The following is a 57,161-nucleotide window of genomic DNA, read 5'->3' on the forward strand; positions in this document are numbered from 1 at the left end:
ACGCGTTCATCCCGGTGATCTCGCCGATCGGCTTCGGCGAAGACGGCCTGTCGTACAACATCAACGCAGACCTCGTCGCGGGCAAGCTCGCCACGGTGCTGAACGCCGAGAAGCTGCTGATGATGACCAACATCCCGGGCGTGATGGACAAGGACGGCAACCTGCTGACCGATTTGTCCGCGCGCGAGATCGACGCGCTGTTCGAGGACGGCACGATCTCCGGCGGCATGCTGCCGAAGATCTCGTCGGCGCTCGACGCCGCGAAGAGCGGCGTGAAGTCGGTGCACATCGTCGACGGCCGGATCGAGCACTCGGTGCTGCTGGAAATCCTGACCGAGCAGCCGTTCGGCACGATGATCCGCTCGCATTGAGCACGCGCCGCAAGACCGCCAGCCCCGACCTGCCGGCCCCGCTGCGGCGCCGGCGCATCTCGCGCAGCCGGCCGCGCGCCGGCGCGCCCGTCTGGCTGTTCGATCTCGACAACACGCTGCACCACGCATCGCACGCGATCTTTCCCGAGATCAACCGTGCGATGACGCAATACATCATCGATGCGCTCAAGGTCGAGCGCGCCGAAGCCGACCGCTTGCGCACCGGCTATACGCAGCGCTACGGCGCCGCGCTCCTCGGCCTCACGCGCCATCACCCGATCGATCCGCACGACTTCCTGCGCGCGGTTCACACGTTTTCCGATCTCCCCGCGATGGTGCGCGCCGAGCGCGGCCTCGCACACATCATCGCCGCGCTGCCGGGCCGCAAGTTCGTGCTGACCAACGCGCCGGAGAACTACGCGCGCGCGGTGCTGCGCGAACTGCGCATCGAACGGCTGTTCGAGCGCGTGATCGCGATCGAGCACATGCGCGACCGCCGCACGTGGCGCGCGAAGCCCGACCACACGATGCTGCGCCGGACGCTGCGCGCCTCGCGTGCGCGCTTTTCGGATGCGATCCTCGTCGAGGATACGCGCGACCACCTGAAGCGCTACAAGCGCCTCGGCATCGGCACGGTCTGGATTACCGGCCATCTTCCCGGCCACCTGCCGGGTACCGGCCGCCCGCATTACGTCGACCAGCGGATTCGTTCGTTAAAATCGCTGCGACTGGGCACACGATCGGGGCGACAGAAATGCAGCCGACTTACCCGCAGGACCAAGCCGTAACGGAAGGCCAGGCCACACCCTCCCGCCCGCGCCCGAAGCCGGGCGAGCGCCGCGTGATGATCCTGCAGACGCTCGCGGCGATGCTCGAGGCGCCGAAGCGCGAGAAGATCACGACGGCCGCGCTCGCGGCCCGGCTCGACGTGTCGGAAGCCGCGCTGTACCGCCATTTCCCGAGCAAGGCGAAGATGTACGAAGGGCTGATCGAGTTCATCGAGCAGTCGCTGTTCGGCCTCGTCAACCAGATCGTCGCGAAGGAGCCGAACGGCGTGCTGCAGGCGCGCACGATCGCGCTGACGATGCTCAATTTCGCCGCGAAGAACCCGGGGATGACGCGCGTGCTGACGGGCGAGGCGCTGGTCGGCGAGGACGAGCGGCTCACCGAGCGCGTGAACCAGTTGCTCGACCGCATCGAAGCGACCGTCAAGCAATGCCTGCGGGTTGCGCGCACGGAGGCGAATGCGCCGCAGGACGGTGCAACGCCGTTCGTGCTGCCGGCCGATTACGATCCGGCTGCACGGGCGAGCCTGCTCGTCAGCTACGTGATCGGCAGGTGGCATCGCTTTGCGAAAGGCGGGTTCCAGAAATCGCCCGGCGAGCAGGCCGACGCGCATTTGCGGCTGATCCTGCAGTAGCGCCGCGCCGGCCCCTGTCCGGCAACGCACACCGGTTTCGCGCATTCGACGACGGACGGTGCGGCCGCTCCGCCGCGTCGGCTCGCACCTTCCCGCCTGCTTCTGCCGGCGGCGAATGCCCCCGCGAATTCGAACTCGTCCAATTTCACCCCATCACCTTTCGGGTTACGTTTATCTAATTGCAGATAAATTCAGGTGAAATGGTGAATCGCAGATTCCGACATTCCCGGCTGAGGGCAGCCCGACGCCTCGCCCATTCGGCATTGCTTGCGGGGGCGGCAGTGCCATGGCCGTCGGCCGCGCAGGTGACCAACGGCGGGACGCAACAGGCGGACGGTGTCGTGCTTGAAATCGCGCCGGGAGATTATTCGACGACGCAACCGGGCAAGGCCGTGCTTTCCGCCGTCAATGGCGGCGCGCTGGTGACGACCGGCAAGACGCGCGTGTTCTCCACCGCCTATTTCGCGGCGGGCGCGGCCGCGCAAGGCGCCGGCTCGAGCGCCAGGCTGAGCGATACGGAAATCCGCACCCGCGGCGGCTCCAGTGCCGGCATCGACATCCGATACGGCGGCAGCGCGAGCGCGGAACGCATCTCGATCGATACCGACGGCGATTATTCGCACGGCGCGTCCGTCTACAGCGCCGGCAGCCGGCTCCGCATCGCCGACAGCGTCATCGTCACGCGGGGCAAGGAGGCGTATGGCATCCTGGCGAACTACGTGCCGGGCGGCGTCATCGACGTCGCCAACACGCTGATTCGCACCAGCGGCCTGTTTGCCCATGGCGTGGCCATCAGCTACGACGGCGTCCGTGCGACGCTGAATCGCACGGGTATCCGGACCGATGGCGACTACGCGTCGGCGCTGTACCTGCCCGGCGCGTCGGCTGTCGCCTTCAGCGACAGCCATCTGGAAACCGGTGGCGATTACGCGCTCGGCGTGGACACCCGCGAAGGGCACGTCGAGCTCGCGCGTACGCAAATCGTCACGCACGGCCGCAGCGCACACGGGCTGTACGCATCGATGGAATATACCCACACGCCGACCATCGACGCGATCGATACGCAGGTGACAACCACCGGCGCCCGTTCGGTCGGCGCACTGGCCCGGCTCGGCGGCCGGGTCACGATGACACACGGCGGCATCGTGACGACCGGCGAGCGCGCGCGCGGTGCGATGTCCGCCGGCACGGGGTCGGTTGCGTCGCTCGTCGACGCAACCGTCGAGACGCGCGGCAACGAGGCCGCAGCCCTCCATGCAAGCGCCGGCGGCAGCATCGACCTGCTGCGCACCGATGCCCGCGCAACCGGCAACGCCGCGCCTGCCGCGAGCGTCCACGGCGGCAGGCTGACGGCCGACGGTGGCTCGCTCTTCAGCGAGCGGCATGCGGCCTTCGACGCGTCTGACGCCGACGTCACGCTGCAGAACAGCGCCCGCGCCGCCAGCGGCACCGGCACGCTGCTGTCGGTCCGGGCCCAGTCGGGCGCGCCCGTGCGCCTGACGCTCGACACCGGCGCGCAAGCGGCGGGCGACATCGTGAATCAGCCGGCCGACGACGGCAGCCCGACTTCCGCCGTGACCGACGTCGCACTGTCCGGCGCGTCGACATGGCGCGGCGCAACGGACGCTGTCCGCACGCTGTCGCTCGATACCGACAGCCGCTGGATCGTCACCTCCGATTCGTCGGTCGGATCCGTCGCGCTGAACGACTCGACGATCGCATTCGCAGCGCCGGACGCCGGCACGCCGCCCGCGCCGCGCACGCTCGTCGTCAACGGCGACTATGCGGCCCGCAACGGCAAGCTGGTCATCCATACCGCGCTGCGCGACGACGCGTCGCCCACCGACCGGCTCGTGATCGACGGCGGCCACGCGTCGGGCGACACCGGCATCGTCGTTAAGCGCACGAGCGGCGAAGGCGCGCAGACGACGGTCGGCATCCCGATCGTCGAAACCCGCAACGGCGGCACCACCGATGCCGCGGCCTTCTCGCTCGACGCGGCATCGGACGGCTACCGGCAGGGCTTCGGCACACTGTCCGCGGGCGGCTACGACTACATGCTCAAGCGCGGCGGGAACGGCGGTCGGCCGGACGACTGGCATCTGGTCTCCGCCGCGAAAACCGAACCGCCTGCGCCCCCCGGCCTCGTCGACCCCGATCCGCCGGTCCAGCCGGAAATCGAGCCGCCGCCGCAGCGCGCCGCCGCACCGGAGCCCGACGCGTATCTGGCGAACGCCGACGCGGCAGCCACGATGGCGATCCATACATTGCACCAGCGCGAAGACCGCTCGCTGCGAGCGACGGAGACGGAGGCGGCACCGCACGCGCTCGACGGCGCCGCCTGGCTGCGCGCCGAGGGGCAGTTCATGTCGATGTCGGGCGGTGCGCGCAGCGTATCGGGCAACGGTCGCCTGATTCATGCGGGCGCCGACCTGTTCCGCTTCGACGACGGCCGCGGCGGCAGCGTTCGCATCGGCGCGATGGGCCTGTACGGCAGCCAGACGAACTGGTCGACGCGGCCGCTGTGGAACCCGATCGAACAGCGCATGACGAACGCCACCGCGCGCGGCAGCGTATCAGGCTACAACGCGGGGCTGTACGGCACCTGGTACGGCAACCGCGACATTCTGTCGGGCCCGTACGTCGATGCGTGGGTCATGTATGGCGCGTATGCGAACCATGTCGGCGGCAGCCTCGCCGGCGATTCCTATCGCTCGCGCACCGTCACGGGTTCGCTCGAGGCCGGCCATTCGTTCCTGTTCCACCGCAGCGGCGACACGCGTTTCTTCGTCGAACCCGAAGCGCAGCTCGTCGTGACGGACTACCGCGCGGCCGCGCACGCCGCGCCGGGCGGCCATCTCGACACGCAGCGCTCGACCGACGTGCTGACCCGCGTCGGCGTGCGCGTGCACGGCGTGACGGCAATGTCGTCCGGCCGCGAGCTTCGACCGTTCATCGAAGCGAACTGGTGGCACGGCCCGGGGTCGCGCTCGCTGACGCTCGACGGCAACGCGTTCTCGTTCAGCGTCCCGCGCGATCGCGTGGCACTCCGGATCGGCGCCACCGGCCAGATCGCCAGGCGATTCGCCATCTCGGCCAGCATCGGCGTGGAAGGCAACCTGTCCGACTACTCGGTGGTCAAGGGGCAACTCGCGGCGAAATACCGCTGGTGACGCAACCGCCGGCAGCGGGCCGCGGAAATTCGCGTGATCCGGATTTCCGCTATACTTTGCCGACTTGCCGCCTCCTCGGCGGCAGGTCGGAAGCGCGCCGATTTGCTGACTCGATTGCGGGCGCGCGAACCGGCCGGGGCCTTGATTTTGTCTTTGCCCCGGCGGTTCACTACAAATGCGGCTAAAGAGGTCGTCAGCCGCGCATCTCCGACTCCGCGCCTCGCCGACACCATTTAGCTGCCCAGTCATAAGGCGGAACGAATGGAATCGATCGGCATCGTCGCTCCACAGACCATGCACTTCGCCGAACCGCTGCGCTTGCAAAGCGGCAGCGCGCTCGGCAACTATCAGCTCGTCGTCGAGACGTACGGCGAGCTCAACGCCGCGCGCTCGAACGCGGTGCTCGTCTGCCACGCGCTCAACGCGTCGCATCACGTCGCCGGCGTCTATGCGGACGATCCGCGCAGCACCGGCTGGTGGGACAACATGGTCGGCCCGGGCAAGCCGCTCGACACCAACCGCTTCTTCGTGATCGGCGTGAACAACCTCGGCTCGTGTTTCGGCTCGACCGGCCCGATGAGCATCGATCCGTCGACCGGCAAGCCGTACGGCGCGCGCTATCCGGTGGTCACCGTCGAGGACTGGGTGCATGCGCAGGCGCGCGTCGCCGATGCGTTCGGCATCGAGCGCTTCGCCGCCGTGATGGGCGGCAGCCTCGGCGGGATGCAGGCACTCGCGTGGAGCCTGATGTATCCGGAGCGCGTCGCGCACTGCATCGACATCGCGTCGACGCCGAAGCTGTCCGCGCAGAACATCGCGTTCAACGAGGTCGCGCGCTCGGCGATCCTGTCCGATCCCGACTTCCACGGCGGCGACTACTACGCGCACGGCGTGAAGCCGAAGCGCGGCCTGCGCGTCGCGCGGATGATCGGCCACATCACGTATCTTTCGGACGACGACATGGCCGAGAAATTCGGCCGCGCGCTGCGCCGCGCCGACGGCGCGCTCGACGCGTACAACTTCAGCTTCGACGTCGAGTTCGAGGTCGAGTCGTACCTGCGCTACCAGGGCGACAAGTTCGCCGACTACTTCGACGCGAACACCTACCTGCTGATCACGCGCGCGCTCGACTACTTCGATCCGGCGAAGGCGTTCGACGGCAACCTTACCGCCGCGCTTGCGCAAACGCAGGCGAAATACCTGATCGCGAGCTTCTCGACCGACTGGCGCTTCGCGCCCGCGCGTTCGCGCGAGATCGTGAAGGCGCTGCTCGACAACAAGCGCACGGTCAGCTACGCGGAGATCGACGCGCCGCACGGCCACGACGCGTTCCTGCTCGACGACGCGCGCTATCACAACCTGATCCGCGCGTATTACGAACGAATCGCCAACGAGGTGGGCGTATGAACCAGCAAGCGCTGAATTCCCTGTCCGCGCGCGCGGACTTCCGCACGATCGCACGCTGGGTCGAGCCGCGCTCGACCGTGCTCGACCTCGGCTGCGGCGACGGCTCGCTGCTCGCGCTGCTGATGGAGGAGCTGGACGTCACCGGCTACGGCATCGAACTGAACGACGCGGGCGTGCTCGCGAGCGCGAAGAACGGCATCAACGTGATCCAGCAGAACCTCGAGGACGGCCTGCGCCTGTTCGAGGACCACAGCTTCGACATCGCGATCCTGTCGCAGACGCTGCAGACGATCCACCAGACGGCCGCGATCCTGCGCGAAACGGCGCGCGTCGGCCGCGAGTGCATCGTGTCGTTCCCGAACTTCGGCTACTGGCCGCACCGGCTGTCGGTGCTGCACGGCCGGATGCCCGTGTCGAAATCGCTGCCGTACCAGTGGCACAACACGCCGAACGTGCGCGTGCTGACGATCAAGGATTTCGAGGCGCTCGCACCCGAAGTCGGCGTCACGATCCTCGACCGCGTCGTGCTGCACGAAGGCCAGCCGATTCGATGGGGAGCGAACTGGCGTGGTAGTCTTGCTGTCTACCGCGTCAAGCGCAGCTGAGCCGGGGGGTCGTCGACGGACGCCGGGCCTGGCCCGCGCTGCTCCCCCCGCCGCGCGCTGCCGCCGCAATCAGTCAACGCTACCCAGTTCCAGTCCATGTCGAAAACGCCACACGAGGCGCCCGCACTCACCGCTCACGAGGATCACCCCGGCTGGCGAGCCTATCTGAACACGCACATGCTGATCTGCGTGTTCCTGGGCTTCACGTCGGGCCTGCCGCTGTTCACGCTCGTCTACCTCGTGCAGGCATGGCTGCGCTCCGAGGGCGTGAACCTGAAGGAAATCGGCCTGTTCGCGCTGATCCAGTTCCCGTATACGTGGAAGTTCCTGTGGGCGCCGCTGATGGACCGCTACCTGCCGCGCCTGCCCGGCTGGCAGCCGGGCCGCCGGCGCGGCTGGATGCTGCTCACGCAGGTGCTGGTCGCGGGCGCGATCGCCGCGCTCGGCTTCGTGTCGCCGCGCGATTCGATCTGGACGGTTGCCGCGCTCACGACGCTCGTCGCGTTCTTCGGCGCGAGCTCCGACATCGTGATCGACGCGTACCGCCGCGAGCTGCTGCGCGACACCGAGCAGGGCCTCGGCAACGCGGTGCACGTGAACGCGTACAAGCTCGCCGCGCTGATCCCCGGCTCGCTGGCGCTGATCCTGTCCGATCACATGCCGTGGGACGTCGTGTTCGCGATTACCGGCGCGTTCATGCTGCCGGGCATCCTGATGACGCTCGTCGTGCGCGAGCCCGAAGTGGTCGGCGCACCGCCGCGCAACCTGCGCGACGCGATCGTGCTGCCGTTCCGCGAATTCATCCAGCGCGACGGCTGGACCGGCGCGCTGCTCGTCATCGCGTTCATCTTCCTGTTCAAGATCGGCGACACGATGGCCACCACGCTGTCGACGTCGTTCTTCCTCGACATCGGCTTCACGCGCACCGAGATCGGCATCGTCGCGAAAACCACCGCGCTCGTCGCGAGCGTCGCCGGCGGCATCATCGGCGGCATCTGGCTCGTGAAGATCGGCATCGGCCGCGGGCTGTGGATCTTCGGCGCGCTGCAGATGGTGTCGACGCTCGGCTTCGCGTGGCTTGCGCAGCTCGGCCCCGGTTCGCCCGTGCTCGCGGTGCTCTACGACTTCACCGTTTCGGCAAGCCATGCGATCGCCTCGGCGCTGTCGGTGTTCGGCATTGCCGTCGCGCCGCAATTCAGCCCGATGACGGTCGCGCTCGCGATCGTCTACGGCGTCGAAACGTTCACGACGGGCCTGACGATGGCCGCGTTCGTCGCGTATATCGCCAGCACGACCGACCCGCGCTACACGGCCACGCAGTTCGCGTTGTTCACGAGCCTCGCATCGGTGCCGCGCACGCTCGCATCGGCCGCGAGCGGCTTCATCGTCGCAAAGATCGGCTGGTTCGACTACTTCATCGTGTGCACCGCGCTCGCGATTCCCGGCATGCTGCTGCTGTTCAGGATCGCGCCGTGGAACGGTGCCGCACGCAACGGCGAGGCCAGCCGTGCTCAGTAACCGCCTGCACCGCGTCGCGCGCGTTACGGCTTCGCTGAGCGTCGGTGCCGCGGCACTCGCCGCGGGGTTCGCGCACGCGGCCGACGCCGGCTCGACCGCGGCGGGCTCCGCGCCGGCCGCTGCGCAGGCAACGTCATCCACGCCGGCGACTTCCGCCGCGCCCGTCCCGCCGTCCGCCGCCGAAGCCGCGCAGCCGACCGGCGCCGCCGTGTCGGCGAAGGCGTATACGCCGACGCCGCAGCAGGTCCGCTACGGCAACGAGATCGCGTTCCGCACGCTGCTTCCGTCGCCGCTGCTCGAGCAGCTCACCGGGAACGAATACGCGCAGATCGTGCAGGCGGCCGCCGACAGCAACCGTCTGCTCGGCGCGAACCAGCCGCGCGTGAAGCGTCTGCGCGCGATCGTCGCGAAGCTCGCGCCGTATTCGGTGAAGTGGAACGATCGCGTGAAGAACTGGGCGTGGGACGTCAACGCGATCCGCTCGCGCGACATCCGCCTGACTTGCCTGCCTGGCGGCAAGGTGCTCGTGTACGGCGGCCTGCTCGAGCGCATCCGCCTGAACGACGACGAGCTCGGCGTGCTGCTCGCGCACGGCATCGCGCACGCGCTGCGCGAACACGCGCGCAGCAACTTCAGCGCAACCTCGCAGACGTCGCTGCGCGCGGCTACGCTGCCGCCGCTGTTCGGCGTCGGCGATCCGCTGCCTCAGGCACTGAACCTCGGCGAGCGCCTGCAGGCGCTCCGTTACGACCCGACCGACGAGACTGAAGCCGACGTGATCGGCGGCGACATCGCCGCACGTGCGGGCTTCGATCCGCGCGCGGCGATCACGCTGTGGGACAAGCTCGCGGTCGCGACACGCGCGAACAAGGCGTCGGGCTTCATCTACACGCACCCGTACAGCACGGCCCGGCGCCAGGATCTGCTGAACCGCCTGCCGGACCTGATGCCGCTGTACGCGAAGGCTACGGCCAAGCGCATCGACACGCTGCCCGACTACGCGGGCATCAGCGCGCAGCGACGCAAGATCGTGCGGCGCTGAGCGGCGCGCGACGCCGATCGTCACGCGCCGACATCTGCCGCGGCCGGCCTGGCCGACGCCGCGCCCGCCGGACGGCTGCCGCTCTCGCGCATCCAGCGCACCTCGTCACCCGGGCTGCGGCCGAACAGCCGCTTGAACTCGCGGCTGAACTGCGACGCGCTCGCATAACCGACGCGGGCAGCGGCCGTGCCGGCGCCGACTCCGTCCTGCACCATCATCAGCCGTGCCTGGTGCAGCCGCGCGGCTTTCACGTACTGCATCGGCGACGTCGCCGTCACGTGCTTGAACTGCGCGTGGAACACCGCGAGGCTCATCCCGGCCTCGCGCGCGAGCGTCTCGACGTCGAGGTCGGCCTTCAGGTCGACGTGAATGCGCCGCAGCGCCTTCGCGATGCGGCCGAAGTGATGCTGCTGCACGAGCGCCGCGCGGATCGCGTCGCCCTGCGCGCCCGTCAGCACGCGATACGCGATCTCGCGCATGATTGCCGGCCCCAGCACACGCGTGTCGTGCGGCGACGCGAGCGCTTCGAGCAGCCGCACCACCGCGTCGGCCAGCGGCGCGTCGAGCGGCGTCGAATAGACGCCGAGCGGCTCGCTGGCGGCCGCGCCGAGCGTCTCGTCGAGCAGGATCGCGAGCTCGGCGATCACCGCGAGATCGACGCGGATCGAGATCGCGAGAAACGGCTCGTCCATGCTCGCGAAGGTCTCGCATTCGAACGGTAGCGGCACCGACAGCACCAGATACTGCTGCGCGTCGTAGACGAACGAGCGGTCGCCGAGATAGCCGAGCTTGCGCCCCTGGCACACGACGATGATGCTCGGTTCGTACAGCACGGGCATGCGCGGCACGGGACGGCTCACGCGGATGAAGCGCACGCCGTCGAGCGCCGCGAGCGTGTCGCCCTCGTTCGGCGCGAGGCGCGTGTGCAGCTCGATCATGCGGCGCTGCACGCGCTCGCCCGTGTCGGCGAAAAGGGGCTGGAAGCTCATCGGCGTGGTCCTGTCCGGCAAGAGAATCTGGCTCGAAATGTAGCACCTTGAATACGTTTTGACGGCCGTTCGCGTGCAATTCGAGAGGAATAGGCAAATCTTCCAGACCTTCGTGTATTTCGCCGCGGCGCCGCGCTCCTTACGATGACGTCCTGCCTCGCCGCATCGCCACATGATGCGACGGCAGTCTGTTTCGCCGGATATCCATCCCGGACAAGGAGCCCCCTGCATGAGCACAACCTATGCCTACGCGGCGACCGATTCGCAATCGCCGCTCGCCCCGTTCGAATTCCAGCGTCGCGCGCTGCGCGATCTCGACGTCCAGATCGACGTCCTCTATTGCGGCGTCTGCCACTCGGACCTGCACCAGGCCCGCAACGAATGGCGCAACACGATCTATCCGGTCGTGCCGGGCCATGAAATCGTCGGCCGCGTGACCGCGACCGGCCCGCAGGTATCGCGCTTCAAGGTCGGCGAGCTGGTCGGCGTCGGCTGTCTCGTCGATTCGTGCCGCACCTGCGCGAGCTGCGCCGACGGCCTCGAGCAGTATTGCGAGAACGGCTTCGTCGGCACCTACAACGGCCAGGATCGCGTGACGGGCGACGTCACGTACGGCGGCTATTCGACGCAGCTCGTCGTCGACGAGGCGTTCGTGCTGCGCGTGCCGGAGACGCTCGACCCGGCCGGCGCCGCGCCGCTGCTGTGCGCGGGGATCACGACCTACTCGCCGCTGCGGCAGTGGAACGTCGGCCCCGGCAAGAAGGTCGGCATCGTCGGCCTCGGCGGGCTCGGCCACATGGGCGTGAAGCTGGCGCGTGCGATGGGCGCGCATGTCGTGCTGTTCACGACGTCGCCGTCGAAGATCGACGACGGTAAGCGCGTCGGCGCGCACGAAGTCGTGATCTCGAAGGACGCAGCGCAGATGAACGCGCACCTGAACAGCTTCGACTTCATCCTGGACACGGTCGCCGCGCAGCACGACCTGAACCCGTTCCTGAACCTGCTGAAGCGCGACGGCACGATGACGCTCGTCGGCGCGCCGGAGCACGACCATCCGTCGCCGCAGGTGTTCAACCTGATCTTCAAGCGCCGCCGCCTCGCGGGCTCGCTGATCGGCGGGATCGCGGAGACGCAGGAAATGCTCGACTTCTGCGCGCAGCACGGCATCACGTCGGATATCGAAACGATTCCGATGCAGCAGATCAACGCGGCCTACGAGCGGATGCTGAAGAGCGACGTGAAGTACCGGTTCGTGATCGACATGGCATCGATCAAGCACTGAGCGTTGCCGGGCGGCATGCACGATCGCCGCGCCGAAGCAAAAACGAAACGGGCCGCATGTTCGACATGCGGCCCGTTCTGCATCCGGCGACCGAACGGTTCGATAGCTACGCGCATTGCGTAGCGCCGGCGGTCACTTCTTGTAGTCGTAGTCCACCGTCAGCGGCGCATGATCGCTGAACTTGATGTCCTTGAAGATCGACGTGCTCTTCGCGGTGCCGGCCACGCCCGGCGTCGCGATCTGGTAGTCGATCCGCCACCCGACGTTCTTCGCGTACGCCTGGCCGCGGTTGCTCCACCACGTGTACTGCTCGGGGCGCTGGTCGAGCGTGCGGAACACGTCGACATAACCGACGTCGTCGAACAGCTTCGTGAGCCACTCGCGTTCCTCCGGCAGGCAGCCCGAGTTCTTCTGGTTGCTCTTCCAGTTCTTGATGTCGATTTCCTTGTGAACGATGTTCACGTCGCCGCACAGGATCACTTCGCGCTTCTTCTTGAGCTGGGCGAGGTGCGGCATGAACTCGTCCATGAAGCGGTACTTCGCCTGCTGGCGCTCTTCGCCGCTCGAGCCGGACGGCACGTACACCGACACGACCGACAGCTTGCCGTAGCGCGCCTCGACGTAGCGCCCCTCGGAATCGAATTCGCTGCTGCCGAAGCCGATGATCACGTCGTCGGGCTCGTGGCGGCTGTACACGCCCGCACCGCTGTAGCCCTTCTTCTCGGCGTGGTGGAAATAGCTCCTGAAGCCGTGCGGCTCGACGAATTCGGTCGGCAGGTCGTCGGCCGATACCTTGATTTCCTGCACGCACACGCAATCGGCGTTCTGCTCGCCGAGCCAGTCGAAGAAGCCCTTCTTCGCGGCGGAGCGGATGCCGTTCAGGTTGGCGGTAATCACTCGCATCATGTCGGGTTCCGTTCAGTTCGATGTTTTACAGGGTGGCAGCTTAACGGATCTTCACGCCTTCGAGTTCGGGCTTCGGCGGCGGGAATTCCAGCTTCATGTCGGTCATCGTGCGCAGCAGCAGCTCGGCGATCATCACGTTGCGATGCGTCTTCGAGTCCGCCGGGATCACGTACCACGGCGCATGCTCGGCCGACGTCGCGGCGAGCGCGTCGCGGTACGCGGACTGGTACGCGTCCCAGTGCTTGCGCGCGTCGAGATCGGCGATGTCGAACTTCCAGTGCTTGGTCGGATCGTCGATGCGCGCCTGCAGCCGCGCGCGCTGCTCGTCCTTCGAGATATGCAGGAAGCATTTGACGATCGTCGTGCCGTTCTCGGAGAGCATTGTCTCGAAATCGCGGATCTGCCGGTAGCGGCGCTCGCATTCCTTGCTGTCGATCGTATCGAGCACGCGCGGCACGAGCACGTCTTCATAGTGGCTGCGATTGAAGATCGCGAGCTCGCCCGCGGCCGGCACCTGCGCGTGCACGCGCCACAGGAAATCGTGCACGGCTTCGATCGGCGTCGGCGCCTTGAACGACACGACGCGCAGGCCGAGCGGATCGACCTCGCGGAACACCGCGCGCACGGTGCCGTCCTTGCCGCTGGTATCCATCCCCTGCAGCACGAGCAGCACGCGCTTCTGCTGCTGCGTGTGCAGGCGTTCCTGCTGCACGTCGAGCTCGGTCGACACGGCCGACAGCCGTTCGCGGTCGGCTTCCTTCGAACCGGACGAGAACGGCTTCGCGGCCGGGTCGAACGCATCGAGCTTGAATGCGGCGGCTTCCTTCTCGCGCGTGCTGTACGGCACGCGGAAATCGTCGAGCGACGGTTGTTTCGCCATTCGTTCCTCCGTTGGGCGGTGTGATGCATACGATAACGCATCCACCAAACGCGACGGGCCGCCCCGTACAGGTTCGGGGCGGCCCGTCGTCAAGCGCGGCTCACGCGCGCGATCATGTTCAGCCGAGCTTCTTCTTCAGCAGTTCGTTGACCTGCTGCGGATTGGCCTTGCCCTTCGTCGCCTTCATCGCCTGGCCGATCAGCGCGTTGAACGCCTTTTCCTTGCCCGCGCGGAATTCCTCGACCGACTTCGCGTTCGCCGCGAGCACCTCGTCGATGATCGCTTCCAGCGCGCCGGTGTCGGAGATCTGCTTCAGCCCCTTCGCGTCGATGATGCGGTCGGCCGCGCCTTCGTCGTCCGCCTTCTCGTCCCAGATCGTCGAGAAGATTTCCTTCGCGATCTTGTTCGAGATCGTGCCGTCGGCGATGCGCTGCAGCACGAGTGCAAGCTGGGCCGCCGACACCGGAATCGCGTCGATCTCGATGCCGTCGCGGTTCAGTTGCGACGACACGTCGCCCATCAGCCAGTTCGCGGCGATCTTCGCGTTCGCCGCGCCGGCCTTCGCGACCACGGCCTCGAAATACGCGGCCATCGCCTTGCTCGACGTCAGCACGCCCGCGTCGTACGCGGACACGCCGTACTGCTCGACGAAGCGCTGCTGCATCGCGGCCGGCAGCTCGGGCATCCCGGACTGCACGCGCTCGATCCAGTCCTGGCCGATCACGAGCGGCATCAGGTCGGGGTCGGGGAAGTAGCGGTAGTCGTGCGCGTCTTCCTTGCTGCGCATCGAACGCGTCTCGCGCTTGTCCGGGTCGTAGAGGCGGGTTTCCTGCACGACTTCGCCGCCGTCCTCGATCAGCTCGATCTGGCGGCGCACTTCGTAGTTGATCGCTTCCTCGAGGAACCGGAACGAGTTCAGGTTCTTGATTTCCGCGCGCGTGCCGAACTTCTCCTGGCCGACCGGCCGCACCGACACGTTCGCATCGCACCGGAACGAGCCTTCCTGCATGTTGCCGTCGCAGATGCCGAGCCATACGACAAGCGCGTGCAGCGCCTTCGCATAGGCCACGGCTTCGGCCGCGCTGCGCATTTCCGGTTCGGTGACGATCTCGAGCAGCGGCGTGCCGGCGCGGTTCAGGTCGATCCCCGTCATCCCGGCGAAGTCTTCATGCAGCGACTTGCCCGCATCTTCCTCGAGATGCGCGCGGGTCAGGTTGACCGTCTTCTCGTACGCTTCCTTGCCGGCCTTTTCGTTGGCGGGCACCTGGATCGTGATCTGGCCGCCCTGCACGACCGGAATCTCGTACTGGCTGATCTGATAGCCCTTCGGCAGATCGGGGTAGAAATAATTCTTGCGCGCGAAGATGCTGCGCGGCGCGATGGTCGAGCCGATCGCGAGACCGAAGCGGATCGCGCGTTCGACCGCGCCGCGGTTCAGCACCGGCAGCACGCCCGGCAGCGCCAGGTCCACCGGGCACGCCTGCGTGTTCGGCTCGGCGCCGAACTGCGTCGACGCGCCCGAGAAAATCTTCGAGACGGTCGACAGTTGCGCGTGCGTCTCGAGACCGATAACGACTTCCCATTGAGTCATGGTGCTTACACTCCTGCCGGAACTTGCTTGTGCCAGTCGGTCGCGCGCTGGAACGCGTCGGCGACCTGCAGCATCCGGGCTTCGTTGAAATAGTTGCCGATGATCTGCAGGCCGACCGGGCGCTTCGCGTTCGCGCCCGCGCCGAAGCCGCACGGCACGCTCATGCCGGGCAGGCCGGCGAGGCTCACCGACAGCGTGTAGATATCCGCGAGATACATCTGCACCGGATCGTCGCCCTTCGCGCCGAGATCCCATGCGACCGTCGGCGATGCCGGGCCCATGATCACGTCGCAGGACTCGAACGCTTCCTGGAAATCCTGCGCGATGATGCGGCGGATCTTCTGCGCCTGCAGGTAGTACGCGTCGTAGTAGCCGTGCGACAGCACGTACGCGCCGACGAGAATCCGGCGCTTCACCTCGGGGCCGAAGCCTTCGGCGCGCGACTTCTTGTACATGTCGAGCAGGTCGCCGTACTGCGCGGCGCGATGGCCGAAGCGCACGCCGTCGAAACGCGACAGGTTCGACGACGCCTCGGCCGGCGCGATCACGTAGTACACGGGGATCGACAGTTCCGTCTTCGGCAGCGACACGGGCACGAGCGTCGCGCCGAGCGCTTCATATTGCTTCAGTGCCGCGTCGATCGCCGCGCGCACGTCGTCGGCGAGACCGTCGCCGAAATACTCGTTCGGCAAGCCGATGCGCAGGCCCGCGAGCGGCTTGCCCGCATCGTTGCCGGCCGCCCACGGCTGGCCGAGGTGGCGCGTGAAATCCTCGTCGTCGCGCTCGAGGCTCGTCGAGTCGCGCTCGTCGAAACCGGCCATCGCGTTGAGCAGCAGCGCGCAGTCGGACGCGCTCTGCGCCATCGGGCCGCCCTGGTCGAGCGACGACGCGAACGCGATCATCCCGTAGCGCGACACACGGCCGTAAGTCGGCTTGATGCCCGTCACGCCCGCGAACGACGCGGGCTGGCGGATCGAGCCGCCGGTGTCGGTGCCGGTCGCGGCCGGCGCGAGGCGCGCGGCGACGGCAGCCGAGCTGCCGCCCGAGCTGCCGCCCGGCACCGCGTTCGTGTCCCACGGGTTCTTCACCGCGCCGAACGCCGAATTCTCGTTCGACGAGCCCATCGCGAACTCGTCCATGTTGGTCTTGCCGAGCGTGACCATGCCGGCCGCCTGCAGGCGGGCGACGACGGTCGCGTCGAACGGGCTTTCATAGTTTGCGAGCATCTTCGAGCCGGCGGTCGAGCGCCAGCCGCGCGTGACGAACACATCCTTGTGCGCGATCGGCAGGCCGGTCAGCGCGCCGCCCGCGCCGCGCGCGAGTTCGGCATCGGCGGCTTTCGCTTGCGCGAGGGTCAGATCGGCGTCGACGTGGACGAACGCGTTCAGGCCGCGCGCGGCGTCGATCCGTTTCAGGTAGAGCTGCGCGAGCTCGACGGCCGAGCATTCCTTGGCGGCGAGCGCGGCGCGCAGTTCGGTCAGGCTTTTTGCGTGCATTGAGTGGTTTTCCTGGGAATTCTGGGTGGCGCGCGGCGCTGGCCGGCGCGCTTGTCGTCGAATGCTTACTCGATCACCTTCGGCACGAGATAGAGGCCGTCCTGGACGGCCGGCGCCGGGCGCTGGTTGTCGTCGCGATGGACGATTTCCGTCACGGCGTCGTCGCGCAGGCGCTGCGCGACTTCCTGGATCTGTTCGATCGGGTGGGCGAGCGGCGCGATGCCGGCGGTGTCGACCGCCTGCATCTGCTCGACGAGGCCGAAGAATTCATTGAGCTGGCCGAGCATGTGCTCGGCGTCGGCGTCGGCCATTTCGAGTCGCGCCAGGTGCGCGATGCGTTTCACATCGGTCAGGGTCAGGGCCATGCGATCACCGGAAAAAACAAGGCTGCGCAGCGCATTGAAAGCAGCGCTGCTGCGGGGGGTTGGAGGGTGCGATCCCACCCTCAAAAATCGGGACTGAAGCGGCAAAAATACCGCCCGTTTCGATTCAAATACCGTGAAATTATAAGGTATCATTACGCGTTCGACCCAAACCCGGCAGCCTTTTCCCGCACCGTTTCGCCCCACTTCGGCAAGCCGTGCGTGCTTCGTGCGATCCCCGGTAGACATCACTCGCAGCTTCGTGCGCCGCGGCGGCCGCTTCCGCCACGCTTCCCGAGGCTGTTATTTTTTCCGCTGCCCGCCCTCAGCGTTCGCTATGCAGGGCCGGCCCAGAGCGAAACAGGATTCTGAATGTTCGGTTTTTTGCGCAGCTACTTCTCCAACGATCTCGCGATCGATCTCGGCACCGCAAACACCCTGATCTACATGCGCGGCAAGGGCATCGTGCTCGATGAACCGTCCGTCGTGTCGATTCGTCAGGAAGGCGGCCCCAACGGCAAGAAGACGATCCAGGCGGTCGGCAAGGAAGCCAAGCAGATGCTCGGCAAGGTGCCGGGCAACATCGAGGCGATCCGCCCGATGAAGGACGGCGTGATCGCCGACTTCACCGTCACCGAGCAGATGATCAAGCAGTTCATCAAGACGGCGCACGAGTCGCGCATGTTCTCGCCGTCGCCGCGCATCATCATCTGCGTGCCGTGCGGCTCGACCCAGGTCGAGCGCCGCGCGATCAAGGAAGCCGCGCACGGCGCCGGCGCATCGCAGGTCTACCTGATCGAGGAGCCGATGGCGGCCGCGATCGGCGCGGGCCTGCCGGTGTCGGAAGCCACCGGCTCGATGGTCGTCGACATCGGCGGCGGCACGACGGAAGTCGGCGTGATCTCGCTCGGCGGCATCGTGTACAAGGGCTCGGTGCGCGTCGGCGGCGACAAGTTCGACGAGGCGATCGTCAACTACATCCGCCGCAACTACGGGATGCTGATCGGCGAACAGACTGCCGAGGCGATCAAGAAGGAAATCGGCTCCGCGTTCCCGGGCTCCGAAGTCAAGGAAATGGAAGTGAAGGGCCGCAACCTGTCGGAAGGCATTCCGCGCAGCTTCACGATCTCCAGCAACGAAATCCTCGAAGCGCTGACCGATCCGCTGAACCAGATCGTGTCGTCGGTGAAGATCGCGCTCGAACAAACGCCGCCGGAACTCGGCGCCGACATCGCCGAACGCGGGATGATGCTGACGGGCGGCGGCGCGCTGCTGCGCGATCTCGACCGCCTGCTCGCCGAAGAAACCGGCCTGCCGGTGCTCGTCGCGGAAGATCCGCTCACCTGCGTCGTGCGCGGTTCGGGCATGGCGCTCGAGCGCATGGACAAGCTGGGCAGCATCTTCTCGTACGAGTGATCGTCTAGGCAGTTTCTTGACATGACGCACCTGCGGCGTGGCCGGATCGCTCGTTCAGAACGAACCGCCGCGCCGTTTGCGCGTCTGAGCATCATTTAACCGATCACACGCGCCCGGCGCCGACCATGGAATACAGTCCGCCGCCCCTCTTCAAGCAAGGTCCGCCCGCGCTCGCGCGGCTCATCTTCTTCGTTGCCCTCGCCATCGCGCTCCTCGTGTCGGACGCGCGCTTCAGCACGCTCGAAATCGTTCGCGGCGTGCTCGGCACCGTGCTCTATCCGCTGCAGCGCGCGGCGCTCGTGCCGCGCGACCTGTTCATGGGCGCGGCCGACATCGCCGTCACCGGCTCGTCGCTGCGCCACGAGAACGACGACCTCCGCAAGCGCAACCTGCAACTGTCGACGCAGGCCAACCAGGCCGCCGTGCTCGCGCAGGAAAACATGCACCTGCGCGCGGTGCTCGAACTGCGCCAGCACATCGCGACGCAATCGACGCCGGTCGAGATCCAGTACGACACGAGCGATCCGTTCACGCAGAAGATCGTGGTCGGGCAAGGTTCGCAGCAGGGCATCCAGAACGGCGCGCCCGTGGTCAGCGAGGACGGCGTGGTCGGCCAGGTCACGCGCGTGTTCCCGCTGCAGTCCGAAGTCACGCTGGTCACCGACCGCGATCTCGCGATTCCGGTGCAGGTGCTGCGCACCGGACTGCGCAGCGTGATCTACGGCACGCCGAAGGGCGATTCGCTCGACCTGCGCTTCGTGCCGACGAGCGCGGATCTCGTCGTCGGCGACGAGCTCGTCACGAGCGGCCTCGACGGCGTCTATCCACCTGGCCTGCCGGTCGCGAAGGTCGCGCGCGTCGACAAGCTCGCCGATACCGCATTCGCGCGCGTGACGTGCGCGCCGGTCGCGGCCGTGCGCGGCGCGCGCCAGATGCTCGTGCTGCATTACCAGAACGACATCCCGCCGCGCCCGGTCGAGCTCGAACCGGCCGCCGACAAGAACGCGAAGGGCGGCAAGAAGGGCGCGAAAGCCGCCGCGAAGGGCGAGAAAGCCGACAAGGCCGACGCGAACGCAAAGCCGGCCGCCGCCGCCCAGCCCGGCGCGAAGCCCGCGCCGGCTGCGCCCGCCGCTCCCGGCAAGCCCGACGCCGCGCCCGCGAAGCCCTCGGCCGGGCAACCAGGAGCCCAGCGATGAACCGCCCGCAATACATCCTGCAGCCGGTCAATCCGTACTTCATCGTCTTCAGCCTCGCCGCCGCATTCCTGCTGAACCTGATGCCGTGGGGCCGCCTGCCCGGCGTGCCCGACTTCGTCGCGCTCGTGCTGCTGTTCTGGAACATCCACCAGCCGCGCAAGGTCGGGATGGGCGTCGCGTTCGCGCTCGGCATCCTGATGGACGTGCATGACGCGGGGCTGCTCGGCGAGCACGCGCTCGCCTATACGCTGCTGTCGTACGGCGCGATCACGATCCACCGCCGCGTGCTGTGGATGCCGATCGGCGTGCAGGTGCTGTATGTCACGCCGCTGCTCGTCGTCGCGCAGCTCGTGCCGTTCGTGATTCGTCTCTTGATGGGCGCCGCGTTCCCGGGCTGGCGCTACCTGGTCGACGGCTTCGTCGAGGCCGCGCTGTGGCCGATCGCGAGCCACCTGCTGCTGATGCCGCAACGTCGCCCGGTCGATCCGGACGACACGCGCCCCATCTGAGCCGGACGACCTTGAATACCCGCCGCCCCCAAACCCGCCGCGCGCCGCGCTCCGGGGCGGCACCTCGCCCGCCCGCGCGCGGGTCGGATAGACGCTCAACCGCATGACCGAATTCAACGACACCCAACAGCAGCTCTCGAAGTTCCGCCTGCGCGTCGCGGCGGCGGGCGTGTTCGTGTTCGTCTGCTTCGGGCTGCTCGCGAGCCGCTTCTTCTACCTGCAGCTGATGCAGCACGGCAAATACGCGCTGCAGGCAGAGGAAAACCGCATCTCGGTTGCGCCGATCGTGCCGAACCGCGGGATCATCACCGACCGCAACGGCGTGATCCTCGCGAAGAACTATTCGGCGTACACGCTCGAGATCACGCCGTCGAAGCTCGACGACACGCTCGACAACACGATCGACAAGCTGTCCGAGATCATCCCGATCGACGCACGCGACCGCCGCCGCTTCAAGAAGCTGCAGGAAGACTCGAAGAACTTCGAGAGCCTGCCGATCCGCACGCGGCTCACCGACGCGGAAGTCGCGCGCTTCACCGCGCAGCGCTTCCGCATCCCCGGCGTCGACGTGCGCGCGCGGCTGTTCCGCCAATATCCGCTCGGCACGACGGCCGCGCACGTGATCGGCTACATCGGCCGGATCTCGAAGCGCGACCAGGATCGCATCGACGCGATGAGCGACGACAACGACAGCGACCAGGAAAACTACGATCCGCGCCGCGACGCGAACAACTACAAGGGCACCGACTACATCGGCAAGATCGGCGTCGAGCAGAGCTACGAGACCGAGCTGCACGGGCTGACCGGCTTCGAGGAAGTCGAGGTGACGGCCGGCGGCCGGCCCGTGCGCACGCTGTCGCGCACGCAGGCGACGCCCGGCAACAACCTCGTGCTGTCGCTCGACATCGGGTTGCAGCAGGTTGCCGAGCAGGCGTTCGCCGGCAAGCGTGGCGCGCTCGTCGCGATCGAGCCGAAGACGGGCGACGTGCTCGCGTTCGTGTCGTCGCCGAGCTTCGACCCGAATTCGTTCGTCGACGGCATCGACCAGCAGACCTGGGACGAGCTGAACAACTCGACCGACAAGCCGCTGCTGAACCGCCCGCTGCACGGCACCTACCCGCCCGGCTCGACGTACAAGCCGTTCATGGCGCTCGCGGGCCTGACGCTCGGCAAGCGCTCGCCGGGCTGGGGATTCCAGGATCCCGGCTACTTCACGTTCGGCGGCCACACGTTCCGCAACGACGTGCGCTCGGGCCAGGGCTGGGTCGACATGAACAAGGCGATCATGGTGTCGAACGACACCTACTTCTACATGCTCGCGCGCGACCTCGGCGTGAACGCGATCGCGAACTTCATGAAGCCGTTCGGCTTCGGCCAGATCACCGGGATCGACATCCAGGGCGAGGCGCGCGGGATCCTGCCGTCGACCGACTGGAAGAAGAAGGCGTTCAAGAAGCCCGCGCAGCAGAAGTGGTTCGACGGCGAGACGATCAGCCTCGGGATCGGCCAGGGCTACAACTCGTTCACGATCCTGCAGCTCGCGCACGCAACCGCGACGCTCGCGAACAACGGCGTCGTGATGAAGCCCCACCTCGTGAAGGAAGTCGAGGATCCGATCACGCGCGGGCGCCGCCTGACCGTGCCGAAGGAAAGTGAAACCATCCCGCTCAAGCAGGCCGACATCGACGTCGTGAAGCGCGGGATGGAGAACGTGATCGAGAACCCGTCCGGCACCGCGTACAAGGTGTTCCGCGGCGCACCGTATCTCGCCGCCGGCAAGACCGGTACCGCTCAGGTGTTCTCGCTGCAGGGCTCCAACTACAAGGGCCACCTGCTCGCCGAGCATCTGCGCGACCACGCGCTGTTCATCGCGTACGCGCCGGTCGACCATCCGCAGATCGCCTTGGCGCTGGTCGTCGAGAACGGCGGCTGGGGCGCACAGGCCGCGGGCCCGATCGCGCGCCGCGTGCTCGACTTCTTCCTCGTCGAGCGCCAGAACCCGCAGAACGAAGCCGCGGCCGTGGCTGCCGCGGCGTCGGCGACCGAACCCGTGAATGCACCGGTGATCGGCGATGCGAACAAGCCCGCCGCCGTCGCGGCCGGCTTCAAGGCGCTGCCGCAGCCCGTCGTGCCGACCGCGGCCAGCGCGGCGGATACGGCATCGGCCGCGTCGGCGCCCGATGCGTCGGGTGCGGCCGGTACAAACGCAGCGCAGCCGGCCAACGCGAGCGCCGCGGCGCCGATGGCCGCGAGCCTGCCGCCGATCCGGCGCCCGCACCGGCCGCGCCGGCCCGCCAGCGATGCGCAGCCGCTCGTCGCCACGCCGCGGGACGACAACCACCGTGCGACGGCCCCCGCGAAAGCGGCGGACGCCGGCACCGCGCATTAACGGAGAAAGGCATGCAATTCGACAAGCGCGCCTGGCTCGACAAGATCAAGCAGATGTTCGCGGGCTTCGACCGCCCGCTCGCCCTCATCGTGTTCCTGCTGCTGTGCGTCGGCATCGTCACGCTGTACAGCGCGGCGATCGACATGCCGGGCCGCGTCGAGGACCAGTTGCGCAACATCCTGCTGACGTTCGTGCTGATGTGGGTGATCGCCAACATCCCGCCGACCACGCTGATGCGCTTCGCGGTCCCGCTCTATACGTTCGGGGTCGCGCTGCTGATCGCGGTCGCGCTATTCGGGATGACGAAGAAGGGCGCGAAGCGCTGGCTGAACGTCGGCGTCGTGATCCAGCCGTCCGAGATCCTCAAGATCGCGACGCCGCTGATGCTCGCGTGGTACTACCAGCGCCGCGAAGGCGGGCTGCGCTGGTACGACTTCCTCGCCGCGTTCGGGATCCTGATGGTGCCGGTCGGACTGATCGCGAAGCAGCCCGACCTCGGCACGGGCCTGCTCGTGTTCGCGGCCGGCTTCTTCGTGATCTACCTCGCCGGCCTGTCGTTCAAGCTGATCGTGCCGGTGCTCGTCGCGGGCGTGATCGCGGTCGGGTCGATCGCCGTGTTCGAGGACCGCATCTGTCAGCCCGAAGTGCAGTGGCCGCTGATGCACGACTACCAGAAGCACCGTGTGTGCACGCTGCTCGACCCGACCTCCGACCCGCTCGGCAAGGGCTTCCACACGATCCAGGCCGTGATCGCAATCGGCTCGGGCGGCGTGCTCGGCAAGGGCTACCTGAAAGGCACGCAGGCGCACCTCGAATTCATTCCGGAGAAGCACACCGACTTCATCTTCGCGGTGTTCTCGGAGGAATGGGGGCTGGTCGGCGGGATCGTGCTGCTGACGCTGTACATGGCGCTGATCGCGCGCGGGCTCTATATCGCCGCGCAGGGCGCGACGCTGTTCGGCCGCCTGCTCGCGGGCTCGCTCACGCTCGCGTTCTTCGTCTATGCGTTCGTCAACATCGGGATGGTGAGCGGCGTGCTGCCGGTCGTCGGCGTGCCGTTGCCGTTCATGAGCTACGGCGGCACCGCGCTCGCGACGCTCGGCATCGCGATCGGGATGATCATGAGCGTCGGGCGACAGCGGCGGCTGATGAAGAGCTGACCGCGCGGCAAAGAAGAACGGCGCCCCGGCGCCGTTTTTTTATCGTGCGTTTCGAACGCGGCAACGCGGCGCGTCGCCTGCTCACTGCGGTGCCGCGCGCGGGCTCCCCGGCTCAGCACCGACGCCCGACGCCGGCCCCTGCGCCTTCAGCCGCGCGCTCAGCTCCTTGAATTTCAATCCGGCCGTCTCGTCGCCCTGCGCGGCCGCCGCCGCGTAATAGGCCCGCGCGATGTTCAGGTTCTGCGCCACGCCGTCGCCGCCGCGCTCGTAGAACGACGCGGTCACGTACTGCGCGGTCGGCTCGCCCGCATCGGCGGCCTGCTTGTACCACGCGAACGCCTGCCGGTTGTCGCGCGGCGTGCCGCGTCCGTCGAGGAACTGGTTCGCGAGCGACAGCTCGGCCTGCACGTGCCCCTGCTTCGCCGCCCGCAGGAACCAGCGATGCGCTTCGGCCGGATTGCGCGCGACGAACTCGCCGTCGTCGAACATCCGGCCGTACACGTACTGCGCATGCGACATGTTCGCGTCGGCCGCGCGCTTCAGCCAGCGCAACCCTTCGTCGACGTTCGCCGTCACGCCTTCGCCCGTCAGCAGCATCATCGCGTAGTTGAACTGCGCGAGACGATCGCCGCGCTCGGCCGCGTCGTGGAACTGCACCAACGCCGCGCGATAATCGCCGGCGTTGTAGTCGGCGACCGCCGATTGCGTCTCGCGCGACGGATCGGGCTTCGCTTGCGGCGCGCCCTGCGCGGCCGCCGCGACACACACGGCCCACAGGCCGAGCATCGCGCCGAACCGCCCGCGCGCACCGGCCGCACCCTGCGCGCGCCCGCAAGACGCGCCGTCGCCGACGTTCATGACCGTACCTCCTGCAGCGCTTGCCGCGTCGCACGCAGCAGCCAGCTCACGTCGGCCGACAGCGTGATCATCCGGTAGCCGGTGTCGCGGTACTGCCGCGCACCCACCGCGTCGCCCGCGAAGATGCCGACCGCGACGCCGGCCTGCTTGCCGGCCGCGAGCACGCGCGCCATCGCGGTTTCGACGTCCGGGTGGCGGATGTCGCCGAGGTGCCCGAGGCTCGCCGCGAGATCGGCCGGGCCGATGAACAGGCAGTCGACACCGGGCGTCGCCGCGATCCGCTCGACTTCGTCGACGCCGCGCGCCGATTCGATCTGCACGATCACCGCGACCTGCGCGTTCGCCGTCTGCACGTAATCGCGGCGCATGCCGAACGCCGCCGCGCGCACCATGCCCGCGACGCCGCGCAGCCCGTCAGGCGATTCCGGCGACGGGAAGCGCGTGAGCCGCACCGCGTGCGCGGCGTCGTCGGGCGTTTCTATGCACGGAAACATCAGCGTGCGCGCGCCGGCGTCGAGCGCGCGCTTCACGAGCCACGGCTCGCGTGCCGGCACGCGCACGACGGGTTCGCTCGGCAGGTGCGCGGCGGCGATCGCGCGCAACTGCGCCACGACGTCGCGGCTGTCGTTCGGCGCGTGCTCCATGTCGATGCAGAGCCAGTCGTAGCCGGCGTGCGCGAGCGCTTCCGCGACCGAGTCGCTGCCGAGCGACAGCCACAGGCCATACAGCGGCTCGTCGCCGTCTCGCAGGCGTTGTTTGAGGGAATTGGTGAGCGTGCTCATCGATACGGCCTCCTGGACGGAACGGCAATCGAACGGGACAAGCATCAGGCGAAGCGGGGCGCAACACGCCGGGCAGCACAGCGCGGCGGCGCCAGACCGCGCCCTTCAACGTTAGTCGGCCGTGAACAGCCGATCTGACAGCGCGGGCCGCGCGACCGCGCAAGGGTGCGTTTTACGGTGCCACGCAACGATCATAGCGCGGCGTTGCGCGGAATGTGGGAACGGACGGGGAGCAGCGCCGGCGCGGGACAGGGCCGAAGGGCACGGTGACGGGCAGCCCGCGCCGGCCGGCGGGGCTGCCGGAAAGGCAGGATCAGCGGCCGGGCTGGCGCTCGACGTCGGCCCAGCAGTTCGGGGTTTCGTACAGGCGCACGCGCTCGAGGCGCAGGTTCACGCCATAGTGCGCGTCGTACACGTTCGCGAGGAGGTCGAACGCGATCGCGGCGAGGTTCTCGACGGTCGGGATCCGGTCGATCACGACAGTCTTGTGGTCGGCCATCTGTTCGAGGAACGAGCGCACGACGTCGTCGCGTGCATAGACCAGGAATGCATGGTCCCACTTGCTGACGAGGTGCTCCATCGCGAGCGCCTTCACGTCGGCGAAATCCATCACCATGCCGCGGTCGGGAGCGCCCTCGGTATCGACGAGATCGCCGCGCAACGTGATTTCGAGCACGTAGCGATGGCCGTGCAGGTTCCTGCACTGGCTGCGGTGATCGGGAATGCGGTGGCCCGCGTCGAATTCGAGTTTTCGGGTAATCAGCACGATGTCAAAGGCCGTGGCTCAGGGAATGTTCAGATATTTGTGGGTCTGCATCGACAGGCGCCACTGCGGATGACGCTTGCACCAGTCGATCGCGAGCTTCGTATTGAGGTCGCGCGACGGGCCGTCCATCGGCTGGACGAGGAAATACTCGAAGTCGAGCTTCGCATAATCGGCCAGCCGCTGGTTGTCCTGCGGGATCACGACCTTCAGTTCGTTACCCTTCGTGACGACGAGCGGTGCGTCGGCCTTCGGGCTCACGCAGATCCAGTCGATCGATTCGAGCACCGGCAGCGAGCCGTTGGTCTCGATCGCGATCTCGAAGCCGGCCGCGTGCAGCGCGTCGACGAGCGGCTGGTCGAGCTGCAGCATCGGCTCGCCGCCCGTGCAGACGACGAAGCGGTGCGCTTCGCCGTCCGGCCACAGGCCGGCGATCGTCGCGACGAGCGCTTCGGCGTCCTTGAACTTGCCGCCGTTCTCGCCGTCGGTGCCGACGAAGTCCGTATCGCAGAAGCGGCACACGGCTTCTTCGCGATCCTCTTCGCGGCCCGACCACAGGTTGCAGCCGGCGAACCGGCAGAACACGGCCGGCCGGCCCGCGTTCGCGCCCTCGCCCTGCAACGTGTAGAAAATTTCCTTGACCGCGTAAGTCATCGTCCGTCGTCCGGCTCGCGCCGCTCGTTGTCGATCAGAATCCGTTATTCATCAAGCGCTGCCGGCGCAGCCGCGTCACAGCGGCGCTTCGGTCACCCGCTCGCCCTTCAGGTAGGCCTCGTAGCCGCGCTTGCGCAGCTTGCAGGCCGGGCACTCGCCGCAGCCGAAGCCCCAGTCGTGCAGTTCCGCGCGCTCGCCCACGTAGCACGTGTGCGTCTCGACGCGGATCAGTTCGACGAGCGCCTCGCCGCCGAGCTGTTCGGCGAGTTGCCACGTCTGCGCCTTGTCGAGCCACATCAGCGGCGTCTCGAGCACGATGCGCGTATCCATCCCGAGATTCAGCGCGACCTGCAGCGCCTTCATCGTATCGTCGCGGCAGTCGGGGTAGCCCGAAAAATCGGTCTCGCACATCCCGCCGACCAGCACGCGCAGCCCGCGGCGATACGCGATCGCCGCGGCGATCGTCATGAACAGCAGGTTGCGGCCCGGCACGAACGTGTTCGGCAAGCCGCTCGCCGTCGTCTCGATCTCGATCGTGCGCGTCATCGCGGTATCGCTGATCGCGCCGAGCACCGACAGGTCGATCATGTGATCGTCGCCGAGCCGGTCCGTCCACGCGGAAAAGTCGCGCTTCAGCGCTTCGCGCACGCCTTCGCGGCATTCGAGCTCGACACGATGTCGCTGGCCGTAATCGAAGCCGAGGGTCTCGACCGTCTGGTAGCGTTCGAGGGCCCACGCCACGCACGTGGCCGAGTCCTGCCCGCCGGAAAACAACACGAGCGCGCCGTCTTTAGCGTCTGTCCGAATCACCGTGATACTCCGTGAATGTGTAGGCTCGCGTCGCGCTGCGCCCCGGGGCCGGCTGCCGCCGGGCGGCCCGACGCGTACCGGCCTGCGCCGGCTCGACCAGTATAGGCAGCGCGGTCGGCCGCGAACGCGGCGGAGCGCTTATACCGCCCATCGCGCGGCATCGTTGCCGCGCGTCACGGCGGCGCATCACTGGCAGCCTGCCGTGCGCATGCAACGATGCGCTAAGTCATTGAGCGGGAACGGATTTTATCATGCCTGCGCGAATGCTGCCGCGCACGCGATGCCCACCACAAACGAAAAACCCCAAGAACCTTCCGATTCTTGGGGTTGGAACTGCTGGTGGCCTGGGACGGAATCGAACCATCGACACGCGGATTTTCAATCCGCTGCTCTACCAACTGAGCTACCGGGCCAACGAAGAATGAAAGTATATCGAGCTTTCCCCACCTGCTCAAGCGTTTTCGCAAAAAAATTTATACCGCGCCTTCGGACGGCTTCTTGCCCAACTCGACGCCGAGCTGCTTGAGCTTGCGATACAGGTGCGTGCGCTCGAGGCCCGTCTTCTCCGCGACGCGCGTCATGCTGCCGTTCTCGCGCGCGAGGTGATATTCGAAATACGCGCGCTCGAACGCATCGCGCGCTTCGCGCAACGGGATGTCGAACGGGATCGCGGCCGTCTGCCCCGCGAGGCCGAGCGCCGCCGCCATGTCGTCGCCGAGCGTCGGCAGCGCAGCCGCGGATGCAACCGCCGCGGGCCCCGCTGCCTGTCCGGCGCCGCCCTTCGCCGCCGCGTTGGCGGACACCGGCGCCGCGCCGCGTGCGAGACCGTGCTCGACGGACTTCAGCAGCTTCTGCAGCGCGATCGGCTTCTCGAGGAAATCGAGCGCGCCGATCTTCGTCGCCTCGACGGCCGTGTCGATCGTCGCGTGCCCGGACATCATGATCACGGGCATCGTCAGCAGCCCCTGCGCCGCCCATTCCTTGAGCAACGTGACGCCGTCGGTATCGGGCATCCAGATATCGAGCAGCACGAGATCGGGCGCCTGATTCAGCCGGTATTCCCGCGCGGCCTGCGCGTTCTCCGCTGCCTCGACGACATGTCCTTCATCGCTGAGGATCTCCGAGAGCAATTCCCGGATGCCCATTTCATCATCTACCACCAGGATGGTTGCCATTTACGCTGCCCTTGTCTGCTCACTTGCTTTTGTCTTAGCGGGGGTCGTCCCGCCCTGCGCGCCCGGTTCGGCGCCTGGCGCATCGCTCGCCATCTGCAGGAACAGGATCGACACCTGCGCACCCTCGACGGTCTCGCCGTGCATGCGATTGCGCAGATCGATCCGCGCACCGTGCTCGTCGACGATCTTCTTGACCGTGGCCAGCCCGAGCCCCGTGCCCTTCGCCTTCGTCGTCACGTAAGGCTCGAACGCGCGGGTCAGGATGCGTGCCGGAAAACCGGGCCCGTTGTCGGACACGGTAAGACGTACCGCGACGCGCGTTTTGCCCTCGGCGTCGGGATCGCCATATTCTACTGTCTTGGTTTCGATCAACACACGCGGATGCTCGGCTTCCGCGACCGAATCCTGCGCATTCTGCAGCAGGTTGTGTATCACCTGGCGCAATTGCGTCGCGTCGCCGCGAATCACCGGCAGCGATGGCGCGAGCTCGGCGACGATCGGGCTCTTGCCTTCGCCGACGCCGTACAGCCCGAGCACCTCGCTCGCCAGTTCGTTCAACTGCAGGTTCGCGAGCACCGCCGGCGGCGTGCGCGCGTATTCGCGGAAATCGTCGACCATCCGCTTCATCGCGGCCACCTGGTTGACGATCATCGTCGCGCCGCGCTTGAGCACATCCGCGTCGGACGGCGCGAGCTTGTCGGACAGCTTCATCTGCAGCCGCTCGGCCGACAACTGGATCGGCGTCAGCGGATTCTTGATCTCGTGCGCGAGCCGCCGCGCGACCTCGCCCCACGCAACCGAGCGCTGCGCGGAAATCACGTCGGAAATGTCGTCGAATACCACGACGTAACCGGACGTCTGCGGATCGTCGGCCTGCCCCTCGACCGTCGACACGAGGCGCGCGCCTCGCACGAGCAGTGTCAGCGGTTCCGTTTCGCCCGGCATCTCGATCGCGAACTGCTGCTGCCAGTGGCCTCGATCGCCGCTGCCGCCGTCGGATGCCGCCTCGCGATCGGCGAACGCCTTGCGCACCATCGCGCCGAATCCCGCCGCAACGCCGATCTGGTCGAGCGTCGTGCCGATCAGCGCGTTGAACGGCTGCCGGAAGATCCGCTCGGCGCCGCGGTTGGCCGTCGTCAGCCGGAACTGGCGGTCGAGCACGAACACGCCGGCCGTCAGGTTCGCGAGGATGCTCTCGAGATACGTCTTCGAATGCTCGAGCGCGATGCGGTTCTTCTCGACCGCGAGACGCGCCTCGGACAACTGGCGCGTCATCGCGTTGAACGACTGCGTGAGGAAGCCGAGCTCGTCGCGCGTCTTGATCTCGCGCTTCGGCGTGTAATCGCCTTCCGTGATCTCCTTGGTGCCCTGCGCGAGCAGGAACAGCGGCCGCGCGAGCTGCTGGCCGAGCGCGAGCGCGAGCATCATCGCGATGAAGGTCGCGAGGAACAGCGCGAGCGTCAGCGTGCCGATGTACATCTTGCGCAGGCCCGTGCGGCCGAGCGCTTTTTCCTGATACTCGCGGTACGCGCGCTGCACGGCGTCCGCGTTGTGCGCGAGCGTCGGCGGCACCGGCTGCGTGAGCTGCAGGAAGCGTTCGGCCGGCTGCAGCAGCGACGTCGTCGCATCGGGAATCGGCCGCACGACGCGCAGCCGAAGCGCGCCCTTCGCGCCGTGCGCGCGCGGGTCGCCGTCGACTTCGCCTTCGATCGCCGCGTATGTGCCGTGTTCGCGCGCCTGGCTCAGCATCAGCGGCGTCGGCAGGTCGTCCGGAATCAGCGCCGCGAAATTGCCCGACGCCTGCGCGACGATGTGCAGGTCGGGCGCCGCGCCCGAACCGCCGCGGCTCGGCTCGACGATCGTCGCGTCCTGCACGCCGAACTGGTCGCGCAGCCGTAGCAGCGTGAGCGTCGTGCCGTTCGTGTTCGCGTCGACGCTCGCGAGCTGGTCGGACATCAGTCGCGCCTTCGTCTGCAGATCGGACAGCGACGCATCGAGCATCCCGCGGCCGAGATTCAGGCCGGCCGTCAGCGCCGTCTCGACGTTCACGTCGAACCACGACTCGATGCTGCGCGACACGAACTGGTACGACACGATGTAGATGATCCCGCCCGGCACCACGCCGACGAGCGCGAAGAACACCGCGAGCTTCGCGAGCAGCCGCGTGCCGAACTTGCCCTTCCTAAGGCGCACGACGATCATCCCGATCAGCCCGAGCACCACGAGCAGGAACACCAGCGCGACGACGATGTTGGTCGCGTACAGCCACGAGTAGTAGCGATCGAAGAATTCGGTATTCGCGCTCGCGGCCGCGAGCAGCACGAGCAGCAGCAACGCGGTGAACGCGACGGTCGAGACGATCACGCGAACGAGGAGGCTCTTCCCGCTGGCCGCGCGGCGCACTTTATTTAGCACGTTCGGTCACCGTGAAGTTGAAGCGCTTCCAGTCCGACCCGAGCGTCCAGTCGCGATTGTTCACGGCGTCGACCTGGAACGGCTTCGGCATCAGCGCCGTATCGAGCTGCATCCGCACCGACGCCATGTAGGTTTCCCCCAGGCGCACCTGGTTGCGGTCGATCACGTGCCACGACGTGATGTGCCTGACGACCGCGAGCGCATCCTTCAGCGACGGGAAGCCGAGCTGCAGGCCGCCCGTCGACACGCGGTATTCGCGCGTGAGCGGCTGGAACGACAGGCGGATCGTCTGCGTCACCGACACCGGCTGCTCGTCGAACCAGTACCAGCGCGCGCGGCTCAGCTCGAAGTCGGTCGTGAAGTAAAGCGGGATGCCCTTGTTGACGGCATCCTCGAGGTTCGGATTCAGCTCGAAATCGAAGCGGGCATCGAGGCTCCAGCCGCTTCCGTCGGCCTGGAGCGACGCGCGCTGCACGGCGATCGACTGGGCATGCGCCGGCCGGGCGACGGCCAGGCACAGCGTCAACGCGACCATCAGGACGGCCGCGAGCCGAAGTGAAAAAAGGTGTTTGATCGTCACCGTTTCTGAAACCGCGCGTAGAAAAATCCGTCGTGATCGGTGTTCTGGTCGAGTGCGCCGGCGGCAGCCCCTCCCTGCACTGCGCCCGGCAGCAGCTGGCCGGGGGCGTCCAATCGTACCGCATCTTCACAGACCGCTTCAAACCAGCGGGCCTGCAACTCGCCTTCTTCGGGGAAGATCGAGCAGGTCACGTAAAGCAGTTCGCCGCCCGGCTTCACGAGCGGCCACAGCGCCGACAGGATGCGGCGCTGTTCCGCGACGAGCGCCGGGATGTCGGCCTCGCGGCGCAGCCAGCGAATGTCGGGATGCCGCCGCACGATGCCCGATGCCGAGCACGGCACGTCGGCCAGGATGCGGTCGAACGGGCGCCCGTCGTACCACGCGCCGGGCGCACCCGCATCGCCGACACGCACGTCCGCTGCGAGCGACAGGCGCACGAGGTTCTCGCCGATGCGCGCCGCGCGCGTCGCGTCGCTTTCGAGCGCAACGACTTCCGCATCGGCCAGCTCGAGAATGTGGCCGGTCTTGCCGCCGGGCGCCGCGCATGCGTCGAGTACGCGCATGCCGTCGCGCGCGCCGAGCCATTCGGCCGCGAGCTGCGCGCCGGCGTCCTGCACCGACACCACGCCGTCGGCGAATCCGGGAATGCGCTCGACCGGCAGCGCCGATGCGAGCCGCACCGCATGCCGGCCGATCGCAGTCGCGTCGATCCCGCTCGCGCGCAGCGTGTCGAGATACGCGTCGACGCTCGCGCGACGCGCATTCACGCGCAGCGTCAGCGGCCCCTGGCGCTCGCCGGCCGCGAGGATCGCCTGCCATGCGTCGGGCCATGCGCGCTTCACCGCATCGACCCACCATGCGCGGTAATTCCAGCGCGCAACGGCGTCGTCCTGCATCGCCGCGACAAGCACGTCGCGCTCGCGCAGGAAGCGGCGCAGCACCGCGTTGACCAACCCCTTCGCGAATGCGTATTCGCGGCGCGCGCCGATCACGGTCACGGCCTGGTCAACCACCGTGAACGCCGAGTATGCGGCATCGTCCGCCGGATCGAGCAGCAGCGCGAGCGCGCCGGCGAGCACCGCGTTCACGTGCGCGGGCGGCGCCTTGCTGACAAGCCGGCCGATCAGCCAGTCCACGCTGCCGAGGCGACGCATCGTCCGGTACGCGACGTCCTGCGTCGCGCCGCGCGCGAGCGCCTGCGCACCGGACGCCATCTGCGCGAATACCGCCGAGAGCGCTGCCGGCAGCGCAGTACCGCGCCGTACCGCATCGACCGCCTGCGCGGCCGCATCAAGTGCGAAGCCGAGCGAATCGGGCGCAAGATGCGGCGCGGACAGGCGCGCCGGGCGGCCGGAAGAAGACTGAGCGGAAGAACGGGTTCGTGTCATCGGAGCGGAATCGGCAAACAAGCGCAGCTAACAAATGCGGCAAACGGCGGGATTGCGGCGGCCGCGCGGCCCTGCGATCCCAAACCGCGCATTGTAGCGTGCGACCATGCGGCCCCTTTGGCCCCTTTGGCCGCTTTAGGGCGCGCACAAATGAAACACCCCGCAGCGCGAAGCGTGCGGGGTGGTGGCGCGGACGCCGCGCGGCAACGGCCGCGGGCGCGCCGAGGTTTAATCGAAGCGGCCGGTACGCGCCATCTCCATCAGGCGCGCGATGCGTTCCTCGGTGGCCGGGTGCGTCGAGAACAGGTTCTGCAGGCCGCCGCCGTGCAGCGGGTTCATGATCATCATCTGCGCGGTGGCCGGATGCGCTTCGGCCGCCTGGAACGGGATGCCGGCCGCATAACGATGGATCTTGTCGAGCGCGGTCGCAAGCGACTGCGGATCGCCGGAAATCTGCGCGCCGCCGCGGTCGGCCTCGAACTCGCGTGCCCGCGAAATCGCCATCTGGATCAGCGCGCCGGCGATCGGCGCGAGCAGCGCGACCGCAATACCCGCGATCGGATTGGCCGGCCGGCCGTTCTCGTCGCGCCCGCCGAAGAACATCGCGAAGTTCGCAAGCGCCGAGATCGCGCCCGCCATCGTCGCGGTGATCGTCGAGATCAGGATGTCGCGGTGCTTCACGTGCGCGAGCTCGTGCGCCATCACCCCGCGCATTTCGCGCTCCGACAGCACGCGCAGGATGCCCGTCGTCGCGGCGACCGCCGCGTGCTCGGGGTTGCGGCCCGTCGCGAACGCGTTCGGCGCATCCTCGTTGATCAGGTAGACGCGCGGCATCGGCAGGTTCGCGCGCGTGGCCAGCTCGCGCACCATCCGGTAGAACTGCGGCGCCGTGTTCTCGTCGACTTCCTGCGCGTTGTACATGCGCAGCACCATCTTGTCGGAGAACCAGTACGAGAAGAAATTCATGCCGAGCGCGAACAGCAGCGCGATCGTCATGCCGCGCGAGCCGCCGATCATTCCGCCGATCACGATGAACAGGGCCGTGATCGCGGCCATCAGCATCGCCGTTTTGACCCAATTGAACATACCCACTCCTTATCCGTCAGGGGACCCGCCGCGCATCACAAGGGGCGGCGGAAAATTGTAAGCGATTTGTTAGATAAGGTCTTGCCGGAAAAATTCAATCTCAGCGTTGCGATGTTGCAAGACGCAGGCCGAGGCCGACGAAAGCGCTGCCGACCGTGCGGTCGAGCCACTTCCTGACGCCCGGCTTGTCGGAAAAGCGCTGCGTGACGCTGCCCGCGACCCATGCGACCAGGCTGGTCCAGACCGTGCTCATCGCGACGAACACCGCGCCGAGGGTCAGGAACGCCAATGCCTTGTGCGGGCTGTCGGCCGACACGAACTGCGGGAAGAACGACACGAAGAACAGCACGACCTTCGGGTTCAACACGTTGGTCCAGAAGCCCTGCATGAACAGCTGGCGCAGCGGCTTTGCTGCCGTGGCGGCCTCGGCGCCCGACGGCGCGGCGGCCTGCTTCGCGACGATCATCCGCACGCCGAGATAGATCAGGTACGCGGCGCCGACCAGCTTGATCACCGTGAACGCGGCAGCCGACGCCGCAAGCAGCGCCGTGAGGCCGAATGCGCACGCGAGTGCATGAACGCAGCAGCCGGCCGAAATGCCGAGCGCCGACATCAGCCCCGCGCCGCGGCCCTGCGCGACGCTGCGGCCGACGATGTAGGCCGTGTCGGGGCCGGGCGTGACGTTCAGCAGGAAAACTGCCAGCACGAAGAAGCCGAAATGGGTGATGCCGAACATGAAAACCTCGAAACCGGAGAGCGCAGGGAAATTCTACGCGCGCCTGCCGCGCTGCGCGACTCGACCGTTCGGCCGATTGCGCAGGGCCGGCAGGCCGTGTCGAATGGCGGTCAGGTCACGTTAGGCAACGTCAGGCAGCGCGAAACGCTGGCCCGCGGCGAGCGGCGAGCCGGCGAGGAATTCGCGCGCGGGCAGCCGCTTGCCGCCCGGCTTCTGCAACTGCGTGACGCGCAGCGCGCCACTGCCGCACGCGACGACCACGCCTTCCGGCGCGGCTTCGACGATCGTGCCGGGCGCCGCATCGCCGCGCGCCGCCACCGGCTCGGCAGCCCACAGCTTGATTGCCGCGCCGTCGAGCGTCGCGACGCCGCCAGGGAACGGATCGAACGCACGCACCTGGCGCGCGAGCACGTCGGCAGGCTTGCGCCAGTCGAGCGCCGCTTCGTGCTTGCCGATCTTTTCCGCATAGGTCACGCCGTCGGCCGGCTGCGGCGTCGCCGGCAGCGTACCGTCGCGCTCGAGCCGCACGAGCGCGTCGACGATCAGCCGCGCGCCGTCGGCGGCCAGCCGGTCGTGCAGCGTCGCGGTCGTGTCGTCGGGCGCGATCGCGACGCGCGCCTCTTCGATCATCGCGCCGGTGTCGAGGCCGACGTCCATCTGCATCAGCGTGACGCCCGTCTCGGCGTCGCCGGCCTCGATCGCGCGGTGGATCGGCGCGGCGCCGCGCCAGCGCGGCAGCAGCGACGCATGGATGTTGATGCAGCCGCTGCGCGGAATGTCGAGCACCTCCTGCGGCAGCAGCAGGCCGTACGCGGCGACCACCATCACGTCGTGCGGCGTCGTGCGCAGCAGCTCGATCGCGTCGGCCGCCTCCGCGGGGTACTTGCCCGCGCGGCGCAGCGACGGCGGCTGTGCGACGGGCATGCCGTGCTCGACGGCGTAGCGCTTCACGGCACTCGCCTGCAGTTTCATCCCGCGGCCGGCCGGGCGATCGGGCTGGGTGAGCACGAGCGGCACCGGAAAACCGGCCTCGTGGATCGCGGCGAGGGCAGCCGCGGCAAATTCCGGCGTGCCGGCAAAAATCACGCGCAACGTATGGGTCATGACAGCGTTCGGGGTCGGGCAGGATGAACGCGCGTCACATCGCGCGTTCGAGTTTCTTCATCTTCGTCTTGATGCGCGTCTGCTTGAGCGGCGACAGGTATTCGACGAACACGCGCCCCATCAGATGATCCATCTCGTGCTGGACGCACACGGCGAGCAGGCCCTCGCAGTCGAGCTCGAAAGCCTCGCCCTGCTCGTTGAGCGCGCGCACGCGCACGTGGTCGGGACGCTCGACTTCGTCGTAGATGCCGGGCACCGACAGGCAGCCCTCTTCATAGATCTGCTTCACGTCGCTCGACCAGACGATCTCGGGGTTGATGAACGCGCGCAGCTCGTTCTTTTCCTCGGAAACGTCGATCACGATCACGCGCTCGTGCACGTCGACCTGCGTGGCCGCAAGGCCGATGCCGGGCGCCGCGTACATGGTCTCGGCCATGTCGGCGACGAGCTTGCGGATCCGGTCGTCGACCTTGTCGACGGGCTTGGCGACCTTGTGCAGCCGCTTGTCGGGGTAATGAAGAATGTTGAGCAAAGCCATGGCGTTCGGTATTCGGTAGAGCAGGGTGCGGCATCGGCCATCCGGCCGGCTGGCGCCGCCGCCGCGATGCAATGAAGATGAGGCGGATGCGCGGCGTATCAATGCCGCGGATCGCGCCTCCTGCAATTGGCCGGGCGCCTGCGCGCGCGGCCCTGTCGAGTATTTCGGATGATGAAAATTTTATCATGGCGCCACGCGGTCCGCTGGCCGTCGCGTTCGAGGGCAGCCTCATGTCGCCTCAAGCGCTGACCACCTCCGCGTTGCGCGCGTGGCTGCAGCTCGGGCATGCGCCCGGCCTCGCACCCGCCGTACTGCAGGCGCTGCTCGACGCGTTCGGCTCGCCGGCGGCGCTGCTGCGCGCGTCCGACCAGGCCATTGCCGCCGTGAGCAGCCCCGCCGCCGCGCAGGCCGTGCGCGCAAGCGAACGCGACGATCTCGACGCACGCACCGATGCCGCGCTCGCGTGGCTCGATGCGCCGGGCAACGCGTTCGTCACGCTCAACGATCCGGCCTACCCGCCGCGGCTGCGCGACCTGCACGACCCGCCGCCGCTGCTATATGTAAAGGGCCGGCTCGACCTGCTGCACGCACGCAGCCTCGCCGTGGTCGGCAGCCGCCACGCGACGCCGCAGGGGCTCGCCGACGCGACGCGCTTCGCACGCGCGCTGTCCGACGCGGGGCTCCCGATCGTGTCGGGCCTCGCGCTCGGGATCGACGGCGCCGCGCATCGCGGCGGGCTCGACGGCCGGTCGGGCACGGTCGCGGTGATCGCGACGGGTGCCGATCTCGTCTATCCGGCGCGGCACCGCGCACTCGCCCACGAGATCGCCGCGCACGGTGCGATCCTGTCGGAATGGGCGCTCGGCACCCCGGCCCGCGCAGCGCATTTCCCGCAGCGCAACCGGCTGATCGCGGCGCTGGCGATCGGCGCGCTCGTCGTCGAAGCCGCCCCGCGCTCCGGCTCGCTGATCACCGCGCGGCTCGCGAACGAACTGGGGCGCGATGTGTTCGCGATGCCGGGTTCGATCCACGCACCGCTCGCGCAGGGCTGCCACGCGCTGATTCGCGACGGCGCGAAGCTCACGGCAGCGCCGCTCGATATTCTCGAGGAATACGGGCTGGGCGAACCGACGACCGGTGCGGCGTGCCCCGGAATTCGGCGCGCGAATCCCGACGAGGTTCGCGAAACCGAAGCCTCCGGCCAGCGCGCCTGCGCCGCCATCATGGAAGCGTCCCCCGCCGGTCCGGCCGCCGCGCCAGCCCGAATCGAAGCATCGCCGCCTCCGTCGCCCTGCACCCCGTCCGAACAGGCCGTGCTCGCCGCACTGGGATACGGCCCCGTCACATTCGAATGGCTCGCCGAGCACAGCAGCCTGTCCGACGACGTGCTGCACCGCGCGCTACTCGCGCTCGAACTGGCCGGTCGCGTCGCGAGCCTCCCCGGCGGACGCTTCGCGCGGCTTGACGCCGCGCCCACCCCGCCTGCGCGCGGCGTGCTACATTTCCCCGAATAGGGGCGGCCGCGCCGCCGACGATACTCAAGGAAATCCATGCCCGCGCTGAATCTCGACACCGATGCGGATCGGATCGCCGAGCGCCTCGCCGATCCCGGCACGTTGCTCGTCGCCTGCCTGTGCGCCGAGTGGTGCGGCACGTGCCGCGACTACCGGACGGCCTTCGACCAGCTCGCCGACGCGCATCCCGACGCCTGCTTCGCCTGGATCGACATCGAAACGCATGCCGACCGCCTCGACGATCTCGACGTCGAGAACTTCCCGACGATCCTGATCGAGGATGCCAACACCGCACGCTTCTTCGGCACGGTGCTGCCGCACGCGGCGATCGTCGAACGAATGCTGTCCGACCTGAGCGCGGTACCCGGTGCGCCGCACGCACCGAAATTGCGCAACGTCCTGAACGTCGAAGCCTGAATTCGCGCCCCGCCCGGCGGTTTTTCGCACATTTGCGCGCCCCGCCGCGCCGGGCGCTTGCCGCCGTTGCAGCCCCCCTCTATGATGAGCCGCTTTTTACACGCCGAGCCGCCGTCGCTTCGGCGTGTGCTATAAAGCGGTCGTAAAAGGGACCCACAACCGGCGAACCCGGTCTACCATCACACACCTGTCATGTCCAAAGCACTGATCATTGCGGAAAAGCCTTCTGTCGCGAACGACATCGCGCGCGCTTTGGGCGGCTTTACAAAGCATGACGAATACTACGAGAGCGACGAATTCGTCCTTTCGTCCGCTGTCGGCCACTTGCTCGAAATCGCCGCCCCGGAAGAGTACGAGGTCAAGCGCGGGAAATGGAGCTTCGCGCATCTGCCCGTCATCCCCCCGCATTTCGACCTGAACCCGATCGCAAAAAGCGAGTCGCGCCTCAAGGTGCTCACCAAGCTGATGAAGCGCAAGGACGTCGACCGCCTGATCAACGCATGTGACGCGGGGCGCGAGGGCGAACTGATTTTCCGCCTGATCGCGCAGCACGCGAAGGCGAAGCAGCCGGTCCAGCGCCTGTGGCTGCAGTCGATGACGCCGCAGGCGATCCGCGACGGTTTCGCGAACCTGCGCAGCGACACGGACATGCAGCCGCTCGCCGACGCCGCACGCTGCCGCTCGGAAGCCGACTGGCTCGTCGGGATCAACGGCACCCGCGCGATGACCGCGTTCAACAGCAAGGGCGGCGGCTTCTTCCTGACGACAGTCGGTCGCGTTCAGACGCCAACGCTGTCGATCGTCGTCGAACGCGAAGAGAAAATCCGCCGCTTCATCCCGCGCGACTACTGGGAAGTGAAGGCCGCATTCGCGTGCGCGGGCGGTTTCTATGAAGGCAAGTGGTACGACCCGAAATTCAAGCGCGACGAATTCGATCCGGAGAAACGCGACTCCCGCCTGTGGAGCCTGCCGGCTGCCGAAACGATCGTCGCCGCATGTCGCGACCAGGTCGGCACGGTCTCCGAGGAATCGAAGCCGTCGACACAGCTGTCGCCGCTGCTGTTCGACCTGACGAGCCTGCAGCGCGAGGCGAACGGCCGCTTCGGCTTCTCCGCGAAGAACACGCTCGGCCTCGCGCAGGCGCTGTATGAAAAGCACAAGGTGCTGACCTACCCGCGTACCGACGCGCGCGCGCTGCCGGAAGACTACATTTCGACGGTCCAGTCCACGCTCGAGATGCTCAAGGAGAGCAACAACTACCTGCCGCATGCGAAGCAGGTGCTCGACAAGGGCTGGGTGAAGCCGAACAAGCGGATCTTCGACAACTCGAAGATCAGCGACCACTTTGCAATCATCCCGACGCTGCAGGCGCCGAAGTCGCTGTCCGAGCCGGAGCAGAAGCTGTACGACCTGGTCGTGAAGCGCTTCCTCGCCGTGTTCTTCCCGGCGGCCGAATTCCGCGTCACGACGCGGATCACCGAAGTCGCCGGCCATCACTTCAAGACCGAAGGCAAGGTGCTCGTCGAGCCGGGCTGGCTGCAGGTGTACGGCCGCGACGCCGAAGGCGCGGACGCGAACCTCGTGCCGGTGCAGAAGAACGAGAAGGTAAAGACGGACGAAATCGCCGCCGTCGCGCTCGTGACGAAGCCGCCCGCACGCTACTCGGAAGCGACGCTGCTGTCCGCGATGGAAGGCGCGGGCAAGCTCGTCGAGGACGACGAGCTGCGCGAGGCTATGGCCGCGAAGGGCCTCGGCACGCCGGCCACTCGAGCGGCGATCATCGAAGGCCTGCTCGGCGAGAAATACCTGCTGCGCGAAGGCCGCGAGCTGATCCCGACCGCGAAGGCATTCCAGCTGATGACGCTGTTGCGCGGGCTCGGCGTGAAGGAGCTGACCGCGCCGGAGCTCACCGGCGAATGGGAATACAAGCTGTCGCAGATGGAGCGCGGCAACCTCGGGCGCGACGCGTTCATGCAGGAAATCGCCCGCATGACGCAGCAGATCGTCAAGCGCGCGAAGGAATACGATTCCGACACGATTCCCGGCGACTACGCGACGCTCGAGACGCCGTGCCCGAACTGCGGCGGCCAGGTGAAGGAAAATTACCGCCGCTTCGCGTGCACGAAGTGCGAGTTCTCGATCTCGAAGATCCCGGGCAGCCGGCAGTTCGAGATCCCCGAAGTCGAGGAGCTGCTGCAGAAGAAGGAAATCGGTCCGCTGTCCGGGTTCCGCAGCAAGATGGGCCGCCCGTTCTCGGCGATCCTCAAGCTGTCCTTCGACGACGAGACGAAGAACTACAAGCTCGAGTTCGATTTCGGCCAGGACCAGGGCGGCGAGGAAGGCGAAGCACCCGACTTCTCCGCGCAGGAACCGGTCGGTGCGTGCCCGAAGTGCAAGGGCCGCGTGTTCGAGCACGGGATGAGCTATGTGTGCGAGCACTCGGTTGCCAACCCGAAGACCTGCGACTTCCGCTCGGGCAAGGTGATCCTGCAGCAGGAAATCACGCGCGAGCAGATGGGCAAGCTGCTTGCCGACGGCCGCACGGACCTGCTGCCGAACTTCAAGTCGTCGCGCACCGGCCGCAACTTCAAGGCGTTCCTCGTGAAGCAGCCGGACGGCAAGATCGGCTTCGAGTTCGAGAAGAAGGAACCGAAGGCCGCTGCCGCGAAGAAGACGGCAAAATCGGCGACGAAGGATGCCGAAACCGTGACGGAAGGCGCCGAAGAGAAACCGGCACCGGCGCGCAAGACCGCCGCCAAGACCGCAGCGACGAAGACCGCCGCCCGCAAGACGACGGCGCGCAAGACGGGCTCGTAACGGCCAGGCCGCCGGGGCTTCCCCCGGCGCATCGGGCTCCGGCAGGCAGCCATAAAAAAACGCGGATCGATCGCTCGATCCGCGTTTTTTCCTTGTGCCGGCGGCAACCGCCGCCCGGCCGTCGCGCGGTTACAGCGGCGACGGCACCGCGACGCGCGTGCGTGTCGAACGCGGCAGGCGCGGCGACAGGTTCGGGTCGGCCGATTCGGGCTGCTCCGCACGCGTCTCTACGCCGATCGGCGCTAGCGTCGCACCCTGCGCAGCCCACTGCTCGCCGATCGTCGCATCGGTCGAGTGGCTGAAATATTCGACGAGGTGGTCGATGAACGTGCGCACCTTCGCGGGCAAATGGCGCCGGCTCGGGTAAGCGATATTGATTTCGACCTGCGGCAGCCGGAAATCCGGCAGCAGCCGCACCAGCGCGCCGCGCGCGATGTCGCTGCCGATCAGGTAGCTCGGCAGGATCGCGACGCCCATCCCAAGCAGCGCGAACTGGCGCAGCATCGCGGTGTTGTTCGCGACGATCACGTTGGTCGGGCGCACGCGCACTTCGCCGTCCGGCCCCGTGAACACGCGCTCGTCGCCCCAGTATTCGGCCGGCAGGCTCAGGCTCGGGTGCGCGACGAGCTGCTCCGGATGGGTCGGCACGCCGTGCTTCTCCAGATAGCTCGGCGTCGCGCACACGGTCATGCAGCCCGTGGTCAGCCGCCGCGTGACGATGCTCGCGCTGCGCATCTGTCGCGTGACGACGATGCCGACATCGAAGCCTTCCTCGACGAGATCGACCTGCCGGTCGACCAGCGTGAGATCCGGCACCACTTTCGGGAAATTCTCCGTGTACGTCTGCAACACGGGCGCGAGGTTATGCAGGCCGAACACGACCGGCGCGACGATGCGCAGCGTGCCGACCGGCTCGTGATTGCGCGCAACGACCATCTGCTCGACATCCTCGAGCTCATCGAGGATCTGGCGAGCACGCTCCAGATAGACCTGGCCCGACTCCGTCAGGGAAAGGCTGCGCGTGGTGCGGTTCAGCAAACGCGTGCCGAGGCGGCCTTCCAGATCGGCGACGTGACGCGTCGCGACCGCGTTGGAAATATCCATTGCACTCGCGGCCCGCGCAAAACTGCCGAGATCTGCAACCTTGACGAACACGCGCATCGACTGCAAATGATCCATAAACGACTCCTGCCGCTGTTACAACTTCAAAAAGATGAAGCAAATGCGTAATTCTCCTACGACAGCGGAAATGATGCAGAGTTGCTCAACAAGGCACCGGTTGACGATAAAAATAGTCAAAAATCCTCGCCATTTGCGGATAGTTGATCCAACTATTCTGATTGAAGCAACAATTGGGTGAACCTCGTCGAGTAAGCGGCCGAATCAGGAAGGACGTATTTGATGCGACACAACAGCGCACCCTTGCGCACCGCACGCAAGCGGCGCCGGGTGTGGCTGCCGCCAATTGCGGCGGAGCGTAACAACCTGTTAAAAAGACACCACGAACGCGGCCGACGTAGCATCATGTCGGCCCCGGCCGGGCGGGACGGGTGCGCGACGTGCGCCGCCGCCACTGCCGCTTTCAACGCGCGACACCCGTTCACCATGAAAATTGCCATCCTCGACGACTACCAGGACGCCGTCCGCAAGCTGAACTGCTTCGAGATGCTTGCCGACCACGACGTGAAGGTCTTCAACAATACGGTGCGCGGCCTGGGGCAGCTCGCAAGCCGTCTGGCCGAAGTCGAGGCGCTCGTGCTGATTCGTGAACGGACCCCGATTTCGTCGCAACTGCTCGCCAAGCTGCCGAACCTGCGCATGATCAGTCAGACCGGCCGCATCTCGAGCCACATCGACCTCGAAGCGTGTACCGACCGCGGCATCGCGGTGCTCGAAGGCACGGGTTCGCCGGTCGCACCCGCCGAGCTGACCTGGGCGCTGGTGATGGCCGCCCAGCGCCGCATTCCGCAGTACGTCGCGAACCTGAAGCAGGGCGCATGGCAGCAGTCGGGCCTGAAGACGTCGGCGATGCCGCCGAACTTCGGCCTCGGCCAGGTGCTGCGCGGCCAGACGCTCGGCATCTGGGGCTACGGCAAGATCGGCCGGCTCGTCGCCGGCTACGGCAAGGCGTTCGGAATGAACGTGCTGATCTGGGGCCGCGAGCATTCGCTCGAAGCCGCGCGCGCCGACGGCTACACGGCCGCCGAGAGCCGCGAGGCGCTGTTCGAGCAGAGCGACGTGCTGTCGCTGCACCTGCGCATGCACGACGACACGCGCGGGATCGTCAAGCAGGAAGACCTGATGCGGATGAAGCCCACGTCGCTGCTCGTCAACACGAGCCGTGCGGAGCTGCTCGAGGAAAACGCGCTCGTCAACGCGCTGTCGCACAACCGTCCGGGGATGGTCGCGATCGACGTGTTCGAGAGCGAGCCGATCCTGCAGGGCTACAGCCTGCTGCGGATGGAGAACGTGATCTGCACGCCGCACATCGGCTATGTCGAACGCGAAAGCTACGAGCTCTATTTCAGTGCGGCGTTCAGGAACATCCTCGCGTTCGACGACGGCGACATGTCGAGCGTCGCCAATCCGGAAGCGCTGACGCCGATCCGCAAGCGCTGATCGCGCGGGCTGCGCACCCGCGCGGCCCCTGCTCCATTCCCCGCCATCAGGCGGCCACGCGGCCGCCTGTCATCGCACCGACGCGCGTGAGGAAATGCTCGCCGTCGCGCCGCCCGAGGTCGTACGCATGCCGCATCTGCGACGGGCTCGTGTAATCCCAGCTCGAAATCGGCACCTTGCTCGACGGCTGTACGTACAGCCGCCGCTGGTCGCCGTGCGCGACCGTGAACATCTGCGGGCGCGGATACAGCCGCGTGACGAGCACCAGCACGTCGCCCGGCGACGCGTCGAGCGCGTCGACCGGCACGTTGTCGACCATCCCGCCATCGAGCACGGGCCGGCCGCCGCGGCGCAGCACCGGCGTGAACGGCGGCGTGCAGGACGACTGCAGGATCAGGTCGGCGAGTTCGTCGACTTGCGTGCAGGCCTGCGCCCGCACGAATTCAGGCCGAAAGCCGAGCGCGCGCCCGAGCGTCGGATGCAGCGTCTTGCGCACGTATTTCTCGATGTTGTACGCGACGAGGCCGGCGGCGACCGCACTGCGCGCACCGAGCCAGCGCGGCACGTGCGACACGCCGATGCGGATCTCCGGCGCCTCGGCCAGCTTCGCGAACGGTTCGCCGTAGATGTCGAGCAATGCCTGGCGATAAATCCGGTAATGCGGAAACACGGGCTCGCGCCCGAACAGGTTGCCCCAGTATGCGTTCTTCCGGTTGTGGCGCAGCGCCTCTTCGTAATAGCGCATCACCCACGCGGCGTCGCGCGTATACAGCATGCACGCGGTCGCCGCGCCGGCCGAGATGCCGGTGATCACGCGCGGGCGCAGCCCGAGGGCCGGCTGCGCGACGTCCCAGAAGCCGGCCTGCCACCAGCAGCGATTGCCGCCGCCCGCAAAAACGATCTGGTCGAACATCGCGCCGCTCAGCTGACGAGCGCGTAGGTCGACGTCGCGTGGACGGCCATCTTGCCGTCCTCGTCGAACAGCTCGACTTCGCCGAACACGAGGTTGCGGCCCATCCGCAGCACGCGCGCGGTGACGAGCACGTCGCCCTTGCGCACGGGGCGCATGAAGTTCGTGTTCAGCGACACGGTCGTCATCGGCCGGAACTCGCCGAGCGCGACCGAGATCGCGACCACCATCGCGGTGTCGGCGGCCGCCGTGAACACCTGGCCGCAGATCACGCCGCCCGAATGGCGGAATTCGCCGGAAAACGGCAGGCGCATCGTGACGCTGTCGTCGCCGATCGACACGGGGACCAGACCGAGCGAGCGGACCCACGGGGCCAGCAGGCGATCCAGCAATTCGCGGACTGCGTTTTCGTCCATCTTCGAATGTCCAGAAAACGTTGCGCGACCGCCGCGCAACGCGTGTGGCGTCATCATACCGGGAGCGCGCAAACTGCGACCGCTCGTTACCGCGGCGACGGCCGCCGTTGGCGTGACGAAATATTTTCAGGAAATTTGCACAAATGGCTTGCCATGTCCTGAAAACCCATGCATAATTTTTCTTCTGTTGGGGGCGTTAGCTCAGTTGGTAGAGCAGCGGACTCTTAATCCGTAGGTCGAGTGTTCGAGTCACTCACGCCCCACCAGGATTTCAAAAGGCCGGTCAGCGAAAGCTGACCGGCCTTTTTCATTTCCGCGCGCCACGTTCGTGGCGCGCCTCCTCGCGCGCGCACATCCGCACGCCCCTTCCGCACCGTTTCCGCTAGAATCGTCCGACAAATATCACACGACCGGCGCAGGTACTGTCGTTTGCCCGCCGGCACAGAGAGAACATGGGACGTCATACATGGAAGCATGTGAACGAGACGCGACCATTCAGAGGGCCTGGTTGCGCCGATATCGGCCTGTCCGTCGGGACACGCCATTCACCCGATCGCACCCGAATCCGCCGCGCGACGCACCAGCCGGATCCGGTCATGCCGGGTAAGGACGCGCTCGCCGCGCTGGCGCTCGGCGTCGTGCTGCTCGTGCTCGCAGCCGTACTCGCGGTCACGACCGGCCGCGCGACCGGCCACCTGGTCCGCGCGCCGGGCACGGTCGTGCGCATCGTGCAGGACAGCGACGCGATGCGCGCGTACCGGCCGATCGTCGCCTACCTCGCGAACGACGGCCAGCGCCGCGAAATCGCCGGCAATACCGCGTCGACCGTCCCCGCGTACGACATCGGCGAGAGCGTCGACATCCTGCTCGACCCCGCCCATCCCGACCGCCTCGCACTGATCGACGATTTCGCGCAACGCTGGTTTCCGGTTGCGGTGCCCACGCTGCTCGCCATCGCGTCGTTCGCGATCGGCGGCCTGCTGATCGCCGGCGAGCGCCGCCGCCGGCCGTCCGACCCGCCGCCGGCCCGCGCCGCACGCAAGCAGGCGCGGCGCCGCTGGGATATCGCGATCGTGCTGATTCCGATCGCGATCGGCACGGGCTTCCTCGCCGGTGCCGGCGCGGCCGGCCTGCGTCAGTGGCAGATCGTCCGCCACTATGCGCACTCAACCGGCCACGTCGTCGATATCGCGAAGAACGCGCGGTCGTCCCGGGCGCGCACATCGCTGTATTCGGCAATCGTCGCGTTCACGACCGACAGCGGGCGCCAGATCACGTTCGCCCAGGGCGCGGCGTCGTCGCATCCGGGCCTGCGCGAAGGCGAAGCGGTCAACGTGCTGTACGACCCCGTCACCCCCGAACGCGCGGTCGTCGACCGCTTCTGGGATCGCTGGGGCCTCACGGCCATCCTGTTCGCGATCGGCGCGCCGTTCCTCGCGGCCGGGCTGTTCGTCGCCGCAACGCTATGGCCGGACCATCGGCCGCACGAAGCCGCTCAATGACGCTCGCGCGCCGGCCGCGCGCGGCGCGGCAACCGTAACGGCGCGCGCTTCACCGTTCCCTGAACGCCTCCACCTTCGCGCGATTCCCGCACGTGCGCATGTCGCACCAGCGCCGCCCGACGCCGCGGCCCCGATCGACGAAGAACCACGTGCAACGGCCGCACTGCCGCACGCGCGCGAAATCGTCGCTGCGCAGCAGATGCTCGAAACCGAGGGCGGCCGCATCGACCCAGCGCGACGCGGCACGCGCATCGGGCCGCCACGCGAACCGGCCGTCGACCGCATCGAACGCGCTGCGCCCGATCGCATCGCGGATCGCCACAGCGAGCCGGTCCGCCGCGCGCACACCGGCGCTGCCGCCGCCTCCGGCCGTCAGGTGCGCGATCGCGGCGTATGCATCCTCTCGAAAACGATGCAGCGCCGCCAGCTCATCCGGGCCGTCCTGCCGCGCATGACGCAGAAGCCGCGCCAGATCGGCCGGCGCCAGCAATCCCGCTTTCCCGGCCCACGCGCGCACGGCCGACCAGTCGACGAGCTTGTCCTCGTCGCGCGTCTTGCCCGTATCGGCCACCGTGTTCAGGAAGTCGAGCGCCGGATGGCCGCCGACGAAATCGGCCGCGCCCCATTCGTGCGCGTGTCGCGCAGGTTCGTATCGAGTAACCATTTATTTTCACCTATCGGTTTCATGTCCGGGCCATCCGGAGTAACCTATTTACAGCGAAAACAGGTTATCACGGAGATGCCGATGCTCGAACTCGCCAACCGTTTCATGTTCGAAGGCCACCGGATCGCATGGGGCACGCTCGGCGAAGGCCCGCCGCTCGTGCTCGTTCATGGCACGCCGTTTTCATCGCAGGTGTGGCGCCGGATCGCGCCGTGGCTCGCGCGGCGTCACCGCGTGTACTTCTACGACCTGCTCGGCTATGGCCAGTCCGACATGCCGGACGCGGACGTGTCGCTCGGCCGCCAGAACGTGCTGTTCGGCGCGATGCTGGATGAATGGAAAATTGCGCGCCCGCGTGTGCTCGCGCATGACTACGGCGGTGCGACCGCGCTGCGCGCACACTTCCTCGACGGCATCCCGTATGCGGACCTCACGCTCGTGAACCCGGTCGCGATCGCGCCGCAGGGTTCGCCGTTCGTGCGCCACGTCGCGCAGCATGAGGCCGCGTTCACCGGATTGCCGGCATATGCGCATCACGCGCTCGTATCGGCCTACATCGGCAATGCCGTGGCACAGCCGCTGAGCGACGATGCGCTGTCGATCTACCGTTCGCCGTGGCTCACGCCGGCCGGACAATCCGCGTTCTATCGCCAGATCGCGCAGATGCGCCAGCGCTACATCGAGGAAGCGGAGGCTCGATACGCGCCGCCGGACTTTCCGGTGCGCATCGTGTGGGGCGAGGACGATGCGTGGATTCCGCTCGAACAGGGGCAGGCGCTCGCCGATCGCATCGCGAACGGCGAATTGATCCGGGTGCCGCGCGCAGGCCATCTCGTACAGGAAGATGCGCCGGAGGCGATCGTCGCAGCGGTGCTCGACGGGCAAGCGCAGGGCTGAGCACCGCCGGAATCGTATATCGCGTCAGAACGCCGGCACGCCTTGCGCGAGCGTCGCGATGAACTTCGCAGTGCGCGGGTCGCGCGGCCGGCCGAGTCCGCGAATTCTACCGACGCGCCGATGCCCGGCAAAAACAAATCCGCTGACGATATGAGCGCGTCGAATAACGCGCCGGCCAGCCACGCATTCCGCAGACGAAATCCGTCGCGATCCAGTGCGGCAATCGTCCGACGATTCGTTACCGGCGGTTACAGAAACGACAACGCGGTATCACCCATTCGGCGCACGCTACATACCATGAAGACAGGTGAACCGATTGCTCGCGGGCCTTGCCGCCCGCGAACGGAGGGAACGGCAAATGAAACGCATCCTGTTGTCCTGCGCCCTCGGCATCGCGGCCGCCTGCCTGTCGGCAAGCGCATTCGCGCGTGCCGACATCGGCGTGTATTTCGGCGTGCCGGGGCCCGTGATCGAAGCACCGCCGCCGGTCTACTACGCGCCGCCACCGCCCGTCGTGTACGAGCCGGCACCCGTTTATTACGGCCCGTACTATGGCGACTACCGTTACCGCTACTACCGGCACGACAACGGCTGGCATCGCGGCTGGCGTCATCACCACCACGACGATGGCGATTGACCGTCGCCTGGCGGCCGTCGCGGCCGCGTCCCGCCGGGGGAAATTCCGCGCGCCGGCCTTCGAGCCGGCGCGCCCGCATCACGCGCCGCTCACCACGGCAGCGAATACGTCTTCGTATTCGTGAAGCTCTTCATCGCTTCCTGTACACCTTCCTTGTAGCCGAGCCCCGAATCCTTCACGCCGCCGAACGGCGTCAGCTCGAGCCGGTAGCCCGGCACCTCGCGCACGTTCACGCTGCCGACTTCCAGCTCGGTGATGAAGCGCGTGATGTTGTCGAAGCGGTTCGTGCACACCGACGACGACAGCGCATAGTCGGTGCTGTTCGACATCCGGATCGCTTCGTCGATGTCGCCAAAGCGCATGATCGGCGACACGGGGCCGAAGGTTTCATGCTTCACCAGCGGCATGTCGGGCGTCACGCGATCGATCACGGTCGGCGAATACAGCGCGCCGTCGCGCACGTTGCCGACCAGCAGCCGCGCACCGCGCGCGATCGCGTCGTTCACCTGCTGCTCGCAGAACTTCGCGGCCGCTTCGTCGATCACGGTGCCCATGTCGACCGACGGATCCGACGGATTCCCGTACGACCACGCGCGCGTCTTCTCGACGACCAGTTCGGTGAAACGATCGGCCACCGCTTCGTGCACGAGCATCCGCTTGATCGCCGTGCAGCGCTGCCCCGAGTTCTTGTACGAGCCCGACACCGCGAGCGTGCTCGCTTCGTCGAGATCGGCGTCCTCCATCACGATGATCGGATCGTTGCCGCCGAGTTCGAGCACCGCGCGCCGGTAACCCATTCGTGCGGCGATCGACTTGCCGATCGATACGCCGCCGGTGAACGTGATCAGGTCGATCGCCGGGTTCGTGATCAGTTCGTCCGCGATCTCCGTCGGGTCGCCGGTGAGCACCTGCAGCATCTGCGGCGGCAGGCCGGCTTCGTACAGGATGTCCGCGAACAGGTAGCACGACAGCGGCACCTTCTCCGACGGCTTGACGACGATCCGGTTGTTGGTCGCGACCGCCGGCACGATCTTGTGCGCGACCTGGTTCATCGGGTGGTTGAACGGCGTGATCGCGGAGATCACGCCGAGCAGCGGATCACGCTGCGTATACACGCGGCGCTTCTTGCCGTGCGGCGTCAGATCGCATGAGAAGATCTGCCCGTCGTCCTTCAGCACTTCACCGGCGCCGAACGTCAGCACGTCGGCCACGCGGCCCGCTTCGTACGTCGAATCCTTGATGCACAACCCGGCCTCGGCCGTGATCAGCGCCGCGATCTCGGCAGTGCGCGAGCGCACGATGTCGGCCGCGCGGCGCAGGATCGCCGCACGCTCGTGGCGCGTGAGCGTCGGCCGGTATGCGCGCGCGACCGCGAATGCGCGCCGCACGTCTTCCAGCGTCGCCTTCGGCACGGTGCCGACCAGCGAGCCGTCGTACGGGTTGCGCACGTCGATCACCGCATCCCGGTGAACCCGTTCGCCGTCGATTCGCAGTGCTTCGCGACGAATCTCGCTGACGGCCGTCGAAGCCGCAATGACGTTCATGAGTGTGTTCCCTCGCGGATGCATGCGCATCACTGCAGATGGTTGAGCGCGATGTCGATGATGTCGAAATTGCGCAGCCGCGCGCGGCCCGTGACGTCGGCGGCGACCGGCTTGCTGAAGATCAGCGGCACGATCTGCTCGGAGATCCCGCCGTGCGAGCGCAGCGGCACGTCGAGCCCCGACAGGTCGTGCTTGATGCGGCGCGTGCCGAGCACGACGTCCCGCTTCGAGATCGCGATCAGGTCGCCCATCCGCGCCGGCGGCAGTTCGAAGCGCGCGCAGCCCTCGGCGCCCGTCAGCACGATCTCGATACCGTCCACCGCCGCAAGACGCGCGCGCAGCGCATCGACATCGGCCGACGCCGGCACGTAGACGGTCGCGAACGAGCCGAGCGCGCCGTGGTGCACGACGTACGGATCGGTGATCGGCAGGATCACGCGCGCCGCGTCGTGGCCGATCCATTCGTCGAACAGTTCCTGCAGATAGATCACGTTCGGCTCGCCGGTGATGGCGTCGTGCTTCGCGTTCATCCCGTGGTCGGCCGTGATCGCGACGATCGCGCCGAGCGCGTCGAGGCGCTGCAGGTACTTGTCCATCATTGCGTAGAACGCGTTCGCGCCGGGCGTGCCGGGCGCGCACTTGTGCTGCACGTAGTCGGTCGTCGACAGGTACATCAGGTCGATCGGCCGCGTCTCGAGCAGGCGCACGCCGGCCGCGAACACGAATTCCGACAGATCCGCGCTGTACACGCCCGGCACCGGTCTGCCGACCAGCTCAAGCACGTTGTCGATACCGTTTTCCTCGAGGCTCGCTTCGTCTGCCTTTTCCGACGAGAAGCAGATGCCCTTCAGCCCCTTGCCGAGCAGGCGGCGCAGCTTGTCCTTCGCGGTGACGACCGCGACGCGCGCGCCCTGTTCGGCGAAAGTCGCGAGCACGGTGGGCGCGACCAGGTACTTCGGATCGTTCATCAGCACCTCGGCGCCGGTGTCGCGATCGTAGAAGTAGTTGCCGCTTATCCCGTGGATCGCGGGCGGCACGCCGGTGACGATCGACAGGTTGTTCGGGTTCGTGAAGCTCGGCACCACGCATTCGCCCTTGAGCGCCGTGCCGGGCTTCAGCAGCGTGCGCAGGAACGGCGCGACGCCGGCCTCGGCCGCTTCTTCCAGATATTCGTATGCGCAGCCGTCGACGCAGATCACCACCACGGGCCGGCTCATCCAGTTGTAGCGGCGGCCGTTCACTTCCACGGAAACAGGCGTTCCAGTCATGACGTTCATTCCTTTCAGTTCGACGGGATTGAGCCGTCGGCGCCCGCGCCGCGCCGAAGGGAGGTGTTTTCGATGCTTGACATTAAAATTGATGATTTGTAGATTGTCAACAACATGCAGAAAACGGAAAGCAAAGCAGCGCAGTGAAAAGAGGGGGCTCGACTCATCCGCCGCGTGCCGCGGCATCTCGGTCAAGGAGTCCGAAGATGAACCGAACTCCGACTTCAAGCGGTTTTATCAGGAGGTCAAAAAGCGCGACTACATTCCGTATCCGGGCAAGCTGACCGAAGTCGAGACGTTCCGCGCCGGCTGCATCGGCCACTTCGACGAGGCCGGCATTCCGGGCGCCATCGCCGCGAACGCCGCGATCGCCGACATGCTGCGGGCGATGGGCGTGAGCCGTGTGTCGGCCGGAGCGGCGTCCTGACGCGACGCGACGCACCCGGCCACGTGCCCGTGCGCGCAGCCAACCCGCGGTGTGTCGCCACGCGGCGGCGAGGTTTTCCGGCCGTGCACGATACCGACCCTTACTGAAGAACCATCCGATGCGACCCTTCTGGATCGAACAAGCGCTGTTCAACGACGGCGATCTCGCCCCCGCGCTGCAGGGCGCAACGCAGGCCGACGTCTGCATCGTCGGCGGCGGCTTCACCGGGCTCTGGACCGCGATCCAGGCGAAGCAGCAGAACCCGGCGCTCGACATCGCGATACTCGAAGCCGACCTGTGCGGCGCCGGCGCGAGCGGCCGCAACGGCGGCTGCCTGCTCACGTGGTCCGCGAAATTCCTGACGCTGCGGCGCCTGTTCGGCGAAGCCGAGGCGATCCGGCTCGTGAAGGCGTCGGAAGCGGCCGTCCAGAACATCGCCGATTTCTGCCGCGCACACGACATCGACGCCGAATTGCGGCTCGACGGCACGCTGTACACCGCGACTTCGCGCGCGCAGGTCGGCACCCTCGCGCCGGTGCTCGACGCGCTCGCCGCATGCGGCATCCACAGCTACGAGCCGCTGCCGCCCGCCGAAGTCGCGCGCCGCTCGGGTTCCGCGCGCAATCTCGACGGCGTCTATTCGCCGATCGCCGCGACCGTGCATCCCGGCAAGCTCGTGCGCGGGCTGCGCCGCGTGGCGCTCGCGATGGGCATCCGGATCCATGAACGCACGCCGATGCTCGACTTCACGCCCGGGCAGCCGGCCGTCGTGCGCACGCCGTCCGGCAGCGTCGCGGCGGGCAAGCTCGTGTTCGCGATCAATGCGTGGATGGCGAGCCGCTTCCCGCAGTTCGAGCGCACGATCGCGGTCGTGTCGAGCGACATGGTCATCACCGAGAAATGCCCGGAGCTGCTCGATAAGACCGGACTCGTGGACGGCGTGTCGGTGCTCGATTCGCGGATCTTCGTCTACTACTACCGCACGACGGCCGACGGGCGGCTGATGCTCGGCAAGGGCGGCAATACGTTTTCGTGGCGCAGCCGTATCGCGCCGGTGTTCGACCGGCGCTCGCCGTACGAGGCGCAGCTCACGCAAAGCCTGCGCGAGTTCTTTCCGTCGCTCGCGGGCGTGCCGGTCACCGCAAGCTGGAACGGCCCGTCGGATCGCTCGGTGACGGGCTTCCCGTTCTTCGGCCGCCTCGACGACGCGCCGAACGTGTTCTACGGTTTCGGCTATTCGGGCAACGGCGTCGGGCCGACCTACATGGGCGGGCAGATCCTGTCGTCACTCGTGCTCGGCCTCGACAACGTGTGGACGCGCAGCCCGATCGCGCGCGGCCCGCTCGGCCATTTCCCGCCGGAGCCGATCCGCTATGTCGGCGCGCACGTCGTGCGCAATGCGATCCGCCGCAAGGAGCGCGCGGAGGACGAGAACCGGCAGCCGTCGGCCGTCGATACGTGGCTCGCGAAGTTCGCGAGCGCGGCCGGGAAGGCCGACAAGGCGTGACGATGCGTTCGACGTGACGACGGTAACGACGCAATGCAAAAGGGACGCTGCAAGGCGTCCCTTTGCTTTTTATCCGGCGATTCTTGCGGCTGCGTCAAGCGCGCGCGGTTTTCTCCCGCGCCGCCTTGCCCGCTACCGGCAGCCCCTGCTCATGCGTGCGGCGCATCCGCGCGAGGCCATGCGCGACGTGCTCGCGCACCAGCGCGACGGCCTTCTCCTCGTCGCCGCTCGCGAGCGCCTGCACGATCTTGTCGTGCTCGGCCGCCGACACCGCGATCGCATCTTCCTCGGCCTCGATCGCGGCCTGGCGCAGCAGCCCGAGCTGACGCACGAGCCGGCGGTAGGTGTCGGTCAGATGCGTATTGCCGACGCCGACGACCATCGCGTCGTGGAACTGCACGTTCAGCTCGGTATAGCGCGTGACGTCGTGCGACTTCGCGGCGCCCTTCATCGACTGGATGATGCCTTTCAGCACTTTCAGCGTGTCGGGCGAGATGCGCTTCGCGAGCGCACGCGCGACCGACTCGTCGAGCATCGCGCGCACTTCGTAGATCTCCTCGGCCTCGCGCAGCGGCACGACGCGCACGGTCACGCCGCGGTTCTTCTCGTTGCGCAGCAGGCCGGCCTGCTCCAGCGCGCGGAACGCTTCGCGCACGGGGCCGCGCGACACGTTCAGCTTCGTCGCGATCTCGACTTCGTTGAGCTTCTCGCCAGGTACGTATTCGCCGGAGACGATCGCGCGCTCGAGCATGTCCTGGACGATCATCGCGAGCGACTGGCTTTGCAGGAGTTCGATGGCACTGAGCGTGTTCGGAGCAGTCATGGTCGGGCAGGCAGTGGGGCTGCGGGTGAAAACGAGGGCGCCAGATCGGCGAATGATCCTTCTATACCCTCGGCCCGATACATTGTCAACAGTCTTCAGTTTCCAAAAACCAATTCCATCTGCCGGGGTGCATCCGGCGGGCGGCCGTCGCACGGCGGGCGAAGCTTGCCCGAACCGCGCGACGTGTGACGACCGTCAGGCCGTGTGCTTCACCGGCCCCGGGTCGCTGTGGCTCGGCCGGCCCGTTTCGACGTGGCCCGCGAAGCGGCGCACGACCTTGTCGTCGCCGCCGCGCAGCGTCGTCGCGGTGATCGTCAGATCGTACCAGCCGTGGCTCGACGACAGCTCGAAGTGATCCTCGACGCGTTCGCCCGGCTCCAGCGTGTAGGTGCGCGCATGCGCATGGCTGTACGCGTTGTCGACTGTCACGCGGCACGTCGCGCGCCCGCTGTTGCGCAGTTGCAGGTACACGTGGCGGTTGCGCACGTCGTAGCCGATCTTCGCCTCGGGGTTCGCGTGGCGGCCGTCCGCGGCGAGCCGCGTGTTGCCCTGGAACTCGCACAGATAACCGTTCGGGCCGTATGCGGCGAGATGGTACTCGCCGTGCGCGGCCGACGTGCTCCACGTATCGACGAAGCGGTCGTGCGCGGACACCGCATAACGGCGCGGCGTCGCCGCCGGGTTGCGGCGGTCGTACACGTAGAACGCCGCGCCCGCGTCGCCCGAGTTCGCGAAGTCGAGCGACACGCTGTCGTCGTGCCCGCTCACGCGGCCGTGCACGAACAGCTCGTACGGCAGCGCACGCGCGGGACGCGTGCCGGGCTCCTGCGCCGGCATCGACTGTTGCGCGGGCACCTGGTATGCGTGGCCGGCCGTCGCGATGTGCTGCGGCACCGTGAAGCTCACCGTACGCGTGTCGGGGCGCGCGGAGAAGTCGAATGCCGACGTGAGGTCGCCGCAGATCGACCGGCGCCACGCGCTGATGTTCGGCTCCTTCACGCCGAAGCGCGCTTCGAGGAAACGCAGCACCGACGTATGGTCGAACGTCTCCGAGCAGACCCAGCCGCCCTTCGTCCACGGCGAGATGATGATCAGCGGCACGCGCGGCCCGAGGCCGATCGGCTGGATGCCGCCCGGGTCGGCGCCCGGCACGAGCGGGCCCATCTCGCCCGGGTACTTGTTCAGGTCGAGCAGCTCGTCGCCGAGGTTCGACAGCAGGTTCGACGACACGATGCCCTGGCCGCCCACGCCGCTCGTCACCGGCGGCACCGGCGGCACCACGTGGTCGAACAGCCCGTCGTTCTCGTCGTAGTTGAGGATGAACACCGTCTTCGCCCACACCTCGGGGTTCGACGTCAGCGCCTCGAGCACCATGTTGATGTAGAACGCGCCGTCGGTCGGCGATGCCTGCGGGTGCTCGCTGTACTTGTACGGCGACACGATCCACGACACCTGCGGCAGCCGGTTCGCCTGCACGTCGGCCTTCAGCTCGGCGAGCGTGTGGTCCGACGCGCCCTTGTCGACCAGCGGGCCGCTCGCGCCTTCCTTCACCTGGAAGCGCTTGAAGAACATCAGCGAGTTGTCGGTGTAGTTGTCGGTCGGGTCGCCCGGGATGCCCGTGCCGCCCTGGTACACCTTCCAGCTGATCTTCGCGTTTTCGAGGCGCTCGGCGTAGGTCGTCCATGTGTAGCCGTTCACGTCGTCGCGCTCGCCGATGCCCGGGCCGTTCGGCGGGTTGCCGTAGATGTTGCGCGGGTCGACCGTGCCGGTCCACAGGTAGATGCGGTTCGGCGCCGTGTCGGCGTGCGCGGAGCAGAAGTACGAATCGCAGATCGTGAACGCGTCGGCCAATGCGTAGTGGTACGTGAGATCCTGGCGCTTCAGGTAGCCCATCGTCAGCACGTCCTGCTTCTGGTTCACCCATTGGTCCCACTGGCCGTTGTTCCAGGCGAGGTGGCCGCTGCTCCAGCCGTGGTTGGTGCCCGGCTGGAATTCGGTCGTCTGCTTCGGATCGAGGTAGAACGGCAGCACGTACGGCGCCGACGGATCGAGGCCGCGCGAATGGTAGTTCTTCGTGAACACCGATGCCGGCGGCTGCTGCCACACCGGCGCGCCGCTCGGCAGCAGGTGCGGGCGCGGGTCGTTGAAGCCGCGCACGCCGCGCAGGCCGCCGAAGTAATGGTCGAACGAACGGTTTTCCTGCATGAAGATCACGACGTGTTCGACGTCGCGGATCGTGCCGGTGCGATAGGCGGCCGGCATCGCCAGCGCATTGCGGATCGCGGGCGGGAAGCCCGCGTAGGCGGCCATCGCGCCGGCCGACTGCGCGGCGAGGCGCAGGAAATCGCGTCGATTGTTCGAGGACATGAAGAAGACCCTGTGGTCGGTAGGAGTGGGGCGCCGGTCGAGCGGGGCCGGCGGTCGGTGCGTTGCCGTTATTACCCCGCACCGGCATGTCCCGGCCGTGACCGGTTCCAGCAGGTTTCTTGCGGTGACCCCCAGCTTTTTTTCGAAGCGGCATACGACGCGCCTTTCATGCGGCCGACACACGCATGCGCTACGCTGACGCGCGATCAAGAGGGGGAGAAGCCGAGTCGT

General features: G+C 67.4%; 50 protein-coding genes, 2 tRNA genes and 1 pseudogene (2 of these 53 only partly in view). 25 read left to right on the top strand and 28 right to left on the bottom strand.

Annotated elements, in window-relative coordinates; genetic code table 11:
• From argB to BT264_RS11250, 8 genes are all read left to right on the top strand, one after another.
• Window positions 1-371, top strand: partial view of an acetylglutamate kinase gene (argB, locus tag BT264_RS11215; protein WP_006754950.1) — the end only. 529 nt of this gene lie to the left of the window's left edge; only the last 371 of its 900 coding nucleotides appear in the window; its start codon lies off the left edge, out of view; it ends in the stop codon at window positions 369-371.
• Entirely contained in the window at window positions 368-1,159 is a 792-nt protein-coding gene (locus tag BT264_RS11220; RefSeq protein WP_072437593.1) for a pyrimidine 5'-nucleotidase, read from the top strand. Before argB ends, BT264_RS11220 begins: the two co-directional genes overlap by 4 nt.
• The gene (gene slmA / locus BT264_RS11225; RefSeq protein WP_072437594.1) at window positions 1,126-1,791 is read left to right on the top strand and encodes a nucleoid occlusion factor SlmA; all 666 of its coding nucleotides are present in this window, start codon (window positions 1,126-1,128) and stop codon (window positions 1,789-1,791) included. Before BT264_RS11220 ends, slmA begins: the two co-directional genes overlap by 34 nt.
• A 281-nt stretch (window positions 1,792-2,072) precedes the next feature.
• Window positions 2,073-4,964 (top strand): autotransporter family protein, encoded by a 2,892-nt coding sequence (locus BT264_RS11230; RefSeq protein WP_256260615.1) that lies wholly within the window; start codon window positions 2,073-2,075, stop codon window positions 4,962-4,964.
• A 261-nt stretch (window positions 4,965-5,225) separates the two neighbouring features.
• Window positions 5,226-6,371, top strand: a complete 1,146-nt coding sequence (locus BT264_RS11235; RefSeq protein ID WP_072437596.1) for a homoserine O-succinyltransferase MetX — start codon at window positions 5,226-5,228, stop codon at window positions 6,369-6,371.
• On the top strand, window positions 6,368-6,976 hold the full coding sequence (metW, locus tag BT264_RS11240; protein WP_034179337.1) for a methionine biosynthesis protein MetW: 609 nt from the start codon (window positions 6,368-6,370) through the stop codon (window positions 6,974-6,976). The genes BT264_RS11235 and metW overlap by 4 nt, the downstream gene beginning before the upstream one ends.
• A 96-nt stretch (window positions 6,977-7,072) precedes the next feature.
• Complete coding sequence (locus BT264_RS11245; protein ID WP_072437597.1) at window positions 7,073-8,494, top strand: AmpG family muropeptide MFS transporter; 1,422 nt, start codon at window positions 7,073-7,075, stop codon at window positions 8,492-8,494.
• Window positions 8,484-9,536, top strand: a complete 1,053-nt coding sequence (locus BT264_RS11250) for a M48 family metallopeptidase (RefSeq protein ID WP_072437674.1) — start codon at window positions 8,484-8,486, stop codon at window positions 9,534-9,536. Before BT264_RS11245 ends, BT264_RS11250 begins: the two co-directional genes overlap by 11 nt.
• A gap of 20 nt (window positions 9,537-9,556) precedes the next feature.
• Here BT264_RS11250 and BT264_RS11255 read toward each other — a convergent pair whose 3' ends face one another.
• A complete protein-coding gene (locus BT264_RS11255) occupies window positions 9,557-10,525 on the bottom strand; it encodes an AraC family transcriptional regulator (RefSeq protein ID WP_072437598.1) in 969 nt (322 codons plus the stop codon).
• A 229-nt stretch (window positions 10,526-10,754) separates the two neighbouring features.
• Here BT264_RS11255 and BT264_RS11260 point away from each other — a divergent pair, with 229 nt between their 5' ends.
• Window positions 10,755-11,807 (top strand): NAD(P)-dependent alcohol dehydrogenase, encoded by a 1,053-nt coding sequence (locus tag BT264_RS11260; RefSeq protein ID WP_072437599.1) that lies wholly within the window; start codon window positions 10,755-10,757, stop codon window positions 11,805-11,807.
• Between the two features lie 132 nt (window positions 11,808-11,939).
• Here the strand turns inward: BT264_RS11260 and BT264_RS11265 are convergent, their stop codons facing one another.
• The 5 genes from BT264_RS11265 to gatC form a co-directional block, all read right to left on the bottom strand.
• Window positions 11,940-12,713 carry an exodeoxyribonuclease III gene (locus tag BT264_RS11265; RefSeq protein ID WP_072437600.1) on the bottom strand — a complete coding sequence of 258 codons (774 nt, stop codon included), beginning with the start codon at window positions 12,711-12,713 and terminating at the stop codon, window positions 11,940-11,942.
• A gap of 40 nt (window positions 12,714-12,753) precedes the next feature.
• Window positions 12,754-13,593 carry a polyphosphate kinase 2 family protein gene (locus tag BT264_RS11270; protein ID WP_072437601.1) on the bottom strand — a complete coding sequence of 280 codons (840 nt, stop codon included), beginning with the start codon at window positions 13,591-13,593 and terminating at the stop codon, window positions 12,754-12,756.
• Window positions 13,594-13,711: 118 nt separating this feature from the next.
• Complete coding sequence (gene gatB, locus BT264_RS11275) at window positions 13,712-15,184, bottom strand: Asp-tRNA(Asn)/Glu-tRNA(Gln) amidotransferase subunit GatB (RefSeq protein ID WP_072437602.1); 1,473 nt, start codon at window positions 15,182-15,184, stop codon at window positions 13,712-13,714.
• 5 nt (window positions 15,185-15,189) lie between these two features.
• Entirely contained in the window at window positions 15,190-16,680 is a 1,491-nt protein-coding gene (gene gatA, locus BT264_RS11280; protein ID WP_072437603.1) for an Asp-tRNA(Asn)/Glu-tRNA(Gln) amidotransferase subunit GatA, read from the bottom strand.
• 65 nt (window positions 16,681-16,745) lie between these two features.
• Window positions 16,746-17,045 carry an Asp-tRNA(Asn)/Glu-tRNA(Gln) amidotransferase subunit GatC gene (gene gatC, locus BT264_RS11285; protein ID WP_072437604.1) on the bottom strand — a complete coding sequence of 100 codons (300 nt, stop codon included), beginning with the start codon at window positions 17,043-17,045 and terminating at the stop codon, window positions 16,746-16,748.
• A 369-nt stretch (window positions 17,046-17,414) separates the two neighbouring features.
• Between gatC and BT264_RS11290 the strand changes: the two genes are divergently transcribed.
• The 5 genes from BT264_RS11290 (at window position 17,415) to rodA (ending at window position 23,712) form a co-directional block, all read left to right on the top strand.
• Window positions 17,415-18,458 (top strand): rod shape-determining protein, encoded by a 1,044-nt coding sequence (locus BT264_RS11290; RefSeq protein WP_004189550.1) that lies wholly within the window; start codon window positions 17,415-17,417, stop codon window positions 18,456-18,458.
• Between the two features lie 125 nt (window positions 18,459-18,583).
• Entirely contained in the window at window positions 18,584-19,654 is a 1,071-nt protein-coding gene (mreC, locus tag BT264_RS11295) for a rod shape-determining protein MreC (RefSeq protein WP_072437605.1), read from the top strand.
• Entirely contained in the window at window positions 19,651-20,163 is a 513-nt protein-coding gene (mreD, locus tag BT264_RS11300) for a rod shape-determining protein MreD (RefSeq protein WP_006482567.1), read from the top strand. Before mreC ends, mreD begins: the two co-directional genes overlap by 4 nt.
• A 103-nt stretch (window positions 20,164-20,266) precedes the next feature.
• The gene (mrdA, locus tag BT264_RS11305) at window positions 20,267-22,552 is read left to right on the top strand and encodes a penicillin-binding protein 2 (RefSeq protein WP_072437606.1); all 2,286 of its coding nucleotides are present in this window, start codon (window positions 20,267-20,269) and stop codon (window positions 22,550-22,552) included.
• Between the two features lie 11 nt (window positions 22,553-22,563).
• Complete coding sequence (rodA, locus tag BT264_RS11310) at window positions 22,564-23,712, top strand: rod shape-determining protein RodA (protein WP_034179347.1); 1,149 nt, start codon at window positions 22,564-22,566, stop codon at window positions 23,710-23,712.
• An 81-nt stretch (window positions 23,713-23,793) separates the two neighbouring features.
• Here rodA and BT264_RS11315 read toward each other — a convergent pair whose 3' ends face one another.
• The 14 genes from BT264_RS11315 to def all read right to left on the bottom strand — a co-directional run bounded on the left by BT264_RS11315 (window position 23,794) and on the right by def (window position 36,601).
• Window positions 23,794-24,570, bottom strand: a complete 777-nt coding sequence (locus BT264_RS11315) for a tetratricopeptide repeat protein (protein ID WP_072437607.1) — start codon at window positions 24,568-24,570, stop codon at window positions 23,794-23,796.
• Complete coding sequence (locus BT264_RS11320) at window positions 24,567-25,352, bottom strand: HpcH/HpaI aldolase family protein (RefSeq protein WP_072437608.1); 786 nt, start codon at window positions 25,350-25,352, stop codon at window positions 24,567-24,569. The genes BT264_RS11315 and BT264_RS11320 overlap by 4 nt, the downstream gene beginning before the upstream one ends.
• A gap of 313 nt (window positions 25,353-25,665) precedes the next feature.
• Window positions 25,666-26,118 carry a 6-carboxytetrahydropterin synthase QueD gene (gene queD, locus BT264_RS11325; RefSeq protein ID WP_006477472.1) on the bottom strand — a complete coding sequence of 151 codons (453 nt, stop codon included), beginning with the start codon at window positions 26,116-26,118 and terminating at the stop codon, window positions 25,666-25,668.
• Window positions 26,119-26,136: 18 nt separating this feature from the next.
• Window positions 26,137-26,769: a 7-carboxy-7-deazaguanine synthase gene (gene queE / locus BT264_RS11330; RefSeq protein ID WP_072437609.1), complete on the bottom strand. Its 633-nt coding sequence runs from the start codon at window positions 26,767-26,769 to the stop codon at window positions 26,137-26,139.
• Window positions 26,770-26,844: 75 nt separating this feature from the next.
• Window positions 26,845-27,579 carry a 7-cyano-7-deazaguanine synthase QueC gene (gene queC / locus BT264_RS11335; protein WP_034179351.1) on the bottom strand — a complete coding sequence of 245 codons (735 nt, stop codon included), beginning with the start codon at window positions 27,577-27,579 and terminating at the stop codon, window positions 26,845-26,847.
• 337 nt (window positions 27,580-27,916) lie between these two features.
• Window positions 27,917-27,992, bottom strand: a tRNA-Phe gene (locus BT264_RS11340).
• 60 nt (window positions 27,993-28,052) lie between these two features.
• Window positions 28,053-28,754, bottom strand: a complete 702-nt coding sequence (esaR, locus tag BT264_RS11345) for a response regulator transcription factor EsaR (protein ID WP_034179352.1) — start codon at window positions 28,752-28,754, stop codon at window positions 28,053-28,055.
• Window positions 28,755-31,169: a sensor histidine kinase EsaS gene (gene esaS, locus BT264_RS11350; RefSeq protein WP_072437610.1), complete on the bottom strand. Its 2,415-nt coding sequence runs from the start codon at window positions 31,167-31,169 to the stop codon at window positions 28,755-28,757.
• Complete coding sequence (locus tag BT264_RS11355; protein ID WP_072437611.1) at window positions 31,159-31,749, bottom strand: DUF4390 domain-containing protein; 591 nt, start codon at window positions 31,747-31,749, stop codon at window positions 31,159-31,161. Before BT264_RS11355 ends, esaS begins: the two co-directional genes overlap by 11 nt.
• Complete coding sequence (rsmB, locus tag BT264_RS11360) at window positions 31,746-33,137, bottom strand: 16S rRNA (cytosine(967)-C(5))-methyltransferase RsmB (RefSeq protein ID WP_072437612.1); 1,392 nt, start codon at window positions 33,135-33,137, stop codon at window positions 31,746-31,748. The genes BT264_RS11355 and rsmB overlap by 4 nt, the downstream gene beginning before the upstream one ends.
• A gap of 228 nt (window positions 33,138-33,365) precedes the next feature.
• The gene (gene htpX, locus BT264_RS11365) at window positions 33,366-34,223 is read right to left on the bottom strand and encodes a zinc metalloprotease HtpX (RefSeq protein WP_006485774.1); all 858 of its coding nucleotides are present in this window, start codon (window positions 34,221-34,223) and stop codon (window positions 33,366-33,368) included.
• Between the two features lie 100 nt (window positions 34,224-34,323).
• Window positions 34,324-34,959 carry a LysE family translocator gene (locus BT264_RS11370; RefSeq protein WP_072437613.1) on the bottom strand — a complete coding sequence of 212 codons (636 nt, stop codon included), beginning with the start codon at window positions 34,957-34,959 and terminating at the stop codon, window positions 34,324-34,326.
• Window positions 34,960-35,079: 120 nt separating this feature from the next.
• Window positions 35,080-36,063: a methionyl-tRNA formyltransferase gene (gene fmt, locus BT264_RS11375; protein WP_072437614.1), complete on the bottom strand. Its 984-nt coding sequence runs from the start codon at window positions 36,061-36,063 to the stop codon at window positions 35,080-35,082.
• Window positions 36,064-36,097: 34 nt separating this feature from the next.
• Entirely contained in the window at window positions 36,098-36,601 is a 504-nt protein-coding gene (def, locus tag BT264_RS11380; RefSeq protein WP_034179358.1) for a peptide deformylase, read from the bottom strand.
• 185 nt (window positions 36,602-36,786) lie between these two features.
• Here def and dprA point away from each other — a divergent pair, with 185 nt between their 5' ends.
• The 3 genes from dprA (at window position 36,787) to BT264_RS11395 (ending at window position 41,349) form a co-directional block, all read left to right on the top strand.
• On the top strand, window positions 36,787-38,115 hold the full coding sequence (gene dprA / locus BT264_RS11385) for a DNA-processing protein DprA (RefSeq protein WP_256260616.1): 1,329 nt from the start codon (window positions 36,787-36,789) through the stop codon (window positions 38,113-38,115).
• A gap of 36 nt (window positions 38,116-38,151) precedes the next feature.
• Window positions 38,152-38,532: a thioredoxin family protein gene (locus tag BT264_RS11390; RefSeq protein ID WP_072437616.1), complete on the top strand. Its 381-nt coding sequence runs from the start codon at window positions 38,152-38,154 to the stop codon at window positions 38,530-38,532.
• A gap of 192 nt (window positions 38,533-38,724) precedes the next feature.
• Window positions 38,725-41,349: a DNA topoisomerase III gene (locus BT264_RS11395; protein ID WP_072437617.1), complete on the top strand. Its 2,625-nt coding sequence runs from the start codon at window positions 38,725-38,727 to the stop codon at window positions 41,347-41,349.
• 129 nt (window positions 41,350-41,478) lie between these two features.
• On the opposite strand, the gene BT264_RS11400 is transcribed toward BT264_RS11395, so the two are convergent.
• On the bottom strand, window positions 41,479-42,528 hold the full coding sequence (locus BT264_RS11400; protein ID WP_034179362.1) for a LysR family transcriptional regulator: 1,050 nt from the start codon (window positions 42,526-42,528) through the stop codon (window positions 41,479-41,481).
• A 426-nt stretch (window positions 42,529-42,954) separates the two neighbouring features.
• Here BT264_RS11400 and BT264_RS11405 point away from each other — a divergent pair, with 426 nt between their 5' ends.
• Complete coding sequence (locus tag BT264_RS11405) at window positions 42,955-43,968, top strand: D-2-hydroxyacid dehydrogenase family protein (protein ID WP_072437618.1); 1,014 nt, start codon at window positions 42,955-42,957, stop codon at window positions 43,966-43,968.
• A gap of 46 nt (window positions 43,969-44,014) precedes the next feature.
• Here the strand turns inward: BT264_RS11405 and BT264_RS11410 are convergent, their stop codons facing one another.
• Entirely contained in the window at window positions 44,015-44,881 is an 867-nt protein-coding gene (locus BT264_RS11410; RefSeq protein ID WP_072437619.1) for a patatin-like phospholipase family protein, read from the bottom strand.
• 8 nt (window positions 44,882-44,889) lie between these two features.
• Window positions 44,890-45,294: a PaaI family thioesterase gene (locus BT264_RS11415; RefSeq protein ID WP_072437620.1), complete on the bottom strand. Its 405-nt coding sequence runs from the start codon at window positions 45,292-45,294 to the stop codon at window positions 44,890-44,892.
• 190 nt (window positions 45,295-45,484) lie between these two features.
• Between BT264_RS11415 and BT264_RS11420 the strand changes: the two genes are divergently transcribed.
• Both BT264_RS11420 and BT264_RS11425 read left to right on the top strand, forming a co-directional pair.
• A tRNA-Lys gene (locus BT264_RS11420) sits at window positions 45,485-45,560 on the top strand.
• Between the two features lie 186 nt (window positions 45,561-45,746).
• Entirely contained in the window at window positions 45,747-46,796 is a 1,050-nt protein-coding gene (locus tag BT264_RS11425; protein ID WP_072437621.1) for a DUF3592 domain-containing protein, read from the top strand.
• 49 nt (window positions 46,797-46,845) lie between these two features.
• Here the strand turns inward: BT264_RS11425 and BT264_RS11430 are convergent, their stop codons facing one another.
• A complete protein-coding gene (locus BT264_RS11430) occupies window positions 46,846-47,460 on the bottom strand; it encodes a CGNR zinc finger domain-containing protein (protein ID WP_072437622.1) in 615 nt (204 codons plus the stop codon).
• 81 nt (window positions 47,461-47,541) lie between these two features.
• Between BT264_RS11430 and BT264_RS11435 the strand changes: the two genes are divergently transcribed.
• Window positions 47,542-48,357, top strand: coding sequence for an alpha/beta fold hydrolase (locus BT264_RS11435; protein ID WP_072437675.1), 816 nt, complete (start codon window positions 47,542-47,544; stop codon window positions 48,355-48,357).
• Between the two features lie 358 nt (window positions 48,358-48,715).
• The gene (locus BT264_RS11440; RefSeq protein ID WP_072437623.1) at window positions 48,716-48,994 is read left to right on the top strand and encodes a hypothetical protein; all 279 of its coding nucleotides are present in this window, start codon (window positions 48,716-48,718) and stop codon (window positions 48,992-48,994) included.
• 89 nt (window positions 48,995-49,083) lie between these two features.
• Here the strand turns inward: BT264_RS11440 and phnY are convergent, their stop codons facing one another.
• Window positions 49,084-50,538, bottom strand: coding sequence for a phosphonoacetaldehyde dehydrogenase (gene phnY / locus BT264_RS11445; RefSeq protein ID WP_072437676.1), 1,455 nt, complete (start codon window positions 50,536-50,538; stop codon window positions 49,084-49,086).
• 29 nt (window positions 50,539-50,567) lie between these two features.
• Window positions 50,568-51,806 (bottom strand): phosphonoacetate hydrolase, encoded by a 1,239-nt coding sequence (gene phnA, locus BT264_RS11450; protein WP_072437677.1) that lies wholly within the window; start codon window positions 51,804-51,806, stop codon window positions 50,568-50,570.
• A 205-nt stretch (window positions 51,807-52,011) separates the two neighbouring features.
• Between phnA and BT264_RS11455 the strand changes: the two are divergent.
• A pseudogene (locus tag BT264_RS11455) lies at window positions 52,012-52,233 on the top strand (2-aminoethylphosphonate--pyruvate transaminase); the annotation flags it as partial.
• A gap of 118 nt (window positions 52,234-52,351) precedes the next feature.
• Window positions 52,352-53,740: an FAD-dependent oxidoreductase gene (locus BT264_RS11460; protein WP_072437624.1), complete on the top strand. Its 1,389-nt coding sequence runs from the start codon at window positions 52,352-52,354 to the stop codon at window positions 53,738-53,740.
• Window positions 53,741-53,834: 94 nt separating this feature from the next.
• Here the strand turns inward: BT264_RS11460 and BT264_RS11465 are convergent, their stop codons facing one another.
• Both BT264_RS11465 and BT264_RS11470 read right to left on the bottom strand, forming a co-directional pair.
• The gene (locus BT264_RS11465) at window positions 53,835-54,563 is read right to left on the bottom strand and encodes a phosphonate utilization associated transcriptional regulator (RefSeq protein ID WP_072437625.1); all 729 of its coding nucleotides are present in this window, start codon (window positions 54,561-54,563) and stop codon (window positions 53,835-53,837) included.
• A 195-nt stretch (window positions 54,564-54,758) separates the two neighbouring features.
• Window positions 54,759-56,930, bottom strand: coding sequence for a phosphocholine-specific phospholipase C (locus BT264_RS11470; RefSeq protein WP_072437626.1), 2,172 nt, complete (start codon window positions 56,928-56,930; stop codon window positions 54,759-54,761).
• Between the two features lie 229 nt (window positions 56,931-57,159).
• Between BT264_RS11470 and BT264_RS11475 the strand changes: the two genes are divergently transcribed.
• Window positions 57,160-57,161, top strand: partial view of a LysR family transcriptional regulator gene (locus BT264_RS11475; RefSeq protein WP_072437627.1) — a 2-nt sliver only. It continues 898 nt past the right edge of the window; just 2 of its 900 coding nucleotides fall inside the window; only part of the start codon is in view: it crosses the right edge, with 2 bases visible at window positions 57,160-57,161; its stop codon lies beyond the right edge, outside the window.

The sequence above is a fragment of the Burkholderia sp. NFPP32 genome (genome assembly GCF_900119325.1).
GTDB classification, from domain to species: domain Bacteria; phylum Pseudomonadota; class Gammaproteobacteria; order Burkholderiales; family Burkholderiaceae; genus Burkholderia; species Burkholderia pyrrocinia_C.

What these genes read in the sequence shown, in the direction of transcription:
- BT264_RS11315 (WP_072437607.1), bottom strand. Translation starts at nt 24,570, where the DNA reads ATGAACGTCGGCGACGGCGCGTCTTGCGGGCGCGCGCAGGGTGCGGCC.
- BT264_RS11410 (WP_072437619.1), bottom strand. Translation starts at nt 44,881, where the DNA reads ATGTTCGACCAGATCGTTTTTGCGGGCGGCGGCAATCGCTGCTGGTGG.
- gatB (WP_072437602.1), bottom strand. Translation starts at nt 15,184, where the DNA reads ATGACTCAATGGGAAGTCGTTATCGGTCTCGAGACGCACGCGCAACTG.
- mreD (WP_006482567.1), top strand. Translation starts at nt 19,651, where the DNA reads ATGAACCGCCCGCAATACATCCTGCAGCCGGTCAATCCGTACTTCATC.
- dprA (WP_256260616.1), top strand. Translation starts at nt 36,787, where the DNA reads ATGGCGCCACGCGGTCCGCTGGCCGTCGCGTTCGAGGGCAGCCTCATG.
- fmt (WP_072437614.1), bottom strand. Translation starts at nt 36,063, where the DNA reads ATGACCCATACGTTGCGCGTGATTTTTGCCGGCACGCCGGAATTTGCC.
- rsmB (WP_072437612.1), bottom strand. Translation starts at nt 33,137, where the DNA reads ATGACACGAACCCGTTCTTCCGCTCAGTCTTCTTCCGGCCGCCCGGCG.
- BT264_RS11245 (WP_072437597.1), top strand. Translation starts at nt 7,073, where the DNA reads ATGTCGAAAACGCCACACGAGGCGCCCGCACTCACCGCTCACGAGGAT.
- BT264_RS11430 (WP_072437622.1), bottom strand. Translation starts at nt 47,460, where the DNA reads ATGGTTACTCGATACGAACCTGCGCGACACGCGCACGAATGGGGCGCG.
- esaR (WP_034179352.1), bottom strand. Translation starts at nt 28,754, where the DNA reads ATGGCAACCATCCTGGTGGTAGATGATGAAATGGGCATCCGGGAATTG.
- BT264_RS11470 (WP_072437626.1), bottom strand. Translation starts at nt 56,930, where the DNA reads ATGTCCTCGAACAATCGACGCGATTTCCTGCGCCTCGCCGCGCAGTCG.
- mrdA (WP_072437606.1), top strand. Translation starts at nt 20,267, where the DNA reads ATGACCGAATTCAACGACACCCAACAGCAGCTCTCGAAGTTCCGCCTG.
- BT264_RS11425 (WP_072437621.1), top strand. Translation starts at nt 45,747, where the DNA reads ATGGGACGTCATACATGGAAGCATGTGAACGAGACGCGACCATTCAGA.
- BT264_RS11260 (WP_072437599.1), top strand. Translation starts at nt 10,755, where the DNA reads ATGAGCACAACCTATGCCTACGCGGCGACCGATTCGCAATCGCCGCTC.
- htpX (WP_006485774.1), bottom strand. Translation starts at nt 34,223, where the DNA reads ATGTTCAATTGGGTCAAAACGGCGATGCTGATGGCCGCGATCACGGCC.
- rodA (WP_034179347.1), top strand. Translation starts at nt 22,564, where the DNA reads ATGCAATTCGACAAGCGCGCCTGGCTCGACAAGATCAAGCAGATGTTC.
- mreC (WP_072437605.1), top strand. Translation starts at nt 18,584, where the DNA reads ATGGAATACAGTCCGCCGCCCCTCTTCAAGCAAGGTCCGCCCGCGCTC.
- phnA (WP_072437677.1), bottom strand. Translation starts at nt 51,806, where the DNA reads ATGACTGGAACGCCTGTTTCCGTGGAAGTGAACGGCCGCCGCTACAAC.
- phnY (WP_072437676.1), bottom strand. Translation starts at nt 50,538, where the DNA reads ATGAACGTCATTGCGGCTTCGACGGCCGTCAGCGAGATTCGTCGCGAA.
- BT264_RS11270 (WP_072437601.1), bottom strand. Translation starts at nt 13,593, where the DNA reads ATGGCGAAACAACCGTCGCTCGACGATTTCCGCGTGCCGTACAGCACG.
- BT264_RS11235 (WP_072437596.1), top strand. Translation starts at nt 5,226, where the DNA reads ATGGAATCGATCGGCATCGTCGCTCCACAGACCATGCACTTCGCCGAA.
- BT264_RS11370 (WP_072437613.1), bottom strand. Translation starts at nt 34,959, where the DNA reads ATGTTCGGCATCACCCATTTCGGCTTCTTCGTGCTGGCAGTTTTCCTG.
- BT264_RS11290 (WP_004189550.1), top strand. Translation starts at nt 17,415, where the DNA reads ATGTTCGGTTTTTTGCGCAGCTACTTCTCCAACGATCTCGCGATCGAT.
- slmA (WP_072437594.1), top strand. Translation starts at nt 1,126, where the DNA reads ATGCAGCCGACTTACCCGCAGGACCAAGCCGTAACGGAAGGCCAGGCC.
- BT264_RS11465 (WP_072437625.1), bottom strand. Translation starts at nt 54,563, where the DNA reads ATGACTGCTCCGAACACGCTCAGTGCCATCGAACTCCTGCAAAGCCAG.
- queE (WP_072437609.1), bottom strand. Translation starts at nt 26,769, where the DNA reads ATGACTTACGCGGTCAAGGAAATTTTCTACACGTTGCAGGGCGAGGGC.
- BT264_RS11395 (WP_072437617.1), top strand. Translation starts at nt 38,725, where the DNA reads ATGTCCAAAGCACTGATCATTGCGGAAAAGCCTTCTGTCGCGAACGAC.
- BT264_RS11440 (WP_072437623.1), top strand. Translation starts at nt 48,716, where the DNA reads ATGAAACGCATCCTGTTGTCCTGCGCCCTCGGCATCGCGGCCGCCTGC.
- metW (WP_034179337.1), top strand. Translation starts at nt 6,368, where the DNA reads ATGAACCAGCAAGCGCTGAATTCCCTGTCCGCGCGCGCGGACTTCCGC.
- BT264_RS11405 (WP_072437618.1), top strand. Translation starts at nt 42,955, where the DNA reads ATGAAAATTGCCATCCTCGACGACTACCAGGACGCCGTCCGCAAGCTG.
- gatA (WP_072437603.1), bottom strand. Translation starts at nt 16,680, where the DNA reads ATGCACGCAAAAAGCCTGACCGAACTGCGCGCCGCGCTCGCCGCCAAG.
- BT264_RS11460 (WP_072437624.1), top strand. Translation starts at nt 52,352, where the DNA reads ATGCGACCCTTCTGGATCGAACAAGCGCTGTTCAACGACGGCGATCTC.
- BT264_RS11265 (WP_072437600.1), bottom strand. Translation starts at nt 12,713, where the DNA reads ATGATGCGAGTGATTACCGCCAACCTGAACGGCATCCGCTCCGCCGCG.
- BT264_RS11320 (WP_072437608.1), bottom strand. Translation starts at nt 25,352, where the DNA reads ATGAGCACGCTCACCAATTCCCTCAAACAACGCCTGCGAGACGGCGAC.
- BT264_RS11255 (WP_072437598.1), bottom strand. Translation starts at nt 10,525, where the DNA reads ATGAGCTTCCAGCCCCTTTTCGCCGACACGGGCGAGCGCGTGCAGCGC.
- BT264_RS11400 (WP_034179362.1), bottom strand. Translation starts at nt 42,528, where the DNA reads ATGGATCATTTGCAGTCGATGCGCGTGTTCGTCAAGGTTGCAGATCTC.
- gatC (WP_072437604.1), bottom strand. Translation starts at nt 17,045, where the DNA reads ATGGCCCTGACCCTGACCGATGTGAAACGCATCGCGCACCTGGCGCGA.
- BT264_RS11390 (WP_072437616.1), top strand. Translation starts at nt 38,152, where the DNA reads ATGCCCGCGCTGAATCTCGACACCGATGCGGATCGGATCGCCGAGCGC.
- BT264_RS11435 (WP_072437675.1), top strand. Translation starts at nt 47,542, where the DNA reads ATGCTCGAACTCGCCAACCGTTTCATGTTCGAAGGCCACCGGATCGCA.
- BT264_RS11415 (WP_072437620.1), bottom strand. Translation starts at nt 45,294, where the DNA reads ATGGACGAAAACGCAGTCCGCGAATTGCTGGATCGCCTGCTGGCCCCG.
- def (WP_034179358.1), bottom strand. Translation starts at nt 36,601, where the DNA reads ATGGCTTTGCTCAACATTCTTCATTACCCCGACAAGCGGCTGCACAAG.